Consider the following 57,395-nt stretch of genomic DNA (forward strand, 5'->3'; position numbering starts at 1 on the left):
AGAAGCTCCAGCAGCTGCTCCCATTCCTGATGCGGATGATCCGGCTCGCGCAACGACAAATAAACGATTCCCGCCGGCTCCAAATGCCAGGCATGAAACGCTTCCTCCACACTTTGGCGGTAGCTGGCAAACGAAAGCTCGCGGTCACGATGCTTATCAATTTGATTAACGATAAAGTATAAGGGCTTGCCCCAGTCCTTCAGCTGCTTCGCAAAGGAAAAGTTGATCTCGGACTGCACATGGTTATAATCCATTACATAGAACACGACATCGGCAAGATGAAGCGCCGACTCAGTAGCCATACGGTGCGCGTCATCCGTTGAGTCGATTCCCGGTGTATCCAGCAACACGGTATGGGTGCCTAAAAGCCCGCTCGGATAAACAATCGATACAGACGTGAATTGCTCGCCGTCAACGCAATACCGGTCAAGCTCGTCAATTGGAACCTCTGCTTTGCTTTCGATTCCATCCCTAATCGTCTCGACTGCGGCATAAGCCCGCTCGCCGCCGCGAATGGATACGACGTTCGCGCTCGTCGGTATCGGACTCGATGGCAGCAGCTTCGCTCCGCACAGCCGATTGATCAGTGTTGATTTCCCAGCCGAAAAATGTCCGCAAAAAGCGACAGTAAGCCGACCCTCGGTCAGCTTACTGTTCAGCTCCTGTGCTTGTTTTGCATGTTTGTTGTCTCCAGCAGCTGCCATTGCGCCGGCTGCTTCGGCGATAGCTCCCGCTATGCTTTGCACCGTCATTTGTGTCATCTGGTTGCTCCTTAAACAGCTTCCTCTTCGTCAGACGGCAAACAAATTTCAAAAACGTTGCCGTGCTGCAAAATCATGATGTTGCGCTCTCTTTCCTTCATAACAACAACCTCAGGCTTTATACGCATACGTTCGATGTATTGATCCGGCACATCGCCGGAGCCGCTTACCGTTATGCCTTCAACGATAATATCTTCGTTTTCCTGCGGCGGAGATTCGAGCACCTGCTCATAAATATCAGAAAAAAGCTCAAAATTGTTAGTGTACACGGAAATACATTTCATTGTCATCATCCTCTACTGGCTATTTTCGGTTTAATACCCTTATTTTTGGTCTTATTGCCTGGCTTCATACGTTGTTTTCCTTCTTTGCACAATTCAAGCAGCGGACAAATCTGACACTGCGGGCTTTGCGCTTTGCAATGATAGCGGCCGAAAAAAATGAGCCTGTGGTGGGTTAACGTCCACTCCTCGCGCGGAACAAGCTTCATCAGCTTCTTCTCTACCTCAAGCACCGTATCGTCCGGCTTCGCGACGCCCAGCCTTTTCGATACGCGATCGACATGCGTATCAACCGCAATAGCCGGTACGCCAAACGCGTTAGACATGACGACGTTTGCCGTTTTGCGGCCCACGCCCGGCAGCTCGGTTAATCCCTCATGACTGGCTGGCACTTCCCCATCATATTTATCGATGACAATGCGGCATAGCTTTTGAATATTGGACGCTTTGCTGCGAAACAATCCGATACGGCGAATATCCTGCTCGAGCTCTTCCAGTGGAACGTCCAAATAATGCTCAGGTCGTTTATATTTTTGAAATAATGACGCCGTTACTTTATTCACCGTTTCATCCGTACATTGTGCCGACAGCAAAACCGCTATCGTCAGCTCGAACGGATTGCTATGGTTCAGCTCGCAGTGCGCATCTGGAAACATGTCTGCTATAACGTCCAGTATATGACGCATTTTCTGTTTCGCATTCATCGTCCTCTCTCCTAATCAAACACTATCGTTCAAAGTGTAGCGAAATTTGTCACGCTTAGCAACCGAAAACAGCCATATTCTATAAAAAAACTGCCCCGAAGGGCAGTTTTTTCACAAAATATAAATATCTCTATCCTCTTTATTGCTTTACGATCTCGATTGCGTTGTTTCTGAAGCCGTAAATAACGATATTATCGCCCGCTTTGAACGATTGCACCGTCAACGCAATACCATTTTGCGTAAATTTTGTACTGCTTGTTACGTTAAAATAATTGCGGTTATCGGCATCGGACACTTTCTCTGTCCATACTTGGCTCGCACCCGCATTGTAGCTGGTAAATACGCGGCTTTCGCCAACGGCTACCGTAAACTGCGTTTTATTAGCATCCGTACTTAAAACCTCGACATAATCTCCAACCGAAAGCAGGCTTGTCGCCGTACCTTGTGATGAGCCTTCAATAATGATAAAGCCAGCTTCTCCGACGCTGAATACGACCGCTTTGCCTGACAAATCAGTTATCGTTACGCTGTTTTGCGATATGGACTGCACCTTGCCGTAAGTGGCTTTAACCAGCTTAACGACCGTCGCCTGCTTGCCTACATAAATTGCATGCACTATAGCGCCTGCCGGGATTTGTTCGACGGTCAGCTTCGCGCCTGCTTCATTGACCAGCTCCGTACCAAGCACTGATAATTCGAACAGCGTGGTTGTGGCATTTTTCACCCGAAGCTTCTTGTTTATCGAATCAACCGACACGACCTCGTATTGCGCGCTGCTATGAACTTTAATCGTCGCTACGCGGTCTTGATTACTAGTCAATTCCAGAGTAAGCAAATCTCCTGCTTTCAGATCGCTTAGCGCAGCGGACGCCACAGCTGCATGTTCAACATAAGCAGACGTATATGGAAGTGATACCGTTGCCCCGCTGTCCAGTCGGACCGTCATTAAATTGGCAGCCGAATTCATCGTAACCAGTGTACCCGTATATTTTGTTACAAACTGCAAAGAAACAATCGTATTGCCTGTGTAGCTTATAATGATTTTTCGATTTTGAGTCAGGAGGCTGTTTGCCGATGCAAGCGAAATCGTATTGCCGCTGTACTCGATTTTTGTTTTATCCGTAAAATATAGCGCCTGAGCATTCCCGCCGGCGGCATCTACGACCGTCAGCAGCTTTTTGTCATAGACATAGCTGGCGATTTGCGCGCCTGCAATGACTTTAACGTTACGGTTGATGACTTTAATTTTCGTAACTTCATCATCGGTATTCAATGTAAGCTCTACTTGATCCGCCTCTTTAATAAGGTCCGCGGTCGTTGCTCCGCTCATCCCTTCAATCTCAACGGTGACAGCATCGGCCATAAACTTGGAAACTAAAGCCGTTCCCTCTTTAATCGTAATGAGCTCGCCATCCGAACTATAGAACAATCCTTTCGAGCTGTGGACTGTTGATTGCGGCGCTGCAATGATTTTAAGCGCTAACGGCGTTTCACGGAACGTGTCCTGCACGATGCTAATTGGGCTGTCTCTCTTAATTTCGTTTAATGCTAGAGCTTTACCTTTATCGTCAACAACAACAACCGAGTCGTTATAAAAAACTTCAACAGGCTTATCGTTAATCCAAACATACAGCTTTTTATCAGCAGAAATAACCCGGTCAAGCGTGCCCGAAACCGTCTTCGTATGCGGTGTGTCACCCTTCGCTTCTACATAAAGGGCTTTCCCGGCTTTCGCAATGACGGTTACATCTCCATATTCAAGCAGCTGCTGCTTCGTAATTGACTTTTCCGAATTGTAATGATAGAACAGCGTATCTGAGCCGAGCTCGTAGGTCGTTTCCTTTTTGTCGCTGTATAACGTAATGGACGTATCGGTAATCTTCGAAACAATTCCGCTCGTTTGTCCTTCATAATCAATCGGGAACAGCTTTTGCGCCCTACTGAAAATTGTTGCGAGACTCGCCCTGGTGACATTCGCCTTTGGATCGAACTTTACGGCTGTTACGCCTTTTACAAGCTCTAATTTCGATGCCGCGTTTACATAGCCCTTATACATGGAATCGATTTGAGCGGCATCGGCAAAGGAGGAGGCTGCATTTTGTAAAGAAGCTGCTTCCTCTTCTTGCTCAATTGCGCGAATAATGAGCTTCGTCACCCATTCGCGTGAAGCAGGCTTCGTACCCCACGCCTTTTTTGGATCCTTCGCAGCAAGCGCATATTCTTCCGTTTGGTCGAGTAAGCCTTCTTCGAAAGCAAGCACGATATAAGGTTTAAAATAATTGCTTACCGTAAACGATGACGGAAAACCGATGATTTGTTCTTTGTCTGCTTTACTCTCGAGCCCGGCGAAACGAAGCGCCATTAGCACCGCCTCTTGCTGCGTTACGCTTTGATTAGGAAGAAACACGAAAGAGCTTCCGCTGGCATAACCGGTAATGATACCCTGTAAAGCGAGCTTAGCCACATGCTTCTCGGCCCAATGACCGCCGCCAATGTCCGTAAACGGAGTTGTTAATGCCGCTGCAGCAGCACCGGCTGCAGCAGGCACTGCTAATCCGCTTCCCGCGACTAGCGATAAAGCCAGCGCTCCAGTCAATATTTTTTTACCTGCAAAATGTAATGGCATAGACCGTGATTCCTCCTGAAAGTTATTGATGACTTCAAAAGCAGTCTATAAAAATCTGCTTCGGAAGTCATCTTTTTTTGCTTATTCCTTTTTCATTGGATGCTCCAAATCGACGTGCCCCATCAGGCTTTCGGCTGCTTCGCCGTCGATTAAAATATCAATGGATTTCACAAACTCGAATTGAAACAACGTTTTTTGAAGGGTTTCGATCGCTAACAATTCACCAGGGGCACCGAGCCGCGCTTCATCCGGTATATGGATATCTAAGGTTACTTGTCCCTCCGCAAGCTCGGCGGATTTGATTTCAATTGGCTTCCATAACGATAAAGCGTTCTCTCCATCATCCTTCTGCAATGCTGCAATTGCCGCCTTTATAAGATCCGATTCCGAATCATAGGCTAGCTTTACTGTTCGCTCCACCGTTTCTAGCAGCTCGGCATCAGTTAAATAAATAGTAGCTTCCCGCTCATTTACAACTGCAGTCGGCTCCGGTGATGGCGAAGCACTTGATGTCGGCTCCTCAACTGCGCTCCCCGGTTGCTCCTGCGGCTTGTCCTGCGCGCCGCAGCCGGCGAGCGTACAAGCGAGTACGATAAAAGCAAGCAGCCCTCGCGTTTTTGAAATAGTCATATCGCTGAACACCTGCTTCCTATTTAATTTTTAAATATTCCTTAATGCCCGCTACAACCTCTGAGGCAATCCGGTTTTGAACAGCTTCAGAAACTAACGCTTTTGCATCAGTCGCATTCGTGAGATAGCCTGCTTCAAGCAAGACCGCAGGCATCGTCGTTTCTCTAAGCACTTTATAATTCGCCTGCCTAACGCTGCGATCCTTCAAACCGGTCCCTACAAGCATGTGCTTATGAATAATATCTGCAAATGGCTTGCTGTCAGCACGGCTGTAATACGTTTCCGTACCCGAAACAGAAGTCTTATCAATCGCATTTGAATGGATTGAAATAAATAAGTCCGCTTTTAATGCGTTTGCAAATTTTGCCCGGTCGGCTAATTCAATAAACGTATCGTCAGAACGTGTCAAGTGACCTTTTAATTTCTTTTCCTTATCCAGCAAGGCTTTAATTTTAAGTGCGACGCTTAAATTGAATTGCTTCTCCGTAGTCTTAAGAACGCTCGTGGCGCCAGGATCCTTGCCGCCATGCCCTGCATCAATAACGATTTCGAAAATACCGTCATCCGCCGGCTCAGTGACCGGAGGCGTAACCTGTTCCGGCTCTTCGACAGGCGCGTCAGGGTCAACAGGGATTTCACTGGTTGGCATTAAATCCAAACGGATCTCGCCCACATTTTCCGTCATGACGAAGCCCGTATCTTCGCTAACTAGCAGTACTAGACGCGCAACAGAAGGAGCATTCGTGAACAACGAGTAGCGGTAGGTTTGCAGCAATGGATTTTCCGTTACCGGAGTCTCGACCTGACCATTCAGAAACTGCGATGACAAATTGGCCGAGTACGTCGTATCCGGAAAGTCAAATACGATTCGTTTCGGATTGTCGAGATAGATCGGTTTATTTGCCTTAACGACGCCGTCATAGTTAACCGTTAAGCTGCTCACGCCGTCAAAAGAAACTTGCGTGATCCAGCCGGCCGGCTCCTCCGGCTCTTCAAACATATGTACTTCCTTCTCGGTGGCTTTCCACTCGAACTTCAAGCCGAACTGCTCGCCAATAAAGCGGAGAGGAACTAACGTTGTGCCTTTCACAATAGATGCTGCCGTATCCATTTGAACCAACTGGTCATTAACTTTCGCAACGCTGTCATTCAAAATTAATTGAATGACATCGGTCCCATTGTTGACCGTAACTGTTTTGGTTGCGTTATCCCATTCAATTTGATAGCCCAATCCTTCCGATATGGTCCGCACGGGTACGACCGTAAATTGATCAATGATTTGCGGATTGACATCAGATTTGAGCAATTGCCCATTCAAATATAGTTTGGGGACGACCTCTGCAGCTTGTCCAACTGCGGCGAACATCGTGAAAAAAACCGACATAAACAACATAATGGATACAACTTTTCTCATTTCCCACCCCGATGACTAAAATTGCCCGCATCGAATGAGCGCATTCGACTTTTACAGACGAAAATATAGACGCAGCTTGTCAGAAAAAGTTGCGTTTAGAGGAAAAAAGAGGACAATCCGCCGTTCCCGGTCGGAATGTCCTCTTCATTGTCCTTAATTAGCCAAGACGAGCGGCGTGCTTTTGCTCATATGCTGTGATTTTATCCTCATGCTGCAGCGTCAATCCGATGTCATCAAGACCTTGCAGCAAAAATTGACGACGGTGCTCGTCAAGCTCGAACGAAATCGTAAGACCATGCTCGTCAGAGAGCTGTTTGTTCTCCAGATCGACAGTCAGCTTGTAGCCGTCATACTTAGCTGTACGCTTAAAGATCTCTTCTACCTGCTCTTCGCTCAGCTTGACTGGCAGAATGCCGTTTTTGAAGCAGTTATTATAGAAAATGTCCGCATAAGACGGAGCAATAATAACTTTGTAGCCATAGTCTAGAATGGCCCATGGAGCGTGCTCACGGGATGATCCGCAGCCGAAGTTCGCACGGGATACGAGTACGGAAGCGCCCTCGTAACGCGGTTTGTTCGGTTCGAAATCAACGTTCACTTCACCATTTTCGTGAAAACGCCATTCGAAGAAAAGAAATTGGCCAAAGCCGCTGCGCTCAATGCGCTTCAAAAATTGTTTAGGAATAATGGCGTCAGTGTCGACATTGACCCGGTCGACCGGGGCGACGATGCCTGTAAGTTGTTTAAACGGTTCCATATCGGATATACCCCTCTCTCACGTTCAATTAGTTCAACACTTCGGATTTAACTTCCCAATCACGTACGTCTGTGAAGCGGCCCTTAATAGCTGCAGCAACAGCCATTGCCGGCGATACAAGATGCGTACGTCCGCCGCGGCCTTGACGGCCTTCGAAGTTACGGTTAGATGTCGATGCGCAGCGTTCGCCCGGTTTCAACACGTCCGGGTTCATGGCCAGACACATCGAGCAGCCTGCATCGCGCCATTCAAAGCCAGCTTCAGTGAAGATTTTATCGAGACCTTCTTTTTCAGCTTGAATTTTTACGCGGCCGGAGCCCGGTACGACGATAGCTGTTACTCTATCGCTTACTTTATAGCCTCTTGCAATTTCAGCGGCTGCACGCAAATCTTCAATACGGCCGTTCGTACAAGAACCGATGAACACATAATCGATTTCGATTTCAGTCATTGGCGTTCCTGGCTTCAAATCCATATATTCAAGCGCTGCTTCAGCAGCTTTACGCTCATTTTCCGTTGGAAGATCAGCCGGGAATGGAACGGATGAAGTAATACTTGTTCCCATACCCGGGCTAGTTCCCCAAGTTACTTGCGGGATAAGAGCATCAACGTCGAAGTGAACGACTGTATCGTACGCTGCGCCTTCGTCTGTTGTAAGCTGTTTCCAAGCTTCAACCGCTTCATCGTAGTTAGCCGGCGCGTATTCACGGCCGCGCAAATAATTGAAAGTCGTTTCATCCGGAGCGATCAGGCCTGCGCGGGCACCCGCTTCGATCGACATGTTACAAACGGTCATACGCTCTTCCATAGTCAAGCTGGTGATCGCTTCGCCTGTATATTCAATTACATATCCGGTAGCGAAATCTGTACCGTATTGAGCGATAACGCCTAGAATCAAGTCCTTTGCCGTTACGCCTGGTTTGCGTTTGCCGTTAAAGCGGACTTCCATCGTTTTTGCTTTCGATTGCTGCAAGCATTGAGTAGCCAATACGTGCTCAACCTCACTCGTACCGATACCGAACGCCAAAGCGCCGAATGCACCGTGCGTAGAAGTGTGGCTGTCGCCGCAAACGATCGTTTTGCCCGGATGCGTAAGTCCAAGCTCAGGACCCATTACGTGTACTACGCCTTGATCAATGCTGTCAAGATCGAACAGCGTTACGCCAAAATCTTTACAGTTCTGCGTAAGCGTATCGATTTGCTGCTTCGAGATTGGATCTGTAATATTGAAGCGGTCCTTCGTCGGAACGTTATGATCCATCGTTGCAAACGTCAAGTCCGGACGGCGAACTTTACGGCCAGATAGGCGTAAGCCTTCAAACGCTTGCGGAGAAGTTACTTCGTGTACAAGCTGCAAGTCGATGTAAATAACGCTTGGCTTGCCTTCCTCCTGATGAATGACGTGATTGTCCCAAATCTTCTCAAACATTGTCTTTTTCGTCATTATATTCACCCCATCGTTTCATTAAATCTTCTGCTCTTCTTAACTGAACCTACTATAGCATTTCTTTCTTCATTGATCCAAGATATAATATCTATAAAGTCTATAGGTAATAGCTATAATGGAAGTTTCGATAAATAAAGGAGCATATTCAAATGGAACTTAGACAGTTAAATTACGTGATTCAAATCGCATTGGAAAAAAACTTTTCGCGCGCGGCAGAAAAGCTTCACATCGCCCAGCCTTCGCTCAGCCAGCAATTGTCCAAGCTCGAACAAGAGATCGGCGTACTGCTCTTCCGCCGGACGACCAACTCGGTTGATTTGACGCAAGCCGGTCAAGTTTTTGTGGACAAAGCGCAAGCTATTCTAGATGCCGTCGAGCAATTAAAGCAGGAAATGGACGATATGGCTCAAATGCGCCGCGGAAGGCTCGTCGTCGGCACGCTGCCAATAACGGGTTCGCACATTTTACCATTCGTATTGCCCGTATTCGGAGCTCAATATCCGCAGATCGAGGTAGTTCTCGTGGAAGATACGACTGCCAAGCTGGAGCAGCTGACCGCAAGCGGCGGCACCGATTTGAGCTTGCTCTCACTTCCGCTCATCGACAGCTCGCTTTCATGGGAGCCTTTTATGGAAGAAGAAATTTGTCTTGCCGTTCCGCCGTCGCATCCGCTTACCCTCCGTGAAGGCCCCATTGAAATTCATGAGCTGCAGGACGAGCCCTTCATAGGGTTGAAGCGCGGGCAAGGCTTCCGTCAAATCACCGTCGATTTGTGCGAGCAGGCAGGCTTTTCGCCGCAAATCGTGTTCGAGAGCAGCAACATTGAGACCATTCAATCGCTCGTAGCCGGCGGCATGGGAATCGCCTTCGTCCCGCAAATGCTCACGCGGGCCAAAGGCGCCGATTTTACTCCCATCTATTTGCCGTTAAATCCAAGACCAACGAGAACGCTTGTCATCGCCAGCCGCAAAGGGCGGTACTTATCCAAAGCAGCTGACGCTTTTATCCGGACCTTGAATAAGACGATCAGTAACTTCCGTTAATTAGGCCTCGTATATTGACGGTCTCCGGTCTTCGAAAACGGGAATTTTGGAACGCACTGCATCTACCAAAGACAAATCGATATCGGCATAAATAATCGTTTCTTCTTCGCCCGCTTCCGCAATCGTCTCCCCCCAAGGGTCCAGCACGATGGAATGACCGAAAAATTCGGTGCTGCCGCTCGTCCCCATACGGTTGCAAGCGATAACGAACATTTGATTTTCAATAGCGCGCGCTGTAAGCAGCGTCCGCCAATGATGAAGACGCGGGTGAGGCCATTCTGCCGGCACGAACAGCAGCTTGGCTCCTTCCAGCGCAAGCTTTCTTGCCAGCTCAGGGAAGCGGATATCGTAGCAAATCATCAGCCCCGCTTGCGCGCCTTCAATTTCCAGCCTGCCTGGCTTATCGCCTGCAGCCAAATATTTCTCTTCATCCATGAGCCTAAACAGATGAATTTTCGAATAATCGGCTGCGACATTTCCTTCGCGATCGAAAGCATAAATCGTATTGAGCACCTTCTCCGATTTAAGCTCCGCTATCGAACCGCCAATAATGTGGACACCATGCTTTTTGCTGAAATCAGACAAGAAAGCTTTCGTTCGCGCCCCGTCACGATCGGCAATCGTATGAATTTCCGTTAACGCATAACCTGTATTCCACATTTCCGGAAACATAATAACGTCCGGTTTCTGTTCTTGACTAACCGCTTCCTCTAACATGCTTGTCAGCTTCGAGAAGTTCGCTTCCGGATTTCCTGCTTCTATATGCATTTGCAGCAGCGCAAGCCGCAATATATTACTCATTTGCCGTTCCTCCCGAGAAACCTTTTTTTCCTAATGATACCGTCTCATGGTTCTGTGTCAAGATGGGAACCGTAACAACGAAGCCTTTACTACTTTACGATAAAAAAGGAGAATGTCCGATATGCTTCCAAAACGCTTAACCGCTATTCTCATAGCGTGCTGCTCACTTTTCTTGTTTACGCAAGCACCTGGAGCAGCAGCTCACCCTGTACAAAGCGCTCCCGCTTCCGAAACACAGCTTAAACCTATTCAAATATTTGATGTAGCAGCGGGTAAAGTTGTGAAAACAATTCCGAATGATGCACAGTTTCAATCCTTTGCCGCTTCGTGGATCGGCTCGATTACCGGACTTGCACCACAAATTACAAGCGACGAAAGCTGCAGCTATGTCTATCGCGTGCCGCTCGCAAAGCCGGCAACGGTTAAAACGGATGAAATTGCGGTCATATCCGACGATCTGTTTTTGTTTTACTGCAAGGACAAACCGCCGCTTCTGCTCGTATTTGATGAGAAACGCAGGCCGTTTTTATTTCTTTTCAAAGCGGACATTACACCGTTTATTCAAAAGGTCGGCCTGCCTGCTGCCTAGCGGTCCGCTTCTCTTATCCACACATTCATGCTACATTAAAGCTATTGCCTAATATAGCGATTTTGTCATGTGGAGTGTGAAGGTATGGAAACGCAAATCGGTCAACACCTTATTAAACCTGCGGATCGGATGAATGGACTTCCGACGCAATTTTTTGCCAAGCTGGTCGCCAAAGCGAATGCGCAAACGGCCAAAGGACGCGATGTTATCAATTTGGGACAAGGCAATCCGGATCAGCCGACCCCTCCCCATATTGTTGCAAAGCTGCAGGAAGCTGCGGCGAATCCGTTGTATCACAAATATCCTCCTTTCAGCGGCTACCCTTTTCTGAAGGAAGCCGTTGCGAAGCGGTACAAGGAAGATTACAACGTTGACGTTGATCCGACTACTGAAGTAGCGATATTGTTCGGAGGAAAAACGGGACTCGTGGAAATCAGCCAATGCTTGCTTAATCCAGGCGATGTCTGTCTCGTGCCTGACCCGGGCTATCCTGATTACTGGTCGGGTGTCGCCCTGGCTGGAGCCGAAATGTCGTTTATGCCGCTCACGGAGCAGAACGGATACTTGCCCGATTACGATGCGATTAGTCCGGAAATGGCTCAGCGCGCAAAGCTTATGTTCATGAACTATCCGAACAACCCTACGGGCGCGGTAGCCAGTGCTGAATTTTACGCTAAGACGGTCGAATTTGCCGAGAAGCACGGTATCGTCGTAGCAAGCGACTTTGCATACGGCGCAATCGGGTTCGACGGCAATCAGCCGGTCAGCTTCCTTCAAACGCCTGGCGCGAAGGAAGTGGGCGTTGAGTTCTATACCTTATCCAAAACGTACAATATGGCTGGCTGGCGCGTAGGCTTTGCGATCGGTAACGCTCAAATTGTGAAGCTGATTAACCTGATTCAGGATCATTACTATTGCAGCCTGTTTGGCGGCATTCAAGAAGCAGCGGCGCTAGCCTTGACCGGACCGCAGCATTGCGTGGCAGAATTGAGTGCCATGTATGAGAGCAGACGTGAAGCTTTATTCGGCGCACTCGATCGAATCGGCTGGAATGCGGTACGCCCGGGCGGCTCTTTCTTCTGCTGGCTGCCTGTAGCTCCCGGCTATACCTCAGAAACGTTTGCCGATTTGCTGCTGCAGGAGGCAGACGTCGTCGTCGCTCCCGGCGTAGGCTTCGGCACACATGGCGAGGGCTACGTAAGGCTTGGCCTTCTAACGAATGAAGCAAGGCTAAAGGAAGCTGTCGAACGGATTGGTAAACTTAATTTGTTCTAGCCTTATTCATGCCTTTTGCCTTGCTTTACAGCAGCTTTCGATCATGTTATGATTATAGGAATTGAACATGAAACGTGATGACGGGACTAGTAAGCATGATGGGTCGCGATCAGAGAGTAAATTCCACCGGCTGCGAGAATTTACCGAAGGCCGCTTGCTGAACCTACCTCCGAGCGGCCGGCTATGAACCGGACAGCGCCTTCTGTTATAGGCTTAAGCTGGATGATCTCCTTGTGATGATCATCAACAAAGGTGGTACCGCGGAAGCAAAGACTTTCGTCCTTTATGGACGGAGGTCTTTTTTGTTGTCACGAAACAAACATAGGATGGGATTAATGATGTCGGAACGTATCGTCGTAAAAATTGGCAGCAGCTCGCTTACATCAGAAGAAGGCGGCTTAAACCGTGAACGTATTCAATACTTTGCCGAAGAATTAGCTTCGCTGCATAAAAACGGTTCCGGCGTAATGCTCGTTACATCCGGAGCAGTTGCCGCCGGCTTTCGCCAAATTGGCTATGCGTCTAAGCCTAAGATCGTACACGAGAAGCAGGCTGCCGCTGCAGTCGGCCAAGCGCTGCTCATGCAGGCTTATCAAGAAGCGTTCAGCCGTTTCGGTATCGTTGCGGCACAGATTCTGCTTACGCGGGCAGACTTCTCCAACCGACGCCGGATCCAAAATGCGCTGATGACCATTGAAGAACTGCTGCGGCAGCGGATCATCCCGATCATTAACGAAAATGATACCGTTGCTACTGACGAGCTCGTGTTGAAATTCGGAGATAATGACAACCTCTCTGCCCTTGTTGCAGCCATGACGAAAGCGGCAAAGCTCGTTATCATTACCGATATGGACGGCTTATATACGGAGGATCCGCGCAAAAACCCGCAAGCTGTCAAAATCGAACGCGTTGACCAAATTTCCGAGGATATTATGAAGCTTGCCGGCGGTGCAGGATCCTCAGTCGGCACAGGCGGCATGCGCTCCAAAATAGAAGCGGCCCGTATCGCTATGCGCGGCGGCGTACACGCGTTTATCGGTAAGGTGCAGCAGGAAGGCGACCTTGCGCTCGCTGTAGAAGGCAATGGCCGCGGCACCTATTTCGATACAAAGCTGCACAGCTTGCCAATGAAGAAGCAATGGCTTGGCTTTCACTCCATGCCGCAGGGCCGCATCACGGTTGATGACGGCGCAGTTAGCGCCCTTCTCGAAGGCGGCAAGAGCCTTCTGCCTGCGGGAGTAACAGATATTCAAGGTGAATTCCACCCCGGCGACGTCGTCGAAGTTGCGAATCGCCAGGGTGAAACGCTCGGCCGCGGTGTCGTTAATTACGCTGCTTGGCAAATACAGGCTGTGGCCGGTCTGACTACAGAGGAAGTAAGGCGCAGAGTCGATGTCGCCCGTATCGAGGTTATTCACCGCGATGAATGGATTACGTTGAAATAATAAGGAGGTTTAACGAAATGATAAGTGAAGTGAGACAAAAAGCGATGCTGGCGCAGGATGCTGCAGCCATCATGAACCGGTTAACAACGGAACAGAAGAATACAGCACTTATTCACATGGCAGATGCGCTTATTACGGAGCAGCAAGCCATTATATCGGCAAATGAGCTGGATTTGCAGCGCGGACGGGAGCAGGGCACGAGCCCTTCTCTGCTCGACCGGCTTGCCTTGAACGGCGATCGCGTCGCTGCCATCGCGGAAGGCTTGCGCCAAATCGTAGAGCTTCCTGATCCAGTCGGACAATTGCTTGAGCATTTCGACCGTCCTAACGGGTTAAAGATTGAAAAAGTACGGGTGCCGCTCGGCGTTATCGGCATGATCTATGAAGCACGCCCGAACGTCACCGTAGATGCGGCCGGTCTCTGCCTCAAAACAGGCAACAGCGTCGTGCTTCGCGGCGGCTCCGCAGCGATCGAATCGAACCGTAAGATCGTTGAGATTTTGAAGAAAGCTCTTGGAGCGACGGCCATGCCTGCTGATGCGATTCAGCTAATTGAAGACTCCGACCGCGCTTCGGTTAACGAAATGCTTAAGCTGAACGGATTGCTTGACGTCGTCATTCCGCGCGGCGGCGCTTCGCTCATACGGAACGTCGTTGAAAATGCGACGGTTCCCGTCATTGAAACCGGAGCCGGCATTTGCCATACTTATGTAGACGCCGGCGCAAACTATCAAATGGCGGCTGATATTGCTTTTAACGCAAAGGTACAGCGTCCATCCGTCTGCAATTCGATGGAAACCCTGCTCGTTCATGAGACGTTTGCGGACCGGCATTTGGCTGAGCTTGCGGAGCGTTTCATACAAGCTGGCGTTGAGCTGCGGGGCTGCGAACGGACGATTGCCCTGCTTGCAGAGGCTAAACCTGCTACCGAAGAGGATTATGGCACGGAGTATAGTGATTACATTATGAACATACGCATAGTACCGCATTTGGACGCAGCGCTTGAACATATTCACCGCTTCGGCACGAAGCATTCGGAATGTATTGTCACGGAGAATGCTCAGCATGCCGAGCGATTCATTCAAGAGGTCGATGCAGCTGCCGTATACCACAACGCTTCCACTCGCTTTACGGACGGCTTTGAATTCGGCTTCGGCGCCGAAATCGGGATTAGCACGCAAAAGCTGCATGCCCGCGGACCAATGGGACTGCCTGCCCTGACTTCAACCAAATTCCGGATTTTCGGAAACGGTCAAATACGGGGTTAACGTTACCTAAAGCCCGGAAACCTATTATATATTTTGGAGGAATCCTGCCATGTCCTTATTAACGCAAACCGGCATTGCCTCGCTTCAATTATGCTTTTACGGCGCAGGCTCGATGGCTGAGGCGATCGTAAGAGGTCTGATTAATGAAAAGTTAGTCGAACCGAAACGTATTTCCATGCTCAATCGTCAAAATGAAGAGCGGCTTGCCGAGCTTCATGAAAAATACGGCATTCAAACGATCGTACAAGGCTCAAGCAACGAATCTTACTTACGTGAAGCCGATATTATCTTTTTGGCGATGAAACCGAAGGATGCTGCAGAAGCTTTGACCGCAATCAAGCCTTTTATTTCACCTAAACAGCTCATTATCTCCGTTATAGCAGGATTGTCGATCAGCTCGATCGAGCAGCTTCTGGGCGGGCAGATTCCTGTCGTACGGACGATGCCTAATACCTCGAGCACGATCGGTCTTGGCGCAACCGGCATCAGCTATTCCGATGTAGTCACTCCGCAGCAAAGATTGCTTACCGAAGCGGTTTTTAATTCCGTCGGTATTAATGCTATCGTGGACGAACCGCTTCAGCAAGCTGTGACGGGCGTATCCGGCAGCGGCCCCGCTTACGTTTATTATTTTATGGAAGCCATGATGGAAGCTGCAGGACAGCTCGGCTTACCCCCGGAAGCTGCGAAGGAGCTTGTCGTGCAAACCGTGCTCGGTGCAGCTGAAATGGTGCGCGCCACAGGCGAAGAGCCTTCCGAGCTGCGCCGCAAAGTAACATCGCCTAACGGAACGACGCAAGCCGCGCTCGAAATAATGGCTGAGAACCTTTTCTCCGAGACAATTATTAAAGCCGTCCATCGCTCAGCAGAACGTGCAGGTGAGCTGGGAGCTGCTATTGAAAGGAGCATTTCGGAATGAACGGAGTATGTATTGCGACTTACCGGTCGTATGATGATAAGGCCGATTTTAACAAAAAAGCTCTTTCAATCGCGGTCGGATTAACGGTTGGCAGCTGGACAGAGCTTCCCGAAGCACAAAAGGCTGAGATGGAAAAGCATCTCGGCAAAGTGGTATCCGTTAACGTTCACGAACCTGCTGGCGCAGCTCCTGGTGAGCGCTATGCTGATATTCAAATTGCCTATCCAGATATAAACTTTAGCCGCGACCTGCCTGCCCTGCTCGTCACTGTATTCGGAAAGCTATCGATGGACGGCCGTATCAAGCTTATGGACCTCGACGTTTCTGATACATTCGTCTCTGCTTTTCCCGGACCGAAATTCGGACTGAACGGCGTTCGTGACCTGCTTGGCGTCCATGACCGGCCGCTGCTAATGAGCATTTTCAAATCGGTAGTCGGTCATGATCTTGCTAATTTGCAGGAACAATTTTACAAGCAGGCTTTGGGCGGAGTCGATCTGATCAAAGACGATGAAATCTTGTTTGAAAACCCCCTCACACCGCTCGAGAAACGGGTTGAGGCGTGTATGGATGCTGCCCGCCGGGCACAAGCGGAGACGGGTCAAAAGCTGCTGTATGCCGTTAATTTGACCGGCCCAACGTCGCAGTTGGCTGCAAATGCCCGCAAAGCCATTGACGCAGGCGCTAACGCTCTCTTGTTTAACGTGCTTGCATACGGCTATGACGTTCTGCACGAATTAAGCAGCGACAAATCCATCAATGTGCCTATAGCTGCTCATCCTGCCATGGCTGGCGCAATGTATCCATCGCAACACTACGGAATAAGCGCTTCGTTATTGTTGGGCAAGCTGATGCGTCTCGCCGGTGCCGATCTTGTGCTCTTCCCTTCGCCTTACGGCTCAGTCGTTATGCCCAGGGAAGAAAACTTAGCGGTTAAAGATGCTCTGCTTGCGCCGATGCATGGTCTGCAAACAAGCTTCCCCGTTCCTTCCGCAGGTATCCACCCGGGACTTGTACCGCTTATTTTGAAAGACTTCGGAACGGACGTTGTCGTCAATGCCGGCGGCGGCATCCACGGTCATCCGATGGGAACGGCTGCGGGCGGTCAAGCGTTCCGTCAAGCGATTACAGCTGCTTTAAACGGAGTACCGCTGCGCGCTGCTGCCGCACAAACGGGCAATGAACCGCTTCAAGCAGCAATTGATGCTTGGGGGATTAAAGAATAAATGACGGACAATCATACAGCTAAGAAACGCATCGTGTTTTGTGATTTTGACGGGACGATTACGGTCAACGACAACATCATAGCCATTATTAAACACTTTAACCCGGATGGCTGGGAGAAGATTGCCGAGCAAACCATTTCACAGGAGCTCACGATCAAGGATGGCGTCGGGCAATTGTTCCGCCTCCTCCCTGCTTCGATGCAGAAGGAGGTCGTTGATTTCAGCATTTCCAATGCCCGAATTCGCGATGGCTTCGCATCATTTCTGACCTACTGCAAAGAACAGCAAATCGAGTTTTACGTAACGAGCGGCGGCATCGATTTCTTCGTATATCCGATTCTCGAACCGTATGGCATACCCAGTGACCATATCTATTGCAACGGAAGCGACTTCAGCGGCGGCCGAATTGAAATTTTGTGGCCGAATCCATGCGATGAGCATTGCAGCAACGATTGCGGCATGTGCAAAACGACGATTATGCGCCGCTTCCCGGCTGATCAATACGAGCGGATTATTATCGGCGACAGCGTAACGGATTTCGAAGGAGCAAAGCTCGCCGATCTTGTATTCTCGCGTTCCCACTTGACCGTGAAATGCCAAGAGCTCGGATTGCCGCATCATGAATATGAAACATTCCACGATATTATCCAATATATGGATGCCGAAAGGGAGACTGCGAAATGAGCTTTCAAAAAATCGCATTAGAGGATAAGCAGCGGGCTTTATCTGAGCTGCGCGACGTGAAGGAGCTGTTTGCCTCGCGCGGCTTGTTCCCGGGAACAAGCGGCAATCTATCCATACGCGTTGGCGATTACAAGCCGGATGAGTTCCAATTCGCCATTACTGCCAGCGGCAAAGATAAAACGGTTCATACACCGGAGGACTATTTGTTCGTTGACCAAGACGGCAAGCCATGCGAGACCACCCGGCTTAAGCCATCCGCGGAAACGCTCATCCATTGTGAAATATACAAGCTAACCGGGGCAGGCGCTATTTTCCATGTGCACACTGTATTTAATAGCGTCATTTCCGAATATTTCTGGGACCGCAAGTCAGTGCCCGTCGACGGTGTCGAGTTGATCAAAGGCTTTAATATTTGGGAAGAAGAGGCGCATATCGATATTCCGATCGTATCGAATTTCGCCCATATCCCTTCTATCGTTCCTGAGATCACTGAGCGAATCGTCCAAAACATTCCCGGCATACTGCTGCGCAAGCACGGGATATACGCTTGGGGTGCCAATGCATTTGAAGCGAAGCGTCATTTGGAGGCATTCGAATTTATTTTCGAATATGTATACCGGTTGGAAATGCTGACTCGCGGCACTCGTTAAATAAGTTACATGCTAAAAAAGAGCAGTCCAAAACGCGCACCTTTCGTTTTAGACTGCTCTTTGTTATATACAGGAAAGGACTTGACTTTGACGTAACGTTAAAGTTCAAAATGGCAGGAGGAGGGGATCCGTCATGAAGGTGCATGAGGCAGCAAAGCTGCTTGGAGTAACACCGAGATCGCTGCGGTTTTACGAAGAAAAAGGGCTTATTAAGCCGCATAAGGAAGCAGTTAACGGATACCGGACCTATTCCGATGATGATCTCCTGCGGTTGCGCTGGATTGTAACGCTGCGAGAGCTGGGAATGCCCGTCTCCGCTATAATCGAAGCTTTAAATTCGATGGATGAGCCGGAAGCATTCATTTGCAAGATAGACGGTGCCCGCGCATCGTTGTATGAAGAATGGGTTTCCGCTACCGAAGCTCTTCAAGCACTCGACGAGACCTTATTGGCATGGCAGCAAGGAGGCTCTGCTCAGCTTGTGCATGCCGAACAGACCGCCGAACGAATTAGACAAAATCGAAAGCTTCGTTCGTCGTGGAGCGATCAGTGGAATTATAACGAGATTGCTTTGCGATATGGACAAGACGCCCCGCAAGCTACCTTGGAAGGGGAGTTAACCGCTCAGCAATACGAGCAGGCGCTTGGGCGCACAGTTGAATGGCTTGATCCCCGACCGGGTGAGCCAGGCTTGGAGCTTGGAGCAGGCAGCGGAAACTTGTCGGTCCTTCTCGCTGCCGCCGGAGTAAAGCTGACAGTCATTGAGCAATCGACCGAGATGCTATCCATCTTGCGCAACCGGTTGCCTCTTGTCGACGCAAAGCAAGGCAATTTGCTTACTCTCCCGCTAACCTCCCAATCGTACTCCTTTATCGGATGTACCTTTGCCATGCATCATTTAAACCATTCACAGCAATTACTCGCTCTCGAAGAAATGGATCGTGTACTTATGCCTGGCGGACGTATCGTCATTACCGGATTAATGTCCGAGCAGGAGCCGGAACAATCGGTTAAGCATGAACTGCCGCTTGTAACCACTTCTTCACTTCCTGAGCTTGTTCATAGCCTTGAAGACAACGGATATTCTGTCGTAACAGAAAGTCTGTGGGGGAATACTTGCATACTCTGTGCAATCAAACCATAGTAGACGCGTCGAAACTCCCTAACCCTTGAGGCCTGTTTTTGCTACCATTTGGCTCAAATCTTTTATGCTGTCTGAGACTAATATTTGATGTGAGGGCGGGACGTACGGACACAGAATCCGTTATTAAAGAAAAAAAGAGTATAAAATTGGTATAGGTGGACAGAGGATCCGTTATTCTCAGAAAAACGCTTGAATAAGGGGCATGAACCCCGTCCCTTAAAGGATGTCGCATCCCGTATTTCAAAAAAAAGGCCAAGCCTCTCGGCCTAGCCTCTTCCTCCCCGAAACTTTTGCGCATGAGCGCGCGCTTCGTCCGCATTTGTTACCCGGTTACGGCTCCATTCGATTAGGATCCGGTCAATATACCGCAAGCTTAGCTTACCGGCAAATACCGCTTCTTTGAGCGCGAAACGAATGATTTCGTCGGTGTAACGGTCCTGATCGAGCCAACCGGTAATCGTCTCGCATTCCATAGGTGACAATAATCGACCGAACTCTTGCTCGAACACGCTGAACAGGTCAGCTGACGAAGCAGAGTGGTTCCTCATCGGCTGGCGCTCAGCCTTCCGAGTTTCCCGCTTCTGCTCAGCGGTCAGCTGCGCCGCCTTTAGCAGCCATCCGTTCCAGTTATACCGCTCAGATTGCTTGCCTGAACCACTGTCAACATACTCGTCAATCGTTAGAAACTCATCCTTCATTAATCGGCCAAGCATTTGGCCGACCTCCCGGACTGAAATTCCCATCCGATCGGCAAGCTCCTCCGGCGTAGGAAAATCATTCAAATCCGCTTCCATGTAAACCATGATTTGCAGCAGCAGCATCGCTTCCGTATCCGACAATTCAAGCTGGCGGTAAGTGCGAAGAAGCATAGCGGACACATGCACACCGCCCTCCTGCAGCGCAGCTGCCATCCCGTGCGAATACGCCTTCCAAATCTCGTTGTTCACTGCCTGCTGCCTCCCTATATGATCCAATTACGATGTCTTGGATTTTTTGACAAGATTATAAGTATCTCTCGCAATCAATAGCTCCTCGTTCGTTGGGACAACGAGCACTTTCACTCGGGAGCTGATCTTCGAAATTTCCCGCACGTCCTTCCGTCGTTCCTCATTCCGTTCTTCGTCAAGGTCAATGCCGAGAAAGGTTATTCCCTCGCACACCGCTTTTCGCAAGGCAACGGAATTTTCACCGACGCCTGCTGTAAACACAAGCGTATCGAGACCGTTCATCGCCGCTGCATAAGCGCCGATATATTTTTTCAAACGGTACGTGTACATGTCAAAAGCAAGCTTCGCATTCTTGTCGCCTTCGTGCATCGCTTCGGTGACCTCTCGCATATCGCTGCTAATGCCGGATACGGCAAGCATGCCGCTATGTTTGTTAAGCATAGAATTAACTTCATTTAAAGTCAATTCTTCTTTGTTCATGACAAAAGGAACGATAGCCGGATCCAGATCGCCGCTTCTCGTGCCCATCATCAGCCCCTCGAGCGGAGTCATTCCCATGCTGGTGTCAAACGATTTGCCGCCTAAAATAGCCGCGCAGCTCGCACCGTTGCCGATGTGGCATGTTATCATTTTGAGCGATTCAATCGGCTTCTCCAAATAATCGGCAGCTTGTCCGCTAACATAGGAATGAGAAGTGCCGTGAAAGCCGTATCTGCGAATTTTGTGGCGGCGGTAAAGTACAGTCGGTATAGGATACAAATAGGACGTGTTTGGCATAGTCTGATGGAAGGCCGTATCGAATACGACCGCCTGCGGCACATCCGGCATGTTCGTTTCTACCGCGGTGATCCCCATCATATGTGCAGGGTTATGAAGAGGCGCAAGATCGAAGAGCCTGCGGATTTCCAGTTTGACCTCCTGCGTAACGAGAACGGAGCTGCTGAACGCCTCTCCTCCATGCACAACCCGATGACCGACCGCTTCAATTTCATTCATATGAGTTAAAGCGCCATGCTCCGGATGAGTAAGCATCTCGGCAACACGCTTAACCGCCGTTACATGGTCTAAAATTTCACTGACTTGGCGAACCTCCGGCTTATCTGCCGGCTCGTGCGTGACAATGGAGGAATCCATTCCGATACGCTCAACACGGCCGCTCGCAAGCACCGATTCGTCCCGCATATCGTAAAGCTGATATTTTAAAGAAGAGCTTCCGGCATTGATGACAAGTACTTTCATTAGATTCTGTCTCCATCCTTATCGTATTTAAAAAATCCGATTCCGGATTTGGCGCCAAGATGTCCGGCACGCACCATTTTTTTCAGTACGATCGATGGACGGTATTTCAGTTCGCCGTATTCGCGGAACATACGGTCAAGCGCGGCTAGCACCGAATCCAAACCGAAGCGGTCACACATTTCGAAAGGTCCATGCTGGAAGGAGTAGCCGATTCGCATGGCATTATCAATATCTTCTGCAGATGCAACCCCCTCCTCTAATACGTGCAGCGCTTCATTGATGAATAAGCAAATGAGGCGAGTCGTGACGAATCCGGGAGATTCAAATACCATAACGCCTTTTTTGTTAATAACCTCTTCAACAAAATGCTTCGTTTTTGCAAACGTATCCTCGGACGTTTTCAATCCCCGTACAATTTCAACCAAGTCGATCTTGAACACCGGATATATAAAATGCATGCCGATTACGCGGTCCGGATACTGCGTTACACTCGCTAGCTCCGTCAAGCTGAGCGTTGACGTATTGCTTGCCAAAATAACATCCGCTCCGCAAATGCGGTCGATTTCTTCAAATATAGCCTTTTTGCTATCCAAGTCTTCTGTTATCGTCTCGATAACAAGCTCGCAATCAGTAAGTTCCTCGTAGCTGAGCGTCGGCTCGATGCGGTTCATGATGAGCTTTTTCTCCGCCATCGTGATCGCCCATTTCTCGATTTGCTTATCCAAACTAATTTCAATCATTTGCTTTCCGTATGCAAGACGTTCGTCAGAGCGCTCGACAATAATAACATCCAATCCTTTGGAAGCAAGCATTTCCGCTATGCCCTGTCCCATCGTTCCGACTCCGACAACGCCGACCTTTTTTATGTTCAATGTAAATAACTCCTTCTAGGTGGGGAGAATGCGTCTTATAACCTAATGAGAAACATTCTCTGATGATGTGGTTCAATCTTATTATAACGAATTTCATCAAAAAAAGAAGGCGGACAGACGCTCCGCCTTCAAATTGTAATATTGTAAACGTTTTATGCAGCTGAATACCGATCTAATAGGATCCGGAATTCATTTCCGCTTAACGTTTCCTCACGAAGCAGCGTATGCAAGGAATGTGTAAACACTTCACGCTTCTCCTCGAGCAACGATTTTGTTCTGATCATCAGTTCATCCAAAATCGTACGGTTGATGCGTGCCCAAGCCTCCGGTGTCATCATCGAGGAATCTATAATACCTAGCTCGGTCAAGCCCGATTCAACGAGCGTCTTCACAATGCTTATCGATTGCTCAAAGTCGCCGCGCGAGCCCGTGCTGCGGTTACCATAGAAGATTTCCTCCGCGGCTGCCCCTCCCAGAGCAATCATTATTTGACCATGCAGAAATGATGTTGTATACAAATAACGATCCTGCTGCGGATTATGGCGGACGTACCCGAGTGCCTGTCCGCGAGGGGATAAAGCTACCTGCGATACGCTGCCCGGCCGGATTAGCTCTGCTGTAATGGCATGTCCAAGCTCGTGCAAAGCAACACGCTCCCGCTCTTCCTTCGTTCCTTCCCGGTCCGTTTTCTCGCCCATCATTACTTTATCAATCGCCATGGATAGATGCTTCTCTTCAATGGTCCCGCTATTCTCGCGCATCGCATATATGGCAGCTTCATTCATGACGCTTTCAAGCTGAGCCCCGGAGAAACCGAATGATTCTGCGGCAATACGCTCCATATCAACGCTGTCGCTGATTGGCTTATTTTTTGCATGAATATTCAAGATATGCAGCCTGCCCTTTTTATCAGGCAAATCGACGCCGATATGCCGGTCAAAGCGTCCCGGACGAAGCAGTGCGCTATCCAGCATTTCCTTACGGTTCGTTGCCGCAATCAATAATATGCGCGGTGATTCGTTAGCGTGAATACCGTCCATTTCAGTCAACAACTGATTCAACGTTTGATCGTATTCCCGCTGCTGACCGCCATCCCGCTTACCTCCGATAACCTCAATCTCATCGATAAAGATAACCGCATTGCTCTTTCCAGCTTTATTCGCTTTCGTTCTCGCTTCTTTAAACAAATCACGTACCCGGCCAGCTCCGACGCCCACATACATTTCTACGAACTCACTGCCTGAAGCAGTCAAATAGATGGAATCCGTATAATGTGCGGCCGCTTTTGCCAGCAGTGTCTTCCCCGTTCCGGGAGGACCATACAGCAATATCCCCTTCAATGGACGTATGCCAAGCTTCGCGATCTCTTCTTGCCGAACAAGAAAATCCAGCGCCTCTACAAGCTCCTGCTTGGCCCGCTCCTGCCCTCCGATTTGATCGAATGAAAATGGAGCCGCTTTTGTTGCGGGAAGCCGCTTTCGGCTAGGCAGTGCCGTCAACTTCCCTTTGCTTCGCATCGAATAGAAAACTGCGAATCCTAATATGCCAAAAAACAGGATTGGCAGCACATTTTCTCCTATAAATATTAAAAATAGAATAAGGACAGGAACAAATCCAATGGCGATCTCTAATGCATATTTACGCATTCGACCACACCTCCAACTGCACAGGTGTGCGTGGAAGCACGACATATTTGGCAGACAACGAATCTTTAATCGTTATATACACATTTGTTTCATCCATCTCTGTCAACACGGTAACATCTTCATAAGCCTTAGCTGCTTCGTTCATCGCATTTGGGATATCTGAATAAGACTTTTTCTCCATTGCTTCCGCAACCTTAAACAAAGAGGCATACCATAGCTCATCAAGCTGCTTGCTTGGATTCGATTTAATTTCAAGCTCAAGCTTACGGTCACCAAATACATCCTTACCATTTGCTGCAATCGTTTCATATATCGTTCTAACATTTGCGTCAGTTGATAATTCTAACTCAACCGTTACTTGCTCGCTGTTCATTATTGGCTTCTTCGCTGAAACCACGCCTTCTATTTCCTTTACAGCTTCCTCTAAAGGGGCTGCAACGGCCACTTGATTGTATATAGCCCATCCACCGAAAAATATAGAAGCTGACACAGCAGCTGTAATGATAACGGGTATTATACGCGGTCTCATCATAATCAAATTACCCCTTCCCTAGCTTGTATGTCTTTCCGTATATCAATTACGCTATACGAAAGTATATCATATTTTGCTGTAAGAAAGGCTGTGTAAAAATAGGAAACGGAGCCTCAAGGCTCCGTTTTGGCAGGCAGCCGGTAGACACTAATGAGTGTACCGCTGTCAAATGTATAAAATTCATAAAAATAATGGGACGGCCCTTGACCGATCGAATAAAAAATTTCCCAGACCGGCTCACCGTCCAGCAGACCCGGCTGAATTCGCTTCACCACAGCATCCGGTTTGGAGGCTGTAAAGGAATCCTTTACCGATCGGGAAGAAACGCTGTCGGAAGCTTTAATGATTTCAGGCTGCTTATCCTCGGTTATCCATACGAATACCTCGTTAGCTTCTTCATCAATTCCTTCTACGATCCAGCTCTCCGTATTCCATACATGCTTATAGATGTTCTCAACCTCGACAAGATTTGCAGCAGCAGCAGCTTTTGCCTTAGCATCGCTTATAGCCGACCATTGCGGCATTTGAATGTCACGGAAATAAATGAAGAACACCGTAATGAAAAGCAGCAAGGCAGCTGCACTAACGAACAGCCAGCGCTGCAGCGTCATGAACGGCGGGCGTTTCTTGGCAATCAATCGCATTAGGCTTGCAACAAGCGGTCGAAGCTCGCTTGCGCCTCGTAACGAATTTTTTCTTCGTCCAGCAATGTGCACTCACCGTTCCGGACAACTTGACGTCCGTCAACCCACACATGCTTCACGTCGCGGCCAGAACCGGAGTATACGAGATGCGAGACGATGTCTGTCTTAGGATAGAAGTGTGGCTGCTCGATATCAATCGCAATAAAATCAGCCTTCTTCCCTTCCTGTAGGCTTCCGATATCCTCTTGCTGCCAGATAGCACGCGCTCCGTACACGGTTCCCATCTTTAAGGCTTCCAGTGCCGGTACTGCGGTAGGGTCGCCGGACACGCCTTTATGAAGCAATGCGGCAAAACGAATTTCTTCGAACAAATCTAAATTGTTGTTGCTCGCGACGCTGTCTGTGCCAAGAGACACAGTTACGCCGGCCCGGAGCAGCTCCGGAACGCGGGCAATCCCGCTTGCCAGCTTGAGGTTGCTAACAGGATTATGGGATACAGAAACTCCTTTTGCTGCAAGCAGGCCAATTTCCGTATCGTTTAGGTGAACGGCGTGCGCCACCAAAGCCGGCCGCGAGAAGAAGCCGAGACGATCCAAATGCTCGACTGGACGAAGGCCGTAGTCGCGGACGTTTTGTTCGACTTCCGTAATCGTTTCCGACATATGCGTATGAAGCGGTAAGTTATAATCATGCGCAGCTTGAACAAATCTCTCAATATAATCTGGCGGACAGGTATATGGAGCATGCGGCGATATCATCGTCGTAATGCGGCCGTCTGCTTTTCCGTTCCAATCCCGCGCGAATGCAATGGCTTCAGCTAGCTTCGCATCCTGCACATCTGCAGGGCAAAGACCAATTACACCGCGTGTCAAGCAACCGCGCATGCCCGACTGCTCGACCATTAGCGCAACCTGGTCCATCCGGTCATACATATCAACAAAAGAAGTCGTACCGCTGCGCAGCATTTCCACAATAGCAAGAGCACTGCCCGCGCGCGTATCCTGATCGACATATTTGCCTTCCATCGGCCACATCTTCTCCTCCAGCCACACCTGAAGGTTCTGATCATCCGAATAGCCGCGAAGCAAGCTCATAGCAGCATGACCGTGCGTGTTAATAAGCCCCGGCAAGAACGCTAATTTGCTGCCGTCCATTTTTTGCACGCCCTCGGCAAGCTGCTGCGGCGCTTCTGTTCCTAGGTAAGTAATGCGGTCATCCGTTACGACCATATGTCCTTTAAACGTTGGCTGAGCATCATCCATTGTAATAAACAAACCGTTTTCAATCCAAATCTGACTCATCCTGCGCGTCTCCTTCTCTTCCTAAATAATAGGCTAAACTTAGCAATTCCTTCGTGAAATCCGCATTATGAATCCGAACCTCCTCGGGAACTCTCAAAATGGCAGGAGCAAAGTTTAATATTCCCTCGATACCCGCTTCAATAAATTGATTCGCGACATTTTGCGCTTCAAAAGCAGGAACTGTTATAATACCGATTCGAATTTTTTGCTCCTCAACCGTTTTTACAAGTTCACTCATAGGCAATACCCGTAAGTTATTAATGCTGGAACCGATTTTGCCGGGATGAACATCGAAGACTGCTGTAATCTGCATGTTATCCTTGGAGTACTTATTATAGTTACATAAAGCATGACCCAAATTGCCCGCTCCGACTAATGCGACCTTAATCGTTTGATCGACCTTTAATATTTGACGGATTTTTTCGATCAAATAGACGACGTCATAACCAATTCCCTTGCGACCGAATTCACCAAAATAAGCAAGGTCCTTCCGTATTTGTGCCGGATTCAAATCAAGCTTGACGCCCAGCTCTTGAGATGACACCGTTTGAATTTCCCGGAGATGCATCTCGTTTAATACTTGGAGATAAATAGGCAGCCGCCTGACGACAGCTTCCGAAATTTTCGCTTGCTTCATCGCTTCTCCTCCTCCGAACTTGGAGCAGCTTGAACCCCCATCGGCTCCTCTTGCTTGGCTTCCAGCCATTCCCTCATCCTCGGTACCATTTGATCCGTGTGCATGGTTTCGATTTTAGGACCCGGCAGTGAGTACAAGAAATGTTTACCGTAATACGTATCGATTACTCTTGTATCATATATGATTACGATTCCTTTGTCTTGAGCGGTCCGCACAAGGCGTCCGAAGCCTTGCTTAAAGCGGATAACCGCTTGCGGAATCGATAGCTTCATAAAAGGATTTTGTTTTAAGCGCTGCAGCATTTCAGCCTTCGCTTCCGCGAGCGGATGGTTCGGAGGTTGAAACGGGAGCCTTACAATAGCTAAGCATATCAATGCTTCGCCAGGAATATCAACACCTTCCCAGAAGCTGCTTGTACCAAGCAGTACCGATTCAGGCGTCTGGCGGAACCGCCTGGTCAGCTTTGTCCGGTTACTGCTGTCAATGCCTTGACCAAGTACCCCGATTCCTGCTTCGCTAAGCTGATCCTTCAGCGGTTCATACACTTGTTTGAGCATACGATAGGACGTAAACAACACCAGCATTCTGCCCTTTGTTTCTTTTGCCGAATCGGCAAGCGACTTCACTAACATCTCCAGATAAGCGGTATCTACGGATGCTCCTTTTAATACAGGAAAGTTCCGTGGAATAACGACGAGCGCCTGCTCCCGGTAATTGAAAGGTGAAGGAAGCTGTACCGTTTTCAGTCTGCCTTGCTCCTCATAACCGTTCAAACCGAGCTGCTCTTCTGCATATTGAAATGATTTTTGCACGGACAAAGTGGCTGACGTCAGCACAATGCTCTCTTTCACATCGAAAAAATGCTTTTGCAGCTGGGCGCTCACATCAACCGGCATGCCATATAATTGCACGGACCGGTAACGATATATGCTGCTCGCTTCAATCCAAAAAACGGAATCGGCCAGCTCTAATTTGATAAATGTGCGCAGCTCATCCTTTACACGCGTTAAATCGCGAACTGCACCGTTCAGATCGGTAATAATGGCTTGCACGGCTGAATCATCGATTCGGTCTTTAATATCGGTTACCATTTTATCAACAGTACGTACGACTCGGTTAAGCTCGGTATGTACATTTGCTTCAACGGTCACCGCATCCTCCCAGCCCGCTGGCAGTAAATTATTTTTCAAGCGGCATACCGCTTGACCGTTATCGGTCTGACCGTCTGAGGATGTGGAAGTAAAGCTGTAGAACATCTCAAACAGCTTATCCCAATGTTCTTTGACCTCCTGGAAAATAGGAATGACCGTATCGATCGTTTCGATCCAAGCTGTCTGATGGTCATTATCCTCATGCAGCAGCTTTTGCCGCAGCGCGGGAAGCAAGCCTGAACGATTATCCTTGAATAATCGTAAAACAGCTTGAGTTAAAGAAAAATAATTGATTTGCATCCCAAGATGCTTGCCTGCCACCTCTTCAACATGATGCGCCTCATCTATAACGAGATGTGTGTAGGAGGGCAGCAAACGGTGATCAGCCTGGATATCGGTAAACAACATCGAATGATTTGTAATGCAAACGTCGGCGATATTCGCTTCATGCTTCGCGCGGTGATAATAGCATCGTTTGAACCAAGGGCATGCGCGGTTCAAGCAGGAATCCGCGTCACTCTCTACAGTTGACCAGAAATCGGCGCCTTTGTTGCCGAAATTAAGCTCCTCCTGATCTCCGGTTTCCGTCTCGCCAAGCCATACGACCATTTGAGCGGCTGTGACTGTGTCTTCAATCGGCGATACGAGATCCTTTGTATTCACTTTCCCTTCAAATTTACGCAAACACAAGTAGTTGCCGCGGCCCTTGAAGATGGAAGCTTTAAAATCAAAAGGAAGCACCTCTTCCAAAAGCGGCAAATCACGTTGTCTGAGCTGCTCCTGCAAGTTAATGGTATGGGTGCTCACAACTACTTTTTTACCGTTTTGGATACTATAATATAATGCGGGTATTAAGTAACCTAGCGATTTCCCTGTTCCCGTCCCTGCCTCAATAAGCAAATGCTTATTGCTGTTAAGCGCGCTGTATACCTCTTGGAACATTGCAGCTTGTGCTTCCCGCTCTTCGTAATTTTCGAACTTCTGCTCAAATCGCTGCTTCACATCGGCTAAATAGCTGTCGAAGGCCACGTCTTTTAAAGGCTCTTCAGTGCCGCTGCCGCTGCGGGGCGGCTGCTCATCCGTCCATTCCCTCGCCTTTAAAGCAAACTGATTAAAGTAATCAAACTCATTCGATTCGAATACGGTATGAAATTCCATCTTCTGCTGTGTCAGCTTAATAAACCAACTAAGATCACTGCCGTCATCAATAAGCGCGGATAGCCGCTGCAATGTGAGCAGCGGCATTTTGCGAAGCTTTTTCACTGTTTCGATAAATAATAAAGCGGTAGCCATTGCATCGCTGTCGGCACGATGATGCTGGTCATGCGTTATGCCGAATAGCTCTGAAACAGCACCGAGCTGATACGTAGTAATGGTTGGATATAAAATGCGTAATAATTCAATGGTATCCAGCCTGCGGCCTGCAAACATGTGGTAGCCTGAGCGGTCAAGCGCTTGATTAAGAAAACCAGCGTCGAACCCGACATTATGAGCGACGAGCACTGCGTCATCAAGCTGCGGAATAAGCTTGACAAGTACTTCGTTAAGCTCCGGAGCTTCCGCTACCACCGTATCATCAATGCCCGTCAATTGAGTTATGAAAGCCGGTATTGGTATATTAGGCCGAACAAAGGAGCTAAACGTATCGATAATTTCAAGCTCATCCGAAACGATGACCAGCCCGACCTGCAAAATGTCATCCTCCGAGCCGTGTCCCGTCGTTTCTAAGTCCAATACTGCAAATTTCATTTATTCCCCGATCCTCTCACAAACAGCACAGCTCCGTGCTTCCGAAATATAACGATAATTGCTGGGGCGTTTCTTGGCATGATTTCAAATTATTAAGCGGATCCTTGAAGCTCGGACAGGCATCATGCGCCTTCTTGAATAATTTCTCTGCTTGCGCCAAGTTCATGTGCACCGCTTGAATGCACCCTAGCGCATTATAGCCCATTGCCAGCCATTTGGGAAAGTCCGTTAGTGCAATCAACAGTTGAAAATGCCGCTGTGCCTCGTTCCAATTTTGCAAATGCATGTGAGTCATGCCCAAAAACAGCCGGGCCAAATTACATTCAGGCGTTTGTACGATCACCGATTGAAATTGCACGGCTGCCTGAGAAAACATAAATAACTTATAATAGCCTTGTCCTTTGGAAATAATCGGCGCAGCCTCATTTGGAATTTCTAAATCGGCCGCATTGCAGGTCTGAGTTGCTTTCACAGGAAATTTCTGCACATGTTCTTCAGTCGAAGTTGTTTGGTTTGATTCAAGTACAATTAGCTTTTCCTTAAAATCAGCGAATTTCTCCTCGAACTCCAGCCATTGTTCAATGAACGTATCACTCATTTTTTTCAGCTCGTTCATTTGCTTCACATATTCCTGCTTTTCCTGTTCGCCTGCATCTTGATACTGTTCAATAATTTGATCAAGCATTTGATTCATGGATGAAAACATATGCTGAAACATACCGCATCCCGCCTTCGCCAAAGAATTAAGGAGTGTTATGTTCATTTTTTGTTTCCGGACGGCTTTTCATACGGCGTACCAGTCGTTACATAACACAGGGACTCTCGTCACTGATCAAGCACTTACAGGATTGTCGCGTGAAGCTCCTCCGATAATAACTGTAAAGGACGGTTGTTCTGATCTAAAATGGTAACGATCGGCTTGTGTTCCCTAGCTTCATCATCCGTCATCATCGCATACGAAATAATAATGACCTGATCACCCGGCTGCACTTGTCTTGCTGCTGCTCCATTTAAGCAAATAACGCCTGACCCGCGTTCACCGGTAATGACATAGGTCTCAAAACGGGCACCGTTGTTATTGTTTACGATTTGTACCTTTTCATTTTCCCATATATTAGCCGCATCCATCAAATTCTCATCGATGGTAATGCTACCGACATAGTTCAGGTTCGCTTCCGTAACGGTTGCCCGGTGAAGCTTGGACTTCATCATCGTTCTGAACATGTTCACTCACCTCCATCGCATCCAATAAGCGATTATCAATTAATCGAGTAGCACCGAATTTAACGGCTAATGCCAATATTAACGGTTGTTTTAGGTTTTGCAGAAGTGCGACCGGTTCCGGTGCCTGGAGGCTGGGATAATACAGCAATTCCGCATAATCGATTACCGCTTCGCTTGCTTTATCAATGTTGACCTTTACCTTAGCTAGCAGACGCTCTACGGTCATCTCAGGCTCATTTGCCCACTTCATGGCTTGCTGCAGCGTTTTTGACAATACAACCGCCTGCAGCCGATGCTCGGCGCTCAAATACACATTACGGGAGCTTAATGCAAGACCATCGGGTTCTCTAACAATCGGACAAGGTACGATTTCAACAGGCATATTCAAATCATTAACCATTTGCTGAATTACCGCAACCTGCTGCGCATCCTTCATTCCAAAATAGGCCCGGTTAGGCTGGATGAGATGAAACAGCTTGCTAACGACCGTACCTACCCCATCAAAATGACCGGGCCTTGAAGCGCCGCACAGCCGATCTGTGAGTTGATTAACTATAACGGAGGTAAGCGGTTTTTCCGGATACATTTCTTGAACGGAAGGTATAAATACAAGATCAGTCCCGCACTCTTCGGCAATCGCCACATCACGCTTCTCATCCCGGGGGTAACGATCCAGATCCTCATGCGGGCCAAACTGCAGCGGATTGACGAAAATGCTGAGCACCGTTACATCATTATCCGCTTTTGATTTGCGCAGCAAGCTCGCATGCCCTTCGTGAAGATAACCCATCGTCGGCACAAAGCCTATCTGTTTACCGTCTTTGCGAAGATCGGATAGCTGCTGCTTAAGCTCTGCTTTCGTTCGACAGATGTTCATGTAAGCTGAACCCCCTTCTGAGGCTTGGAGCTATCCTGTGTTTTCGTTTCTTTGTCATTCCCGCTTTGCTCAGAACCTCCGTATAGCGATTGAACTGCTGCAGGCTGGGCGGCGAACACATGCTCCTCCTCCGGGAAAGCACCTGTTTTCACATCTTCCACATAGGATTGGATGGCATTTCTTATCGTTGTGCCGATATCCGCGTAAGACTTCACGAATTTCTTCTCAAAATATGGAGATGAATATTGCAAAATGTCATGATAGACAAGCACTTGGCCGTCACAGCCGCGTCCAGCTCCAATTCCGATAACCGGAATCGTTATAGCATCACTGATCAATGTAGCTAGAGGCTCGGTCACAAGCTCCAGCACGATGCTGAAAGCACCCGCTTCTTCCAGCGCTTTCGCGTCGTTGATTAATCGCTCAGCATCTTTATCGAGCTTGCCCTGCACCTTATAGCCGCCAAGCTGATGGACAGATTGCGGCGTCAAACCAATATGTCCCATTACCGGTATGCCTGCTTTGACAAGCGCTGCTACATCCGAAGCAATGTCCGCTCCGCCTTCGAGCTTCACTGCTTGAGCGCCGCCCTCTTGCATGATTTTCGCAGCGTTGCGCAGCGTTGATTCACGTCCGATGCCGTAGGTCATAAATGGCATATCAGCAACGATGAACGTATGCTGGGCTCCTCTTGCAACCGCTCTTGTATGATAAACGATATCGTCGATCGTTACCGGAATCGTCGTATCATAACCCAACACGACATTTCCGAGCGAATCGCCGACAAGAATAACGTCAATGCCTGCCTCTTCAGCGAGCTTAGCTGAAGGATAATCATAAGCTGTCAAAACGGAAATCGCATTGCGGTCCTGCTTCATCTTCTTCAAATTCGTAATCGTCAGTCGTTTCCTCACCAGCTTCATCCCCTTTTCAATGATAGGATAAACACAAAAAAACCTTTTAGCCGCTGCTAAAAAGGTCCCCAAACTGAAAAGGAAACGATTGCTTGTCGTGCTTCCTTCTGTCTCGGTCCCTACGGCTCAGAGCAGAGTGTGCATTTCCAACCATTTGCAATGTGTCATTCATTCTTCAACAGTGCAGCTTCTAAGAATACCGCCTGTTAGCTTTAGTTTAGCAAATTTACTGCATTCCGTAAACGGATTCAAGCTCCCTATAACGGTTCGCCCATTTCCGCAGAGAAAACGGGCTTTACGGAGCCGTCTTCAAGCTGAATTCGTATAGCCCCGGTTTCGTCCAGGCCGATTGGCACCCCGACAATGTCGCCTTGCGGCGTAATAAGGCGCGCCGGTTTACCGAGCGATACCGATAACGCCTCCCATAATGTGACGATAGGACTAAAGCCTTGCTCTTGGTAGAGGAAATAAAGCTGTTCCCACTCCTGCAGAAAATCTGTTATGACATCGATGCGCTCTAATTTCTTTCCGCCCGCAATTCGAAGCGAAGTAGCTTTCTCAAGCAATTCCACGGGATAATCATCTTCCTCGAGATTAACGCTTATTCCGATGCCTGCAATAACAAACGTAAGCCGTTCATCCTCTGCCGCCGATTCGAGCAGAATTCCGCTTATTTTTTTGCCTTCAATAAGCAAATCATTCGGCCATTTGATTCCGATTGGCAATGCCGTGATCCTTTTTAAGCTTCTGCATAGCGCAACGGCAGTCAATAATGTAAGCTGCGGAGCAAAATAAATCGGCAAGGACGGACGCAGCACCATGCTCATCCATACGCCTTTACCGCGGGGCGATACCCATCCGCGTCCCATCCGCCCTCGTCCGTTCAGCTGCTGCTCTGCAATGACTAACGTTCCTTCAGGAGCCCCTTCTTCCGCTGCTGCCCGTGCAATATTTTGCGTCGACTCTACCGAGTCAAACAATTGCACCTCCTTGCCGAATACGTTAGATTTCATTCGGCTAGCAAGCTCAGCTGCAGATAAGTTGTCGGGTATACTTATAAGCCGGTATCCAAGACGTCTAGACGCCTCAAACCGGTAGCCTGCTGCCTCAAGCTTCTTAATTTGCTTCCAGATCGCTGTGCGGCTCACACCCAGCTCCTGACTAATGCTCTCACCGGATACATATTGACCCGGTTGAAGCTCAAACAATTGCAGCAAAGAAGTATTATTCATGATTGTTATCCTCTTCATCCCATTTAATGGCTTGCTCAATCAGCTGCATCCGTTTATTGGGCAGCCCGCCGCTCGCAGTCATAAGCAGCAGCTTGTTTAACCATTCGCTTACCCAAGGACCTGCCGGACGCTTCACATGCGCTGTTAGATCGTTTCCGCACACGTCAAGCTGCTTGAGCGAAGAAATCGGCATCTTGTTCAGCCAATCGGCTAAACGCGTTAGAAGGTCAGCTGGAAGGGTCTGCTGCGGCTCGCTAATCGTCCGTGCGACTTCCAGCCACTCGATCGCCGAGCGCTCGCCATAACGGATTATGGCACTTATCCAGCTAAGATGGAGCTTGCGCTCGTCCGTTTCTTCTGCATGCATTAATATTTCCTTATGTATGGCAACAATCGCTGTAATCGATTTAATTCTATTGTTGGAAAACCGCAGCACGCGAAGCATATGCAGAACGGCTTCCAAGCTCATATTTGTACCAATCGCTATCGCAGCCCAGCGCAAATCAACAGACTTTAGCTGATTTAGCCTTGAGAACAGCATTACTGGATTTTTAGATCGATAATTTCCCTTAAGTAACCGCTCTGTCTCCTCCAGAAAAGGTTCCTTCAGATAAAGCAGCAGACCGCTATCCGCTACAAAATGCAGCCCCCTTTGCGGTGCTTCTCCAGCCAGCATTTTATCGAGCTCCGCCTGTACGCGTTCCATCGCAATGTATTTCATGAGCCCGCGATGGCGAATTAGAGCTTTCCATGTCTGAAGAGCCGGAGAGAGCTGATATACGCCAATGAATCGTATGGCCCGCAGCATCCGCAGCGCATCTTCTTGAAAACGCGAATCCGCATCGCCTACGCATCGGATCGTTCCCCGCTTCAAGTCACGGAGACCGCCAAAGGGATCAAGAAGCTCTCCCTTATCGGTAAGAGCCATCGCGTTCATTGTAAAGTCCCGGCGAAGCAGATCACCTTCCAGATCCGTAATGTAGAGCACGCTTTCCGGCTTGCGGTGCGCCTCATACACTGATTCCTGTCTGAAGGTCGTCACTTCATAGCTCACACTGTCGTGTATTACAGTAATCGTTCCATGCTGCAAGCCCGTCGGAATACAGCGCTCAAACAGCTTAAGCACTTGCTCCGGACGGGCTGAGGTAGCGATATCGACATCTTTAACCGGTAAGCCTAGAACGGTATCCCGAACTGAGCCGCCGACAAAAACGGCTTCATAATGATGCTCCTGAAGCCGCCTTACGATCGGCAAAGCCGCAATAATTGAAACCGGCAACGATAGTCTCAAGCCGTACACCATCCTTCGCAGCAGCGAATTAATTATCGCTGCACACAGCTACCGGCAAATTCGCTTCAATACCAAGTACACGATAATAAATTTGCTCATACTGCGTTGTTATAAGATCGTTACAAAATTCATTTCTTGCTCTGAATATACATGCTTGCTTGAATTGCTCGTGCAGCTTCTCATCGAGCAGCAGCCGCTCTGCATTTTTGGCCATATCTTCGACATCGCCGATCGGAGACAGAAAGCCGGTCTCTCCATGCGTAATCAGCTCAGGAATACCCCCTGCATCCGATCCAATAGTCGGAACGCCGCATGCCATCGCTTCCAGCGCAACGAGTCCGAAGCTTTCTTTCTCCGATGGAAGCAGCAGCAGGTCTGCCATTGAAATCACTTGAGCAACGTCCTCCTGCTTACCGAGGAAACTAACGCGATCCTCTAGTCCTAGTTGACGAATTTTGCATTGTATTTTCGAAAGCTCCGGCCCTTCCCCTACAAGCAGCAGCTTAGAAGGCACTTTCTCAGAAACACGCGCAAAAATATCAATAACATCACCGACACGCTTTACAGGACGGAAATTAGATATGTGCATTAAAATTTTCTCGTGAGGGGCAGCATAATCCGAACGTAAAGATGCCGCTTCACGGGGATAATAAACGCGCTTGTCGACAAAATTGTAGGTTAAATCAATAGGTGTCGTAATATCGAGAAGCTGTCTCGTTTCATTAATCAAATCGTTTGATACCGCCGTTACAGCATCGCTCTGATGGATGGCTAATCGAATTAAGTCCTTCAGAGACTCATCCTGCGCAAGTACTGTAATATCGGTCCCATGCAAGGTTGTAACCGTCTTAAAACCGTTTCCGTTCATTTGCTTTGCTAAATAGGCGCAAACAGCATGCGGCACTGCATAATGTACATGAAGAAGATCAAGCTGCTGCATTTTAGCGACTTGTGCCATTTTACTAGCTAAAGCTAAATCATAAGGAGGGTAGCGGAAAACATAATAATCGTTTACTTCGACCTCATGAAAAAAAATATTTTTTCTAAAATGTCCTAGACGGAATGGAATGCTGTGCGTAATAAAATGAATTTCATGACCGCGTTCCGCCAGCAATTTACCTAATTCGGTAGCAACGACGCCTGATCCGCCTAAAGTGGGATAACAGGTTATCCCAATCTTTAATTTTCTCGCCACTATTGTCGCACCTCCTGTATTCATCACATTTAACTATTGTATTCAACAAGAGCTGTACGATTTGTCAAAATAATTGTACGGCATGAGGGCGCTTTAAAGCAAAGCCCTCCGCATACATCCAGCCGCGTGCTTGTCCCAGCAGTGCGTCGCGCGCCTCCACTCGTTCTATATAACGATTTGTAAGCGGCGTCGCTACGCGGTCAGCGTCTGCTGAAGCTGAATCGAACTGTGAACGGTAAGCCGACAGCGCATCGCGTTTCGTCTTATAATGATCGCTGACATCAACGACAAGCGATACTTGATCCACATCATTTATATAATAATAAATAAGCTGGTCGACCTGAACGGCCGGCAGCTCCGGCATATATCTGCGCAGCTTGGCGTTAAACACCGCTTCTTCAATTAATCTGCTGCAAGCCACATGGTCAGGATGGCGGTCTACCCAGTAGGGAGCAAACACAACACGGGGCTTAAACCTGCGGATTTCAGCAACAATCCGCTCAATTTGAATCCGAGTCGGTTCTAAACCCCGATCCGGCAGACCAAGATTTGTACGGGCGCTTAGACCAAGTACCGCCGAAGCGTCAGCAGCTTCCTGCTTGCGCAGCTCCACGGTACCGTTAGAAGACATTTCCGCTTCCGTCAAATCACATACACCTACGCGAGAACCGGCTTGTACATGCTTCGCTATTGTCCCGCCCATTCCAATTTCCGCGTCATCCGCATGCGCTCCAAAAACGAGAATATCAAGAGAGACTGTCATTCCGCCGTACCTGGTTTATATTTGTGAACGAGCTCCCGCCAAGCAAAGTCGCCGCGTTCCAGCGCCTTTACAAGCAGCTCGGCCGAAGCTACGTTTGTCGCTACAGGAATTCCTTGTACATCGCATAGCCGAAGCAAAGCGATAATATCCGGTTCATGCGGCTGTGCCATTAAAGGGTCGCGCAAAAAGATTATTAAATCCATTTCATTTTGCGCAACCAATGCGCCGATTTGCTGATCCCCGCCAAGCGGCCCTGACATAAAGCGATGAATCGATAAATTGGTTTGCTCCATAATCCGGGTACCTGTCGTACCGGTGGAATACAGCTTGTGGGGTACAAATACATGCTCATAAGCGATAACAAAATTAACGATTTCCTCTTTCTTGCGATCATGCGCAATAAAAGCAATATTTAACATGCCGTTCCCCTCTCCCGCTGTCGAATGAGACTAATCCATAATATGTTCAAAGCCATAAATCAAGCCGCTGTAAGTCATAACCTTTTTAACAGCTACATTTACGCCCGGCATATACCCGGCGCGGTCGTAGGAGTCGTGACGAATTTTGAGCGTTTGCCCGTAGCCGCCAAACACAACCTCCTGCTGCGCGAATACACCTGGCAATCTTACGCTATGTATACGGAATCCATTGTAGTAGCCGCCGCGAGCGCCTTCTATTACTTCTTCCTCTTTAGGATTCCCTTGACGCAGCTCTTGGCGAACCTGTGAGATAAGCTCAGCTGTTTTGATGGAAGTCCCTGATGGCGCGTCCAGCTTCTGATCACCGTGATATTCAATTATTTCGACATGCGGTAAATATTTCGATGCTTCAGCCGCAAATTTCATCATCAAAATAGCTCCGATAGAAAAGTTAGGTGCGATCAGTCCGCCGATCCCCTTGTCCTGACACAGCTCGTCCAACTCTTCGATTTGTTCAGGTGTAAAACCCGTTGTCCCGATTACCGGACGGACACCATACATAATAGATGACTTTGTATTGCTGTATGCAGCGGCTGGCACAGTGAAATCGACCAATACATCCGCCTCTGCCCCGTTTAACGCTTCATCAAGCGTTGCGCTGACCGTCACGCCTGTATTTGTTTTACCGGCAAACAGGCCGGCGTCAATAGGACCTGCTGAGGGATCGACAGCAGCTACCAGCTGAAGCGCCTCGTCCTCCAGCACCATTTTAACAACTTCGCGCCCCATTCTTCCGCCTGCGCCTGTTACTGCCACTCTAATTTTTTCTGTCGACACGCTAATCACCTGTTCCTTTTTCTTTTTCGTACATTTATCCGTACGCGATGCATACGCCGTTTCCGGTTAACATCGGCAAATAGCCTCCGCGCTGCCGAATGGCCTGGATCAAGCCGCATCGCTTCCCGTGCGTTAGCTGCAGCCTCATCGAGCCGGTCCAGTGAAGCATATACAACACCGAGCGTATAAAACGCTTCAAAGCTTAGCGGATCTAATACGGTTACTCTGTTTAGAAGTTCTGCAGCTTCCTCTAGCTTCGACGGCTCGGCCGCAAGCAGAAGATCGGCTTCTGCAAGGAGCAGCCTTGCTTCAACGGTTTGTAAATGATATTGATATTCGGCATGCTCCGGATCCAGTCTTAGAGCTTCCTCCGCATATAGCTTTGCTTTCGTCCACTTGCTGCTTCGTGCGCATGATACGGCACACTTATGATAATATGATGCATTTTCCGGTTCTGCGGCAATGGCTTGCTCGAACCAATATATGGCTTGCTCGAAATCGCTGTTAAAAATGAATTCGTAAGCTTTCTTTATGCATCTTTCCCCATCCATACGCCCATCCTCCTTGTACACAGGTTGATGGTACAGCATATGTAGGGAGCTTGTTTACAGTTCGGTCATTTTCTTCGTCCACCGATTCGCGTCGCGGGTGGCAAACTTGTGCATCACTTTATTGTGAGCTTCCGTTAAATCAATATTGAGCGAATTAGCAAAGCAAGAAAGGATAAACAAAATATCACCGAGCTCCATTTCGACGGAATTTTCCGCTTCATCGGCCTTTTTCGGCTTTTCTCCATAAAAATGATTGACTTCCCGGGCGAGCTCTCCTACTTCCTCTGACATTCTGGCCATAAGAGCAAGCGGACTAAAGTAACCTTCTTTAAATTGAGAAATATAATCGTCTACTTCTCGCTGTATATCTGACAACGATTTATCTGACATAGGTACAGTTCCTTTCTGTCAATAGCTATACATTACTATGTTAACGTAAACGCCCAATTAAAATCAATGTTTTTCGAAAGTCACAATTGAGCCATACTACACGTGAACAGGTATATGCTATACTGCCTGTACATTTGCTGTCGAAGCTAGTTTCATTTCACCAAACTTAGAGGAGTGCTTCTGGATGACAAATACGCTGCAACAATTACGCATTATTATACCGATTTTAATCGGTACTGCTATATATGCTTTCGGATTGCACTATTTCGTCCTTCCCAATCAATTAATGGAGGGCGGTGTCACAGGAATAGCTGTACTGCTTAATTATGCGGCCGGTTGGCCCCTCTCGATTTCAACCTTGCTGTTAAATATACCTTTATTTTTTTTAGGCTGGAAAGCGCTTGGCCGCGGGCAAATGATTTATACACTGGTCGGCGTTGTATCCCTATCATGCTTCCTCGCACTTATGGAACAGCTTATACGACTTGAATGGCTGGTTCCATTCCAAAGCACAAACGACTATATGTTGGCTGCATTATATGCTGGTGTAACTTTAGGAACCGGACTAGGCGTCGTTTTCCGGTTTGGCGGCACGACAGGCGGAGTAGATATCGTTGCCCGTATTTTGACCCGCTCAAAGGGCATTAGCATGGGACAAATTATTTTGACGCTGGATGCGGTTATAATCGGAGTTTCCATCATTTACATTTCGGTCGAAAAGGTGCTATATACACTCGTTACCGTCTTTATCGCTTCTAAGCTGATTGACTTCATTCAGGACGGTGCCTATGCGGCAAAAGCATTTTCCATCATAACCGAGCAAGGCAGTGTCATGTCTAAGCAAATTACGATTGAATTGGATCGCGGTGTCACGCTAATTCCAGCAAAGGGTGCTTTCTCCGGACAACAAAAAGAGGTCGTCTATTGCGTCGTCCAACGGCAGGAAATTCGCCGTTTAAAAACGATCGTCCGCAAGATCGACCCCCGTGCATTTATCGTAATAAATGAAGTGCATGACGTTTTTGGTGAAGGCTTTAAGGAAGAATAGCTTTTAAGGAAGCGGCTTGACGCCGAAAGGATTATTTTTGTACTTACGCCAGCCTGAATAGGTGAGAACAGCCGAAATGATGGCCCCCAGGAAGAACGTCCAGCTCAGCGGGTTGGATGTTGCTAAGGGAGCGACAGCAGGCATGACCTCCGCCCGTCCGCTATGATCAAACATTTTTACAATTGCAGTATTCAAAGCCTTTAAGGAATGATTTATCATTACCTCGTTTAAAGGACTCGACTTTTTCGTTTCTAATAACTGGTTTGTGTAACGTATCCGTTCATTCAACTCAGCGCCATGCATGCTGCCGTAAATCATGCTAATTGCAGGCTCAATACGCTCGGCATGCTCCTGTAAGCTGTTCATTGTTGCGCGGGCCGCTATTGCCCCGTCTCCGGTTTGGCGCTTCCATGCCTTCTCCACGCGTGACAGATCGTCCAGCATGATACTTTCATATTGAAGCCATAGAGCATGCTCTGGACGAACAAGGGCATCCGTCGCAAGTCTTATGCGTGCTGCTTCCTTCAACCATCCCGAGCTGGTTTCGCTGCTTCTAATTGTTTGCTCAATCGCCCTCGCATCTTGTTCAATGGCAGCCCAGCCTTCCATTTTACCGGATTTACCTTTTAGCTCCCCTTTAATCATTCGTTCCAGCTGCTGCACGTGAAGAAAACCCGCCTGACGGTTATCTGTATTCGCTGCCTCATATAAGGCGTTCGCCGTCTCATCCAGACGGGTAAGCTGTTTATACGGACTAGTCGAAAGAATGGATATATATGGACTTAAAGCAGCTGAATCGCCCCAGACTGCGCCAGCCGAACCGATCGTCATGACGATACATATGACGAATGGAACAATAAATCGTACCTTCATGGACATCCCCCCATAGATCACTCTATGAGGGGATGTCCAGCGTTATACCTGCTTTCTGAAGCGCCATATAAACATTGCGGCACCAAAGCTCAATATGGATAAGGCAAACGTAAAGATACAAACGGCTGACAAATCATCATCCAGCTCGTCTGCAAGATACGGGAATACGCCGAATGTATAGTCGACCGTATCATTTAATAGAAGCCAGCCAGCTGCAACGGCCAATGCCGCTGCACCTGCTTTCATAAAACGGAAGAATAGCAAGGCTTCAAACGCCATCCCCAGGTGGGAGGCGATGAGCATGTAATGCTGCCAATATAAATCAGCACCCTGCCACGCGCCTGCAACAATCATTGCAACTGCCCATATACCGTATTTAACCGAGCAAACGACGGCTAACGCCTCAATAAGGCTGCGTCCAATCATGGAAAGGCGATATGGCTTCTGGGGGGGGAACAACAAATAAAGCAATGATACTGTAAAAAACAAGCTGGCTGTAGGTGAATCAGGGACAAATACGATTTGCCACAACGGATGATTATTAAATGTAGCAAGTAACTGATCTTCATACCAGATGTACCCATATATCGTTCCCGCCAGATTGACCAAGAAAAGCAGCCACAAAAATGAACGGTTAAGTAAAAAATCGCGGCTCCAAAAAGTAGCGAGCATATGTAACCACTTCTCCTTCATATACCATTCAAAAAAAACCTGACCGCATAATACGATCAGGTTTTCCTATTGTTTGACGTTTACTCCGTCGCTGCTTTCTGTTTAGAAAGCCATGTTGACAATTGATCGATTTCTTCAGCCGACAGCGTATCAGCGAATGCAGGCATTCCGCCACGACCATTCGTAACCACATCAACGAGCTGTTCCTTCGTCAATCTATCGCCAACGCCCACTAGACCAGGTGCATTGCCTTGACCTTTCAGATCAGCAGCGTGACAACCAACGCATTGTGCTTGCTTTGCAATATCCATTGCCGGATCGTTTGCATCAACAAGTGACGCTTCAACTGCCGGTTTCGTGTAGTTCGGACGCTCATGGCCGGCTTCCGCCGCTTCGCGCGCCTTCTCTTCACGCTCGTGATGCTCAGGTACTTGACCATTGATTTCCAATTGGTGTGTGTAATGATCCCAAGAAATTACGGTCAAATATACGCATGCAATAAGTGAAAGAATCATCAAAGATGAAGCAATCGGCCGGCGGTAGAAGCGGCGTTCCTTTCCTGTGTCAAGGAAAGGAGCAAGCATCAAAGCGCCGAACATGACGCCAGGTACGCCCATCGTGCCAAGCAAAATGTAATCTTGCGATACGTATGGATATTTCAGAAATTGATACAAAAACAAGAAGTACCAGTCAGGCATCGGTATGAAAGCCGCGTTCGTTGGATCCGCAGGATAACCGAGCGGTGCCGGCTCCGCAATGACCCAAGTTAGAAATCCGACCAAAACGACGCAGCCAACCATCCATTCCTTTAGCAGGAAGTTCGGAATAAATGCTTCCGATTTACCTGGAAATGACGTATAGTCCGGCGGAATGTTCGGATGATTGCTTTTCTTTACACGCGAGTCGCCGACGTAGACAACCTTCTCGTTCGATTTATGACCATGCGCCATAAGTAAGCCCTCCCTTCGCTTAAAGTGGTCCCGAAATACCTTGCTTCCTAATCATCAAAAAGTGCGCAGCCAGCATCGCGATCAGTGCGCCAGGCAAGAAAAATACGTGGATCGCAAAGAATCTTGTGAGCGTTTGCGCGCCTACGATATCGCCACCGTAGAGGAATGTCGCGATATAGGGTCCGATTACCGGAACGGACTCAGCAATTTGAACACCAACTTTAGTTGCGTAGTAAGCTTTGTTATCCCAAGGCAGCAGGTAACCTGTGAACCCTAGACCTAACATGATGAAGAAAATGAGCATTCCAACTACCCAGTTCATTTCGCGCGGCGCTTTGTAAGAACCGGTAAAAAATACTCGAAGGGTATGTAGGAACATCATAACGATAACTAAGCTTGCCCCAAAATGGTGCATGCCCCGTACGATTTGTCCGAATGCAACCTTATGCTGCAAGTAATCAACGCTTGCATAAGCGTTAATAATGTCCGGAACATAATACATTGTCAAGAACATACCGGATAAAATTTGGATAACCGTTATGAAAAACGTCAAGCCGCCGAAACAGTAAACGAAAGCGGAGAAATGATGTGCTGGATTAACGTGCTCGGGCACTTCATGGTCAGCTACATCTCTCCAAAGCGGCGTAATGTCAAGACGTTCGTCAATCCAGTTGTATACACTTTTAAACATCTGCAATACGCCCTCCTTAACTCGTTCTTGTATTCGGCATTACCGGACCTAAGTATACGAATCCGCCTTCAAGCTTCACTTCGTATTCATCCAATGGGGTCGGGGCAACCGTAATGTTTTTCCCGTCTTTCGAATAGCGTGCGTCATGGCAAGGACAATCGTACTCATTTTGGCCTTTCGTATTCCAACCGATTGTACAGCCTAAGTGCTTACAAACCGGCGAAAGTGCAAAAATCTTATTGTTTGCATCCTTGGAGATCCAAGCTGAAAGCTCAGGATCACTGACGTACCAGCCATCGACCTGATGAATTTTAAATTTAAATTCTTGAGGCTCGTTCGTAATTTTGCTTTCTTCCACAACTTTTACGTAAGTGCCCTCACCCTTATTTACCAAGAGCGGGTCCACTGCAAAACGAACCATCGGCAATACCGCGCCACCCATCATAAATGCAGTCGTGCCGCCGAGCGTATATGACAAAAACTGACGCCGGGACATTTCTTTGCGCTGTACCGGTCGATGCGCGGTCTCGTGTTGTTCATGGTTACTCATCTTCTGTTCTAACCCCCTTTGCCAACCATATCTCGCGTCTTGCCGCACGGCAAAAACACATGACGAACTAGGACATAACTTATAATAGCCTAGGTGCTTGGGAGCGTCAAGAATATGGCTGGATATTTGCGCGGTTATCAAAATGCCGTTCAATAATTTGTTATGATTTTGTCACAATTGACCTTGTCTGGCATTTGTTTTCCCCAAAATCTGATTATATTATACGAAAATTTCATCTAGATTCTCATGCTTGTCCACTCCAAAGAGCCCGAATAGCATTAGATACGTCTGCTTGATTCGGAAGGTTATCTTCTTCATCCGGTCGGAACAGCAAATCGGCAGCCGGACAATCGATATTAAACTCATTTTTAGCTGTTACGACAATTACATAACGAAATCCCGCTCGTTTTAGAGATCCACACCATTCATTCAACATTTCCATGAACTCGCTGCTGCCTGATATGTAATGACATGCCGGATAGGTGACCACTCTGCCCTTAAACGGTATTTCTATCAAATCCATCAGATCCCGCAACCGCTCCAGCCATTCGGTTGCTTCGTAAGGCTTCTCCGTCCCCGTCATACCTGTTACCGGCAGCAGGCATGTGTCCAAGTATGGACTCAGTTCCTCCCACTGCTCGCCCGTTATTTCGCTAAACTTCATTTTTCTCACCCCGATCCTAAACGTAATGACACTTTTGCTGATTCTATGTTACCTCCATTCGCATCTGTTGCCAATTCTTATCTATCAAAAAAAAGCCTCCATGTAATAGAATCGGACTCACAGCCCGCTCCAAACATGGAAGCTTTCGCTTCGCTGCCTCAACCAAAGACTAGTGCAGCTGGCGCTATCGTTTTAAAGCATTCAACTGTTTCGCAAGACGGTAAAACGTATCCTCGTCACCTGCGGCAAGCGCTTTATCAATTGCGCTGTAGATTTGATTCGTTTGAAACTTCAGCACCGCCTCGTCCAGAACAAACTCTGCAGCCAGACCGAGCATTGCTTCATACGTTACTTTCATTTTGTCCATAGGATACACCTCCAACCGGCGTTAAGAGATCCTATATTCTATCCCTTTCGTCACGTAGCTCTCCATCGTCCTTCTCATACGCTGCAAATCATCCTCTGTCAACTCTCTTACGACTTTGGCGGGTGTACCGATAGATAGAGTATAGGGTGGTATTTTTTTATTCTCTGTAACAATCGAACCGGCTCCTATTAAAGCATATTCACCAATGTCTGCGCCGTTAAGTACGATTGCCCCCATTCCAATTAATGTGCCCTTGCCTATCGTACAGCCGTGTATAATAGCGCCATGTCCGATAGACACCTTTTCTTCTACTATTAATGGTTGATTCGTATTTACGTGTCCGATTACCCCATCCTGAATGTTGCAGCTATTCCCGATTTGAATCGGCGCCAAATCACCGCGCAGCACCGCATTAAACCAAACGGTGCTATGCTCTTCGATTGAAACGTCGCCAATTATTTTAGCGCCTTCCGCTATGTATACGCTTTGGTGGATCACAGGCATAATGCCCTTGTATGGTAACAACATTTTTCATCCGCTCCCTGTAGCATCTCAAATTATAGGTGGTGAGATTCTACCAAGAGGGGCTTAGAAAGTCAATGCAAAGAGATAGGAACTTGTTCCTCTAAGCTTACGCCTGCTACGATTGCTCTGCCAGCCTTCGTCATTCGAATGACAGTCCCATAAAGCGGATGCTCGCCGAGACGAAGCATTCCTAAATGAACCATCATCGTTATAATCCGCTGCTCGAGTATCGTTTTCGCATCATCGTAATAGTAGGGCTTGATGAATGGTACCAGTACGCTTCTTAACGACTCGACGGTAACCCACTGTTCTGCAAGTGCATTGATCCAATGAACAAGCGACAATAGATGTGTTACCGGACCTTTATACAGCTTCAGCCAAAACCGATATAACTGCTCCGCTTCGCCAGGCGGACGAGCGGCCATACGTTCCTCGCCTGCTGACGTTACAGTAAGAACCGATTGATTCTCGCTAATGTACTTGGAGAAGTAGCAAAAGTCGTAAATAAACGAGAAACGGTTCGGGTAATAATTGAAATGTCTGCCATAGCCGAAGCGCCATTCGCCCTTTGCCGGCAACTCCTCTTGTACGCCGAATCGCTCAAGCAGCTGCTGGATAAATCGTTTGTACATAGATCCGTCAGTCGTAAGCTGCACCTCATTGTGATAAGTGTAATGAAGCAGCTGCGTGACATCATCGTGCATCAGCATTTGCTCATCGCGGTAAACCGGCGGCTCATCCGTATACTGGAGCTCTGCCGCAAACCTCTTCGCCAGCGTATCGCGAAAACGCGACTTTAAATCATTAGGCACTTGAAACAAGTACCTGCTCGGCCCGCTAAAGCCGTTAAACAACCATCCTTGATGCTTGAACTTCGCGATCATCTCTCTGGGACTTAGCGGATTGCTTGGCGCCTCCGCATTCTTTTTGGTTCGTTTTGTTTTTTTCGGCGGTTCTGTTTCTTCTTTAACAGCTTCGTTGCCGAATCTGCTTTGCTGCACTCGCGCGATCAAATCCTCCAAGCTATAGGAATTGCGCGCTTCGAACAGCAAAGAGTTAAGGAAACGTAAATCCTCCAGCTTCATGCTGCTTATTTGCGCTTCAAAAACATCATTTCGACTTACGGTAGAGAGAATGGATTGAATCAAATCGTTTTTGGAGTGGCCATTGCACTCGCAACGGTAAACGTCTGCAATTCTACTAAGCTGTTGTATATCCGCATAACCTAGCATATCCGATAAATTCATAACTCTCCCCCTTTCTGCCAGGTCCAGTCGTTAGATACAAGAGACCCGCTTCGTAAGCGTTCTGTGCAAGAATGAGCGTCTGATAGTACCATTATGGGAAATTATTATTTTTTTTATAACCTTTATTAAAAATGTCTTTTTATATAAAAAAAAGAGGCTCTCCTCCTTGACGATGGAGCAAGCCTCTGTTTTCCAACAATTATTTGTTTAAATGAATCGTGCAATTGTAAAGCCGAGGGTACCACTTATCATTTTGCAGCTCCAAAATGGAGTATGACAGGTTCGTCAGATGCTGATCCTCCAGCTCCTCACATAGCTCCGAAAGGACTTGTGCAATAAAACTGCCGTGTGAAACAATGAGCAAATTACGATCCGGATAATCCTGACGCCATTCGTGCAGAGCGCTTAATCCGCGAGCTCTAACTTCCGCATCAGGCTCTACGCCATTGGCAGTTCTTCTCCAATCCTTCCCCCAACGGGCGTGACGTTCGTGCTCCATGGTCCCCTCAACCTCGCCGAAATAACGCTCCCGCAGCCGCTTGTCTCCCTCGAGCAAAGGAATGTTCAGCTTCTCCGCTATGATCTGTGCAGTTGTATAAGCCCTCTGCAGGTCACTTGAAACAACAGCATCCCAAATACGTTGTTCACCGCTTAGACGATCAGCTAATGCAGCCGCTTGGCTAATACCTTCCGCATTCAGCGGGATATCGGTTTGACCTTGAATTTTCCCTTCCGCATTCCAATCCGTCTTGCCATGGCGTACCCATCCAATTAACAAAGAAAATACATCTCCTTTCTATAAAAACAACAAAAGCCCCCTCAGGGGCTTATAAGGGCAGCTTCGTCAGCTTCGCGTCCTGGACAGCCAATTTAATATGAGCAAGGTCATGATTATTCCGAGCAATGACAAAGCTACATAATATTGGGGAAAAGCAGGCACTACTTTCAGAACGAATGGATCGCTAATACTGGCTACCGGAACTTCCGCATAGAAACCGGCATTAACGGTCATCCCTTCGCCTGAAGCATTTGCTGTATCCATTATACCCGAAAGGTCGGCAATTTCAGCCTGTGTCGGGCCATTCTGATTATCAAAAACGAATACGATAAAAGCAGTGGCAAACATTGCCATGCAGGCTGCTACAATTAGCGCTAAATTACGGCGAAACGATTTGGAAAATTGGTAGCTTTTGTGCGGGACCGGCATTAACCACGATTCCTCAGCATAAATACGCTCCATTACGTTGCGGTTCACATGCTCAGTCGGGCCAATCAAGTCATCCTCTTCAGATAAGAAGCGTATCATTTCTTCGCTTTCTTCCCAAAGCTGAAATTGCTCGGCACAGGCTTCGCACTCGAGCAGATGACGGTCTATTGCCTTACGATCCTCATCCTGCTCAGATAAATCCCAATATTCGCCAAATTTGTCTTGCGCATCGTTGCAATTCATCTCGTATTCATCCCTTCGAATTCTTCAATCAACGGCGATTGTCCGAAATAAGGCTCAAGCTGCGTTTTTACGCTTGCCCTAGCTCGGAAAAGCAGTGATTTTACGGAACTGACCGTTTGCCCTAAAATATTTGCGATCTCTTGATAGTCCAGCTGGTCATATTCCCGAAGAATAAGTGCCGAGCGTTGTTTCTCAGGCAAATTATTAATAGCCTCGCGGACCATCGCCATCCGTTCATTTCGCAGCACAAGCTGTTCCGGTACCGCATCGAGTGCTGCAATTGGCTCAAATCCCGATTCGTCAAGCGACAAATGCGCCGACTTTTGCTTCCTGAGCTCACTGAGCACCGTATTACGTGCAATTGTATATAGCCACGTCGAAAAAGAAGCATCAAGTTCGCGGAACGAATGAAGGCTGCGATAGGCTTTATAAAATGTTTCAGAGCACAAATCCTCTGCCAACAATTCCAGCTTCGCGCTCTTCAGCATGTGAAAAATGAATGCTAATATTTTGCGTTGATAGCGCCGCATGAGCTCGGAATACAGCTCGACGTTGCCATCCTTAATCTCACGTATTAGTTGGGAATCAGTCATGACAGGCGAACCTCCTCCACCTGCGGATTATTCCCGGAGCTGTACTGATACACATTGTACCGATCCGAGAACGAAAAGTTGCGGTCTTTATCATAAAAAATTCGAAAAATACGGGTATAATTACAATTCGAGTTTCGAGGCCAAATTCCTGCTTCTTTCGACAAAAGGATAAAATTCAATAATTTTACAAATACCTTCAGAGTGAAATATATGCTTCATCATAATGGATAAAACATTAATTTCTTATGTATTTAACAGAACACAAAAAAAAACCACCTATAAAGGTGGTCCGCACAATGTGCGAAGGATTTGGATAGGAGTGGAGAGAAACCATACTGTACCTTTATTATATGTATACGCTTCCATGTTGTCAACAACAAATTTGAAAACGCTTTATCGATCTCGGATATGATGTACACCCTTAAAGGTGTACGTCATATCCGTTAGCGGAAAGCAACACAATAGCCTGATCCAAATATTCTTGACTCCGGAAAGACAATCTCAGAATGCCTGGGACGTCTTCCCTGCTCTCAATAATGTGAATGTTGCTCAAGTTTATGAGATTATTCCCGAGCTCGCTTGTAATTTTACCGATGATACCAGGATGATCGGGTACATCAACGTAGCAATCGAAAGCGGAATGAATCATTCCTTTGCGCCGTTCAGGCATCCTGCTGCGGAATTGTCCCGCTTCCCGGAAAGCTTCTTCGATCGCTTCCCCGTCGGCATTCTCCAGCATCGAGACGAATTTATTCGTCTCCCTACTCCAGTCACGGAGCAGCCCTAGCAGAACAGTCCGATTATTGATCAAAATATCGCGCCAGACAATAGGATCGCCTGAGGCAATCCGAGTTATATCACGGAATCCTCCCGCTGCGAGCGATTCATACAAATCGTTATGTTCATTATATCCCTTTACCTGATTAACGAGAGAAACGGCAATCATGTGCGGCAGATGACTAATCGCTCCCGCGATTTCATCATGCGCCTTGGCATCCACCTTTACAATATTCGCCTTCGTATGACTGAGGAGCTCAACCAGTCTTTCAACCGCTTCATCAGGTGTTGTTTCATCGGGTGTCAATACATAATAGGCGTTCTCATAAAGATGCGAGGAAGCCGCCTCAACGCCCGAACGCTCCGACCCGGCCATCGGGTGACCGCCGATAAAGGTTGCATTCCGAAAATGAAGCGACCTCGCGCATTCCATGACGGATGCTTTCGTGCTGCCGGCATCGGTGATAATACAGCCAGGTTTTAAATCAAAAGTGCTGAGCTGCTTAATATACTCCTCCAGATTACCGACCGGTACGCATAAAAAAATAAAATCAGCTTGCTCTGCAGCCTCTTGCATAGACGTCGTTGCATAATCGACAACGCCCCGCTGCATATATTTCTCTACGGAGGAAGGACGATTAGAATACCCGATTACCTTCATGTCCGGCTTCCCTTTCAAGCAAAGGGCAATCGAGCCTCCGATCAATCCGACTCCAAAAATCGCTACTGTAGTCATAACGTTATCCCTGCACCGCCGCTTCCTGTAATACTTGCTCTAATGCTGAAATAAACTTTTCATTCTGTTCGCGGGTACCGACCGTAATCCGAATATGATTCGGATAGTAAGTCCAGCGAGATCTCGAAATAATGCCTCTCCGCAGCAGCGCGTCAAATACCTCAGGAGACGGTCGCTTCACATCAACCATGACAAAGTTTCCATACGCCGGAAAATAGCTTAAGCCAAGACGGTCAAACTGCTCGCATAAATAAATAAGTCCTTGTTTATTTTGTTCCCGGCAATACGTAAGAAACCCGTGATCGGCTAATGCCGCTTTAGCAGCAGCTTGCGCTGCACGGGAAGTATTGAACGGTTCGCGCACCTGATTCGTAAACCGGATAACATCAGGATGTCCGACTCCATAGCCAATCCGAAGCGCTGCCAAGCCATAAATTTTGGAGAACGTGCGCAATACGATTAAATTGCGGTACTCCCGCAGCAATGCGACTCCGTCAGGAAATTCCGGATCCTCAATATATTCACCATAGGCCTCATCCAATACGACAAGAACATCGCCCGGAACCTGCTTCATGAAAGCCGATAATTCCGGCAAAGTCACAATCGTTCCCGTCGGATTGTTCGGATTGCAAACCCAAATTATTTTTGTGCGGCTCGTCACCTTCGCCAGCATAGCAGATAAATCATGCTTGCCGTCTTTTAGCGGAACCTCGATAATGCGCGCATTTTCAATTTCCGCGTTATGCTTGTATTGGGGGAAGGTTTCATCCGCCATGATCGTTTCGTCACCAGGGACGAGAAACGCCCTTGCAATCATTAAAATAATTTCACTGGAGCCTGTACCGAAAATAATTTGGTTCGAATCTACCCCAAGCTCAGCTGCAAGCGCAGCAGTAAGTTCGACACTTGCTCCGTCCGGATAAATACTAGAATTTTGCAGCTCTTCTATAGCCGCAGCTTTGGCACTTTCGGAGCAGCCGAACGGGTTTTCGTTAGAAGCAAGCTTAATCACTTCGTTTAATCCTAGCTCCCTCTTGACATCCTCAACCGGCTTTCCAGGCTGATAGACAGGAAGGTGGACGATATTACTTTTGGGCTGCATGAGCCGTTCACCTCTTTATGAATGTACTGGTCTTAATACTTGTCATACATTGTCTCATATCTGTTTGCTGTTTTAAAGTGTTTTTAACAAGAGAAGAGCCTCTTGCTTAATGGCAAGAAGCTCTTATAGATTCATTTGTCGTTACCCTTTAAGCTGTGAGACGAAATCGCCGATCTGCTTAAGACCCGCTTCGCGCGTACTCTCATCTTGAAGCAATGGGATAGCATTTTCTATGGTACGCACTATAGCGCTTCCCACGACTACACCGTCACACTGCTTCTCAAACCGTTCGACCTGCTCGCGGCTTGAAATGCCAAAGCCAATTGCGATCGGCAGTTCCGTCGCTTCGCGCACGGTTGCCAGAAACTCGTCGATACCGGTGTGAAAATCTGTCCTTACTCCCGTTACACCAAGCGATGAGACGCAATAAACAAACCCTTTCGCTTTGCTCGATATACGCACGACCCGATCCTTCGACGTCGGGGCTACAAGCGGAATGAGATGCACATTAGCCGCTTCCGCAAGCTGTCTGACCTCCTCGTCCTCTTCGATCGGCAAATCAGGAATAATGAGACCGCTGATCCCCTTGCTTTGAACGAGCTGAAAAAATGCCTCCAAACCGTACTGAAACACCGGATTGAAGTAAGTAAACAAAATGAATGGTATTTTCACTCCAGCCTCACGCGCTTGCTCGGCTACATGGATGCAATCCTTGAGCGTAATGCTATTGAGCAACGCGCGCTCAGAAGCACGTTGAATGACAGGACCGTCCGCAAGCGGATCGGAGTAAGGAACGCCGAGCTCAATCATATCAGCTCCGGATTGCTCCAGCGTTTTAATGATTTCAACCGATGTTTTCAGATCGGGGTCGCCCATCGTCAGAAACGGAATGAGCGCCGTCCGGCCTTCGGCTTTTATGCTTGCAAAAGCTGTATCAATGAGATTCATGCTTGTCGCCTCCCAAATAGCTCATAATCGCCTCTACGTCTTTATCGCCGCGACCTGACAAGCTGACGACGACTACCTTGTCTTTGTCCAGCGTAGGAGCAAGCTTGATCGTCTGGGCGATTGCATGGGCAGATTCGAGTGCAGGAATAATGCCTTCCGTACGGGACAGCAGCTGCAGCGCCTCCAGTGCCTCTGCATCGGTTACTGGTACATATTCAGCACGCCCGGAATCCTTTAAGTAAGCATGCTCCGGTCCGATACCCGGATAGTCCAAACCTGCCGAAATCGAGTGCGCAGGCTGCACTTGCCCATGCTCGTCCTGCAACACGTAGCTCATGGAACCCTGGAAAACGCCATGACGTCCTTTGGTCATCGTTGCCGCGTGTTCAAGGGTGTCTACGCCGCGTCCTGCAGCTTCAACGCCAAGCAAACGGACGCTTTCATCTCCGACGAACGGATAGAAGATACCCATTGCATTACTTCCGCCGCCGACTGCTGCGACCACGTAATCAGGCAATCTGCCTTCCTCTGTCAATATTTGCTGACGCGCCTCGTCCCCAATAATTCGTTGGAAGTCCCGAACCATCATCGGATACGGATGCGGCCCCGTAACCGAACCCAAGATGTAATACGTATCGTCTACATGGCTTACCCAGTAGCGCAGCGTTTCGTTGCACGCATCCTTTAAGGTTCGTGTCCCGGATAATACGGGAACCACTTCAGAGCCCAGCAGCTGCATCCGGAATACGTTGAGCTGCTGACGCTTCATGTCTTCCTCGCCCATAAACACTTTACACTCAAGTCCGAGCAAAGCGGCAATCGTAGCCGATGCAACGCCATGCTGTCCTGCACCTGTTTCAGCAATAATTTTCGATTTCCCCATCCGTTTGGCAAGCACGCCTTGTCCAATCGTATTATTAATTTTGTGGGCGCCTGTATGGTTCAGGTCCTCGCGCTTTAAGTATATTTTGGCTCCGCCAAGATGCTTGCTCAGACGTTCAGCATAATACAGCGAAGTTGGTCTGCCCGAATACTTATGCAATAAGTAACGAACTTCATCTTGAAACTCAGGATCCTTTGAGTAATGCTGATAAGCTTCCTCCAGCTCCAGCAATGCGTTCATAAGCGTTTCCGGTACGTATCTTCCGCCAAACTTTCCAAATCGGCCGTTCTGATCAGGTATTTGTGTCATGCTTCCATCACCCTTCTTACAAATAATCGGATTTTGTCTATATCCTTCCGTCCGTCTGTCTCTACGCCGCTTGATACATCAATGCCGCCTGGTGAATAGGTGCGGAGCAGTTCCTGCACGTTACTCTCATGAAGGCCGCCAGCTACATATAGCGTAATTCCGAGTGACTCTGCAGCCTTATTATATTGTTCTATCGCTTCCCAATTGAACGTATGGCCGGTACCTCCGCCCGGGGCATCTATCAGGACGGCATCAATAGTCCCTTTATACGGAGATAACCGTTCTATTGCTGACAGCCGCTCCTCCGGATCCGAATCCTGCTTGATCGAAAATACTTTCCATACCTGTACATTTAATCGATCACGCACCTCGTTGCACAGCTCAGCCGATTCATTCCCATGCATTTGAACGACATCAAGCGGCGCTTGGGCTAAAATGGATGCGATATTCTCGAATGATTCGTTCACGAACACGCCTACCGTTTGCGGTCGTTCTCCCCCGCTCGCCTTCAGACGATGAACGGCCGAAATTAAAACCGCAGCTGCAGGCGGCTCGACCCGGCGTTTGCTGGGAGCAAATACGAAACCTACTTCATGAATAGGCAGTCCGTCCATGGCTTCAATCGTTTGAACATCCTTCAATCCGCATATTTTGATACGCGGTTGCTGCTTCATCGTACAATCACCGCGCCCATCAGATCGTTAACGGCACCGCCAACATCGTCATGCCGCATAAAATGCTCGCCGATCAACACGCCATGTGCCCCGACCGATTGCAAGTAGTCCATATCCGGTTTACCTGCGATCCCGCTTTCGCTTATCACGGTAACGTCTTTCGGCATTAGCCCGATTAACGCTTCAGTTGTCTTAAGATCCGTCACGAAAGATTTCAGATCGCGATTATTGATACCAATAAGCTTAGCCTTATTAAGCTCCAGTACGCCTTCAAGCTCCTCTTGGTTATGAACCTCAACAAGTACATCTAATCCGAGCGCCTTCGCGAGATCATGGAATTCGCCAAGCTGTGCAGGCGTTAAAATAGCGGCAATAAGTAATATCGCGTCAGCGCCGATTAAGCGAGCCTCATAAATTTGACGGTGATCGATCGTAAAATCCTTGCGCAGCAGAGGTACCTTTACCGTCTCCCGGACCCTACTCAGAAATTCGTTGGAGCCTTGAAAATAATCACGGTCTGTAAGTACCGAGATACAGTCTGCTCCAGCGGCTTCGTATGCTGCGGCTAGCGTCGCCGGTTCAAAATCAGCCCGGATCAGTCCCTTTGACGGGGAAGCTTTCTTCACCTCGGCGATTAGCCCCATGCTCCGATTGCGGCCTGCAGCCGTTAAAGCACGTTCAAAGCCTCGGCAGTCCTCCAGCTTCGCGATTTGTTTCTCAACCTCTGCCAGTTGAAAATGAGCGGCAAGCGCTTCGACCTCCGCTCGCTTCGTTGCTACAATTTTATCCAGAAACATGGGCCAACTCTCCTGTCGTTTGAATAAGGCTAACCAGCTTCCGCTCTGCCTTGCCTGAATCAATAACTTCAGCAGCAATAGCTGCTCCTTCGCGAAGCGACGAAGCCGCACCGCCAACATAAATGCATGCCCCTGCGTTCGCAAGCACAATATCCCGGTAAGCTCCGCGCTGCTCCCCGGCGAAGATCGCACGTATAAGCGAAGCGTTGACAGCCGGCTCACCGCCCATTACATCGGTAATTGGGTGACGGCTCAACCCAAGCTCTTCTGGCGTTAAGTCGAACGTTCGCACTTTCCCGTCAAGCAGCTCCGAAATTTGTGTCGGAGCGGAAATGCTGATCTCATCCAAGCCGTCATGACTGCTGACGACCATCGCCCGCTTCAAACCGAGCTCGCCGAGCACTTCGGCAACTGTAGAGGTACGTGAACGATCATACAGCCCGAGAAGCTGTCTGTCGGCACCAGCTGGATTGGTGAGCGGTCCTAACATGTTGAAAATAGTGCGTATGCCAAGCTCGCGTCTTGGCGCTGCTGCATGGCGCAGCGACGGATGATACAGCTGGGCGAACATGAAGCAGATGCCTATATCATTTAGGCATTGAGCAGCTTGCTCGGGAGTAATCGTAATCTGCACGCCCAATGCTTCCAGCACGTCTGCGCTTCCCGTTTTGCCGGACATCGCCCGATTGCCATGCTTTGCCACGCGAATGCCTGCCGCGGCAGCGATAATGGATGATGCTGTTGAAATATTGAATTTATGAATGCCGGAGCCGCCGGTACCGCATGTATCCAGCAAGCCCTCCTGTTCGGTCTCGACTCGGCCCGAATGAGCGCGCATCACTTCGGCGAAGCCGGTTATTTCGTCTTTCGTCTCTCCCTTCATTCGCATAGCGGTAAGGACACCGGCAATTTGTACAGCCGTCGCTTCACCGCTCATAATAATGTTCATAACGGATTTCGCTTGCTCTCTCGTCAGATCGGAGCCGCCAATGAGCTGACCAAGCGCTTGCTGCATCGTTATCGCTTCGTTCGCCTGCATTATTGACCGAGCCCCTCTCCCGCTTTGACATAGTAATCCATATTGATCGAATTGGCAGCGCCCTCTTGCCCTTTCGGCTGCGCGAAAATCGCTTCGGCGGCGCGAATCGCCTTAAGCATGCCTTTCGCCTTGTTAACCGTCTCCATATATTCGCTTTCAGGAACCGAATCCCATACGATACCCGCACCGGCTTGCACATATGCTTTACCTTGCTTGAAAATAATCGTCCGAATTGTAATGCAGGTGTCCATCGATCCTCCAAAGCCCAAATATCCGATTGCGCCTGCATATGCGCCCCGAGCTTCATTTTCCAGCTCGGCAATGATTTCCATTGCTCTCAGCTTAGGCGCTCCTGATACCGTACCCGCCGGCAAGCATGAAACGAAAGCATCAAAAAAGTCTTTATCCTTATGCAGCTTGCCCGA

General features: G+C 48.3%; 61 protein-coding genes (2 of these 61 only partly in view). 11 read left to right on the forward strand and 50 right to left on the reverse strand.

Going from position 1 to position 57,395, the window contains the following annotated elements; translation table 11 throughout:
* The 8 genes from DFP97_RS03295 to leuC form a co-directional block, all read right to left on the reverse strand.
* Positions 1-761 carry the 5' end (the start) of a dynamin family protein gene (locus DFP97_RS03295; protein ID WP_114378543.1) on the reverse strand. Its footprint begins 2,935 nt before the window's first position, so only the first 761 of its 3,696 coding nucleotides appear in the window; the start codon lies at positions 759-761; the stop codon falls past the left edge of the window.
* A gap of 11 nt (positions 762-772) precedes the next feature.
* Positions 773-1,045: an NAD/NADP transhydrogenase alpha subunit gene (locus tag DFP97_RS03300; protein ID WP_114378544.1), complete on the reverse strand. Its 273-nt coding sequence runs from the start codon at positions 1,043-1,045 to the stop codon at positions 773-775.
* A 5-nt stretch (positions 1,046-1,050) separates the two neighbouring features.
* The gene (nth, locus tag DFP97_RS03305) at positions 1,051-1,746 is read right to left on the reverse strand and encodes an endonuclease III (protein ID WP_114378545.1); all 696 of its coding nucleotides are present in this window, start codon (positions 1,744-1,746) and stop codon (positions 1,051-1,053) included.
* 139 nt (positions 1,747-1,885) lie between these two features.
* Positions 1,886-4,372 (reverse strand): S-layer homology domain-containing protein, encoded by a 2,487-nt coding sequence (locus DFP97_RS03310; protein ID WP_114378546.1) that lies wholly within the window; start codon positions 4,370-4,372, stop codon positions 1,886-1,888.
* 81 nt (positions 4,373-4,453) lie between these two features.
* Positions 4,454-5,002, reverse strand: coding sequence for a GerMN domain-containing protein (locus tag DFP97_RS03315; RefSeq protein ID WP_114378547.1), 549 nt, complete (start codon positions 5,000-5,002; stop codon positions 4,454-4,456).
* 19 nt (positions 5,003-5,021) lie between these two features.
* Positions 5,022-6,416 carry an N-acetylmuramoyl-L-alanine amidase gene (locus tag DFP97_RS03320; protein ID WP_114378548.1) on the reverse strand — a complete coding sequence of 465 codons (1,395 nt, stop codon included), beginning with the start codon at positions 6,414-6,416 and terminating at the stop codon, positions 5,022-5,024.
* 157 nt (positions 6,417-6,573) lie between these two features.
* Entirely contained in the window at positions 6,574-7,173 is a 600-nt protein-coding gene (leuD, locus tag DFP97_RS03325) for a 3-isopropylmalate dehydratase small subunit (RefSeq protein ID WP_114378549.1), read from the reverse strand.
* Positions 7,174-7,201: 28 nt separating this feature from the next.
* On the reverse strand, positions 7,202-8,617 hold the full coding sequence (gene leuC / locus DFP97_RS03330) for a 3-isopropylmalate dehydratase large subunit (RefSeq protein WP_114378550.1): 1,416 nt from the start codon (positions 8,615-8,617) through the stop codon (positions 7,202-7,204).
* A 152-nt stretch (positions 8,618-8,769) separates the two neighbouring features.
* Here leuC and DFP97_RS03335 point away from each other — a divergent pair, with 152 nt between their 5' ends.
* On the forward strand, positions 8,770-9,663 hold the full coding sequence (locus DFP97_RS03335) for a LysR family transcriptional regulator (RefSeq protein WP_114378551.1): 894 nt from the start codon (positions 8,770-8,772) through the stop codon (positions 9,661-9,663).
* On the opposite strand, the gene DFP97_RS03340 is transcribed toward DFP97_RS03335, so the two are convergent.
* Complete coding sequence (locus tag DFP97_RS03340) at positions 9,664-10,464, reverse strand: carbon-nitrogen family hydrolase (protein ID WP_114378552.1); 801 nt, start codon at positions 10,462-10,464, stop codon at positions 9,664-9,666.
* A gap of 121 nt (positions 10,465-10,585) precedes the next feature.
* Between DFP97_RS03340 and DFP97_RS03345 the strand changes: the two genes are divergently transcribed.
* From DFP97_RS03345 to DFP97_RS03385, 9 genes are all read left to right on the forward strand, one after another.
* Positions 10,586-11,053, forward strand: coding sequence for a hypothetical protein (locus DFP97_RS03345; RefSeq protein WP_114378553.1), 468 nt, complete (start codon positions 10,586-10,588; stop codon positions 11,051-11,053).
* A gap of 84 nt (positions 11,054-11,137) precedes the next feature.
* Positions 11,138-12,328 carry a pyridoxal phosphate-dependent aminotransferase gene (locus DFP97_RS03350; protein ID WP_114378554.1) on the forward strand — a complete coding sequence of 397 codons (1,191 nt, stop codon included), beginning with the start codon at positions 11,138-11,140 and terminating at the stop codon, positions 12,326-12,328.
* Positions 12,329-12,666: 338 nt separating this feature from the next.
* Entirely contained in the window at positions 12,667-13,773 is a 1,107-nt protein-coding gene (proB, locus tag DFP97_RS03355) for a glutamate 5-kinase (protein ID WP_220271126.1), read from the forward strand.
* Positions 13,774-13,790: 17 nt separating this feature from the next.
* Entirely contained in the window at positions 13,791-15,041 is a 1,251-nt protein-coding gene (locus tag DFP97_RS03360) for a glutamate-5-semialdehyde dehydrogenase (protein WP_114378556.1), read from the forward strand.
* A gap of 49 nt (positions 15,042-15,090) precedes the next feature.
* Complete coding sequence (proC, locus tag DFP97_RS03365; protein ID WP_114378557.1) at positions 15,091-15,960, forward strand: pyrroline-5-carboxylate reductase; 870 nt, start codon at positions 15,091-15,093, stop codon at positions 15,958-15,960.
* Entirely contained in the window at positions 15,957-17,186 is a 1,230-nt protein-coding gene (locus tag DFP97_RS03370; RefSeq protein WP_114378558.1) for a 2,3-diketo-5-methylthiopentyl-1-phosphate enolase, read from the forward strand. The genes proC and DFP97_RS03370 overlap by 4 nt, the downstream gene beginning before the upstream one ends.
* Positions 17,187-17,870, forward strand: a complete 684-nt coding sequence (locus tag DFP97_RS03375) for a 2-hydroxy-3-keto-5-methylthiopentenyl-1-phosphate phosphatase (RefSeq protein ID WP_114378559.1) — start codon at positions 17,187-17,189, stop codon at positions 17,868-17,870.
* The gene (gene mtnB, locus DFP97_RS03380) at positions 17,867-18,520 is read left to right on the forward strand and encodes a methylthioribulose 1-phosphate dehydratase (protein ID WP_114378560.1); all 654 of its coding nucleotides are present in this window, start codon (positions 17,867-17,869) and stop codon (positions 18,518-18,520) included. The genes DFP97_RS03375 and mtnB overlap by 4 nt, the downstream gene beginning before the upstream one ends.
* 133 nt (positions 18,521-18,653) lie before the next feature.
* Positions 18,654-19,664: a MerR family transcriptional regulator gene (locus DFP97_RS03385; RefSeq protein ID WP_114378561.1), complete on the forward strand. Its 1,011-nt coding sequence runs from the start codon at positions 18,654-18,656 to the stop codon at positions 19,662-19,664.
* Between the two features lie 266 nt (positions 19,665-19,930).
* Here the strand turns inward: DFP97_RS03385 and DFP97_RS03390 are convergent, their stop codons facing one another.
* The 21 genes from DFP97_RS03390 to DFP97_RS03490 form a co-directional block, all read right to left on the reverse strand.
* Entirely contained in the window at positions 19,931-20,611 is a 681-nt protein-coding gene (locus DFP97_RS03390) for a DnaD domain protein (RefSeq protein WP_245975885.1), read from the reverse strand.
* Between the two features lie 27 nt (positions 20,612-20,638).
* Positions 20,639-21,850 (reverse strand): acetate/propionate family kinase, encoded by a 1,212-nt coding sequence (locus DFP97_RS03395; RefSeq protein WP_114378562.1) that lies wholly within the window; start codon positions 21,848-21,850, stop codon positions 20,639-20,641.
* Complete coding sequence (locus tag DFP97_RS03400) at positions 21,850-22,722, reverse strand: 3-hydroxyacyl-CoA dehydrogenase family protein (protein ID WP_114378563.1); 873 nt, start codon at positions 22,720-22,722, stop codon at positions 21,850-21,852. The genes DFP97_RS03395 and DFP97_RS03400 overlap by 1 nt, the downstream gene beginning before the upstream one ends.
* A 152-nt stretch (positions 22,723-22,874) precedes the next feature.
* Positions 22,875-24,368, reverse strand: a complete 1,494-nt coding sequence (locus DFP97_RS03405; protein WP_114378564.1) for an AAA family ATPase — start codon at positions 24,366-24,368, stop codon at positions 22,875-22,877.
* Complete coding sequence (locus DFP97_RS03410; RefSeq protein WP_114378565.1) at positions 24,361-24,900, reverse strand: hypothetical protein; 540 nt, start codon at positions 24,898-24,900, stop codon at positions 24,361-24,363. The genes DFP97_RS03405 and DFP97_RS03410 overlap by 8 nt, the downstream gene beginning before the upstream one ends.
* Before the next feature lie 113 nt (positions 24,901-25,013).
* A complete protein-coding gene (locus DFP97_RS03415; protein ID WP_147275015.1) occupies positions 25,014-25,538 on the reverse strand; it encodes a DUF5590 domain-containing protein in 525 nt (174 codons plus the stop codon).
* A 5-nt stretch (positions 25,539-25,543) separates the two neighbouring features.
* Positions 25,544-26,845 (reverse strand): amidohydrolase, encoded by a 1,302-nt coding sequence (locus DFP97_RS03420; protein WP_114378567.1) that lies wholly within the window; start codon positions 26,843-26,845, stop codon positions 25,544-25,546.
* The gene (locus DFP97_RS03425) at positions 26,826-27,482 is read right to left on the reverse strand and encodes a redox-sensing transcriptional repressor Rex (RefSeq protein WP_114378568.1); all 657 of its coding nucleotides are present in this window, start codon (positions 27,480-27,482) and stop codon (positions 26,826-26,828) included. Before DFP97_RS03425 ends, DFP97_RS03420 begins: the two co-directional genes overlap by 20 nt.
* Positions 27,479-30,382 (reverse strand): ATP-dependent DNA helicase DinG, encoded by a 2,904-nt coding sequence (gene dinG / locus DFP97_RS03430; RefSeq protein ID WP_114378569.1) that lies wholly within the window; start codon positions 30,380-30,382, stop codon positions 27,479-27,481. Before dinG ends, DFP97_RS03425 begins: the two co-directional genes overlap by 4 nt.
* Positions 30,383-30,398: 16 nt before the next feature.
* Positions 30,399-31,100 carry a tetratricopeptide repeat protein gene (locus tag DFP97_RS03435; RefSeq protein ID WP_114378570.1) on the reverse strand — a complete coding sequence of 234 codons (702 nt, stop codon included), beginning with the start codon at positions 31,098-31,100 and terminating at the stop codon, positions 30,399-30,401.
* A gap of 122 nt (positions 31,101-31,222) precedes the next feature.
* On the reverse strand, positions 31,223-31,606 hold the full coding sequence (gene panD / locus DFP97_RS03440; RefSeq protein WP_114378571.1) for an aspartate 1-decarboxylase: 384 nt from the start codon (positions 31,604-31,606) through the stop codon (positions 31,223-31,225).
* Positions 31,533-32,483, reverse strand: coding sequence for a pantoate--beta-alanine ligase (gene panC / locus DFP97_RS03445; protein ID WP_114378572.1), 951 nt, complete (start codon positions 32,481-32,483; stop codon positions 31,533-31,535). The genes panD and panC overlap by 74 nt, the downstream gene beginning before the upstream one ends.
* Positions 32,480-33,361 (reverse strand): 3-methyl-2-oxobutanoate hydroxymethyltransferase, encoded by an 882-nt coding sequence (gene panB / locus DFP97_RS03450; protein WP_425453493.1) that lies wholly within the window; start codon positions 33,359-33,361, stop codon positions 32,480-32,482. The genes panC and panB overlap by 4 nt, the downstream gene beginning before the upstream one ends.
* A 293-nt stretch (positions 33,362-33,654) precedes the next feature.
* A complete protein-coding gene (locus DFP97_RS03455) occupies positions 33,655-34,629 on the reverse strand; it encodes a biotin--[acetyl-CoA-carboxylase] ligase (protein ID WP_114378573.1) in 975 nt (324 codons plus the stop codon).
* Positions 34,622-35,920, reverse strand: a complete 1,299-nt coding sequence (locus tag DFP97_RS03460; RefSeq protein WP_181873344.1) for a CCA tRNA nucleotidyltransferase — start codon at positions 35,918-35,920, stop codon at positions 34,622-34,624. The genes DFP97_RS03455 and DFP97_RS03460 overlap by 8 nt, the downstream gene beginning before the upstream one ends.
* 28 nt (positions 35,921-35,948) lie before the next feature.
* On the reverse strand, positions 35,949-37,115 hold the full coding sequence (gene bshA / locus DFP97_RS03465) for an N-acetyl-alpha-D-glucosaminyl L-malate synthase BshA (RefSeq protein ID WP_181873345.1): 1,167 nt from the start codon (positions 37,113-37,115) through the stop codon (positions 35,949-35,951).
* Positions 37,116-37,179: 64 nt separating this feature from the next.
* Positions 37,180-37,878 carry a bacillithiol biosynthesis deacetylase BshB1 gene (gene bshB1 / locus DFP97_RS03470; protein ID WP_114378576.1) on the reverse strand — a complete coding sequence of 233 codons (699 nt, stop codon included), beginning with the start codon at positions 37,876-37,878 and terminating at the stop codon, positions 37,180-37,182.
* Positions 37,875-38,297 carry a methylglyoxal synthase gene (locus tag DFP97_RS03475; RefSeq protein WP_114378577.1) on the reverse strand — a complete coding sequence of 141 codons (423 nt, stop codon included), beginning with the start codon at positions 38,295-38,297 and terminating at the stop codon, positions 37,875-37,877. The genes bshB1 and DFP97_RS03475 overlap by 4 nt, the downstream gene beginning before the upstream one ends.
* 30 nt (positions 38,298-38,327) lie before the next feature.
* Positions 38,328-39,134 (reverse strand): 4-hydroxy-tetrahydrodipicolinate reductase, encoded by an 807-nt coding sequence (gene dapB / locus DFP97_RS03480; protein WP_281270930.1) that lies wholly within the window; start codon positions 39,132-39,134, stop codon positions 38,328-38,330.
* Positions 39,135-39,139: 5 nt separating this feature from the next.
* Positions 39,140-39,685: a tetratricopeptide repeat protein gene (locus DFP97_RS03485; protein ID WP_181873346.1), complete on the reverse strand. Its 546-nt coding sequence runs from the start codon at positions 39,683-39,685 to the stop codon at positions 39,140-39,142.
* A gap of 54 nt (positions 39,686-39,739) precedes the next feature.
* A complete protein-coding gene (locus DFP97_RS03490) occupies positions 39,740-40,075 on the reverse strand; it encodes a nucleotide pyrophosphohydrolase (RefSeq protein ID WP_114378580.1) in 336 nt (111 codons plus the stop codon).
* A gap of 184 nt (positions 40,076-40,259) precedes the next feature.
* Between DFP97_RS03490 and DFP97_RS03495 the strand changes: the two genes are divergently transcribed.
* Complete coding sequence (locus tag DFP97_RS03495) at positions 40,260-41,123, forward strand: YitT family protein (protein ID WP_114378581.1); 864 nt, start codon at positions 40,260-40,262, stop codon at positions 41,121-41,123.
* A gap of 3 nt (positions 41,124-41,126) precedes the next feature.
* On the opposite strand, the gene DFP97_RS03500 is transcribed toward DFP97_RS03495, so the two are convergent.
* From DFP97_RS03500 to trpE, 20 genes are all read right to left on the reverse strand, one after another.
* Positions 41,127-41,996 (reverse strand): sporulation protein YpjB, encoded by an 870-nt coding sequence (locus DFP97_RS03500; RefSeq protein ID WP_181873347.1) that lies wholly within the window; start codon positions 41,994-41,996, stop codon positions 41,127-41,129.
* A gap of 42 nt (positions 41,997-42,038) precedes the next feature.
* A complete protein-coding gene (locus DFP97_RS03505; RefSeq protein ID WP_114378583.1) occupies positions 42,039-42,668 on the reverse strand; it encodes a DUF1405 domain-containing protein in 630 nt (209 codons plus the stop codon).
* An 80-nt stretch (positions 42,669-42,748) separates the two neighbouring features.
* Positions 42,749-43,618, reverse strand: coding sequence for a menaquinol-cytochrome c reductase cytochrome b/c subunit (locus tag DFP97_RS03510; RefSeq protein WP_114378584.1), 870 nt, complete (start codon positions 43,616-43,618; stop codon positions 42,749-42,751).
* Between the two features lie 19 nt (positions 43,619-43,637).
* Positions 43,638-44,309, reverse strand: coding sequence for a menaquinol-cytochrome c reductase cytochrome b subunit (gene qcrB, locus DFP97_RS03515; protein WP_114378585.1), 672 nt, complete (start codon positions 44,307-44,309; stop codon positions 43,638-43,640).
* 16 nt (positions 44,310-44,325) lie between these two features.
* Positions 44,326-44,859, reverse strand: coding sequence for a Rieske (2Fe-2S) protein (locus DFP97_RS03520; RefSeq protein ID WP_114378586.1), 534 nt, complete (start codon positions 44,857-44,859; stop codon positions 44,326-44,328).
* 244 nt (positions 44,860-45,103) lie between these two features.
* Entirely contained in the window at positions 45,104-45,523 is a 420-nt protein-coding gene (locus tag DFP97_RS03525) for a DUF2487 family protein (protein ID WP_114378587.1), read from the reverse strand.
* A gap of 184 nt (positions 45,524-45,707) precedes the next feature.
* Positions 45,708-45,890, reverse strand: a complete 183-nt coding sequence (locus DFP97_RS03530; RefSeq protein WP_114378588.1) for an IDEAL domain-containing protein — start codon at positions 45,888-45,890, stop codon at positions 45,708-45,710.
* Positions 45,891-45,911: 21 nt separating this feature from the next.
* On the reverse strand, positions 45,912-46,418 hold the full coding sequence (locus tag DFP97_RS03535; protein ID WP_114378589.1) for a gamma carbonic anhydrase family protein: 507 nt from the start codon (positions 46,416-46,418) through the stop codon (positions 45,912-45,914).
* Between the two features lie 68 nt (positions 46,419-46,486).
* Complete coding sequence (locus DFP97_RS03540; protein ID WP_114378590.1) at positions 46,487-47,662, reverse strand: hypothetical protein; 1,176 nt, start codon at positions 47,660-47,662, stop codon at positions 46,487-46,489.
* A 199-nt stretch (positions 47,663-47,861) separates the two neighbouring features.
* Positions 47,862-48,440: a histidine phosphatase family protein gene (locus DFP97_RS03545; protein WP_114378591.1), complete on the reverse strand. Its 579-nt coding sequence runs from the start codon at positions 48,438-48,440 to the stop codon at positions 47,862-47,864.
* 66 nt (positions 48,441-48,506) lie between these two features.
* Complete coding sequence (locus DFP97_RS03550) at positions 48,507-49,112, reverse strand: anti-sigma factor (protein ID WP_114378592.1); 606 nt, start codon at positions 49,110-49,112, stop codon at positions 48,507-48,509.
* Entirely contained in the window at positions 49,109-49,705 is a 597-nt protein-coding gene (locus DFP97_RS03555; protein ID WP_114378593.1) for an RNA polymerase sigma factor, read from the reverse strand. The genes DFP97_RS03550 and DFP97_RS03555 overlap by 4 nt, the downstream gene beginning before the upstream one ends.
* 421 nt (positions 49,706-50,126) lie before the next feature.
* Positions 50,127-51,218 carry a prephenate dehydrogenase gene (locus tag DFP97_RS03560; protein WP_114378594.1) on the reverse strand — a complete coding sequence of 364 codons (1,092 nt, stop codon included), beginning with the start codon at positions 51,216-51,218 and terminating at the stop codon, positions 50,127-50,129.
* A gap of 4 nt (positions 51,219-51,222) precedes the next feature.
* Positions 51,223-52,320, reverse strand: coding sequence for a histidinol-phosphate transaminase (gene hisC, locus DFP97_RS03565; protein WP_114378595.1), 1,098 nt, complete (start codon positions 52,318-52,320; stop codon positions 51,223-51,225).
* Between the two features lie 141 nt (positions 52,321-52,461).
* The gene (gene trpA, locus DFP97_RS03570) at positions 52,462-53,268 is read right to left on the reverse strand and encodes a tryptophan synthase subunit alpha (RefSeq protein ID WP_114378596.1); all 807 of its coding nucleotides are present in this window, start codon (positions 53,266-53,268) and stop codon (positions 52,462-52,464) included.
* Complete coding sequence (gene trpB, locus DFP97_RS03575) at positions 53,255-54,460, reverse strand: tryptophan synthase subunit beta (protein ID WP_114378597.1); 1,206 nt, start codon at positions 54,458-54,460, stop codon at positions 53,255-53,257. The genes trpA and trpB overlap by 14 nt, the downstream gene beginning before the upstream one ends.
* On the reverse strand, positions 54,457-55,134 hold the full coding sequence (locus tag DFP97_RS03580; protein ID WP_114378598.1) for a phosphoribosylanthranilate isomerase: 678 nt from the start codon (positions 55,132-55,134) through the stop codon (positions 54,457-54,459). The genes trpB and DFP97_RS03580 overlap by 4 nt, the downstream gene beginning before the upstream one ends.
* Positions 55,131-55,931, reverse strand: a complete 801-nt coding sequence (trpC, locus tag DFP97_RS03585) for an indole-3-glycerol phosphate synthase TrpC (RefSeq protein WP_114378599.1) — start codon at positions 55,929-55,931, stop codon at positions 55,131-55,133. The genes DFP97_RS03580 and trpC overlap by 4 nt, the downstream gene beginning before the upstream one ends.
* Entirely contained in the window at positions 55,918-56,970 is a 1,053-nt protein-coding gene (trpD, locus tag DFP97_RS03590) for an anthranilate phosphoribosyltransferase (protein WP_114378600.1), read from the reverse strand. The genes trpC and trpD overlap by 14 nt, the downstream gene beginning before the upstream one ends.
* Positions 56,970-57,395, reverse strand: the end of a protein-coding gene (gene trpE, locus DFP97_RS03595; protein ID WP_114378601.1) for an anthranilate synthase component I. It continues 1,146 nt past the right edge of the window; only the last 426 of its 1,572 coding nucleotides appear in the window; its start codon lies beyond the right edge, outside the window — the gene reads right to left on this strand; it ends in the stop codon at positions 56,970-56,972. Before trpE ends, trpD begins: the two co-directional genes overlap by 1 nt.

Source organism: Paenibacillus prosopidis, from assembly GCF_003337375.1.
In the GTDB taxonomy this organism is placed as follows: domain Bacteria; phylum Bacillota; class Bacilli; order Paenibacillales; family Paenibacillaceae; genus Pristimantibacillus; species Pristimantibacillus prosopidis.

What these genes read in the sequence shown, in the direction of transcription:
- DFP97_RS03300 (WP_114378544.1), bottom strand. Translation starts at nt 1,045, where the DNA reads ATGAAATGTATTTCCGTGTACACTAACAATTTTGAGCTTTTTTCTGAT.
- nth (WP_114378545.1), bottom strand. Translation starts at nt 1,746, where the DNA reads ATGAATGCGAAACAGAAAATGCGTCATATACTGGACGTTATAGCAGAC.
- DFP97_RS03310 (WP_114378546.1), bottom strand. Translation starts at nt 4,372, where the DNA reads ATGCCATTACATTTTGCAGGTAAAAAAATATTGACTGGAGCGCTGGCT.
- DFP97_RS03315 (WP_114378547.1), bottom strand. Translation starts at nt 5,002, where the DNA reads ATGACTATTTCAAAAACGCGAGGGCTGCTTGCTTTTATCGTACTCGCT.
- DFP97_RS03320 (WP_114378548.1), bottom strand. Translation starts at nt 6,416, where the DNA reads ATGAGAAAAGTTGTATCCATTATGTTGTTTATGTCGGTTTTTTTCACG.
- leuD (WP_114378549.1), bottom strand. Translation starts at nt 7,173, where the DNA reads ATGGAACCGTTTAAACAACTTACAGGCATCGTCGCCCCGGTCGACCGG.
- leuC (WP_114378550.1), bottom strand. Translation starts at nt 8,617, where the DNA reads ATGACGAAAAAGACAATGTTTGAGAAGATTTGGGACAATCACGTCATT.
- DFP97_RS03335 (WP_114378551.1), top strand. Translation starts at nt 8,770, where the DNA reads ATGGAACTTAGACAGTTAAATTACGTGATTCAAATCGCATTGGAAAAA.
- DFP97_RS03340 (WP_114378552.1), bottom strand. Translation starts at nt 10,464, where the DNA reads ATGAGTAATATATTGCGGCTTGCGCTGCTGCAAATGCATATAGAAGCA.
- DFP97_RS03345 (WP_114378553.1), top strand. Translation starts at nt 10,586, where the DNA reads ATGCTTCCAAAACGCTTAACCGCTATTCTCATAGCGTGCTGCTCACTT.
- DFP97_RS03350 (WP_114378554.1), top strand. Translation starts at nt 11,138, where the DNA reads ATGGAAACGCAAATCGGTCAACACCTTATTAAACCTGCGGATCGGATG.
- proB (WP_220271126.1), top strand. Translation starts at nt 12,667, where the DNA reads ATGTCGGAACGTATCGTCGTAAAAATTGGCAGCAGCTCGCTTACATCA.
- DFP97_RS03360 (WP_114378556.1), top strand. Translation starts at nt 13,791, where the DNA reads ATGATAAGTGAAGTGAGACAAAAAGCGATGCTGGCGCAGGATGCTGCA.
- proC (WP_114378557.1), top strand. Translation starts at nt 15,091, where the DNA reads ATGTCCTTATTAACGCAAACCGGCATTGCCTCGCTTCAATTATGCTTT.
- DFP97_RS03370 (WP_114378558.1), top strand. Translation starts at nt 15,957, where the DNA reads ATGAACGGAGTATGTATTGCGACTTACCGGTCGTATGATGATAAGGCC.
- DFP97_RS03375 (WP_114378559.1), top strand. Translation starts at nt 17,187, where the DNA reads ATGACGGACAATCATACAGCTAAGAAACGCATCGTGTTTTGTGATTTT.
- mtnB (WP_114378560.1), top strand. Translation starts at nt 17,867, where the DNA reads ATGAGCTTTCAAAAAATCGCATTAGAGGATAAGCAGCGGGCTTTATCT.
- DFP97_RS03385 (WP_114378561.1), top strand. Translation starts at nt 18,654, where the DNA reads ATGAAGGTGCATGAGGCAGCAAAGCTGCTTGGAGTAACACCGAGATCG.
- DFP97_RS03395 (WP_114378562.1), bottom strand. Translation starts at nt 21,850, where the DNA reads ATGAAAGTACTTGTCATCAATGCCGGAAGCTCTTCTTTAAAATATCAG.
- DFP97_RS03405 (WP_114378564.1), bottom strand. Translation starts at nt 24,368, where the DNA reads ATGCGTAAATATGCATTAGAGATCGCCATTGGATTTGTTCCTGTCCTT.
- DFP97_RS03410 (WP_114378565.1), bottom strand. Translation starts at nt 24,900, where the DNA reads ATGATGAGACCGCGTATAATACCCGTTATCATTACAGCTGCTGTGTCA.
- DFP97_RS03420 (WP_114378567.1), bottom strand. Translation starts at nt 26,845, where the DNA reads ATGAGTCAGATTTGGATTGAAAACGGTTTGTTTATTACAATGGATGAT.
- DFP97_RS03425 (WP_114378568.1), bottom strand. Translation starts at nt 27,482, where the DNA reads ATGAAGCAAGCGAAAATTTCGGAAGCTGTCGTCAGGCGGCTGCCTATT.
- dinG (WP_114378569.1), bottom strand. Translation starts at nt 30,382, where the DNA reads ATGAAATTTGCAGTATTGGACTTAGAAACGACGGGACACGGCTCGGAG.
- DFP97_RS03435 (WP_114378570.1), bottom strand. Translation starts at nt 31,100, where the DNA reads ATGTTTCAGCATATGTTTTCATCCATGAATCAAATGCTTGATCAAATT.
- panD (WP_114378571.1), bottom strand. Translation starts at nt 31,606, where the DNA reads ATGTTCAGAACGATGATGAAGTCCAAGCTTCACCGGGCAACCGTTACG.
- panC (WP_114378572.1), bottom strand. Translation starts at nt 32,483, where the DNA reads ATGAACATCTGTCGAACGAAAGCAGAGCTTAAGCAGCAGCTATCCGAT.
- panB (WP_425453493.1), bottom strand. Translation starts at nt 33,361, where the DNA reads ATGAAGCAGGACCGCAATGCGATTTCCGTTTTGACAGCTTATGATTAT.
- DFP97_RS03455 (WP_114378573.1), bottom strand. Translation starts at nt 34,629, where the DNA reads ATGAATAATACTTCTTTGCTGCAATTGTTTGAGCTTCAACCGGGTCAA.
- bshB1 (WP_114378576.1), bottom strand. Translation starts at nt 37,878, where the DNA reads ATGACAGTCTCTCTTGATATTCTCGTTTTTGGAGCGCATGCGGATGAC.
- DFP97_RS03475 (WP_114378577.1), bottom strand. Translation starts at nt 38,297, where the DNA reads ATGTTAAATATTGCTTTTATTGCGCATGATCGCAAGAAAGAGGAAATC.
- DFP97_RS03485 (WP_181873346.1), bottom strand. Translation starts at nt 39,685, where the DNA reads ATGGATGGGGAAAGATGCATAAAGAAAGCTTACGAATTCATTTTTAAC.
- DFP97_RS03490 (WP_114378580.1), bottom strand. Translation starts at nt 40,075, where the DNA reads ATGTCAGATAAATCGTTGTCAGATATACAGCGAGAAGTAGACGATTAT.
- DFP97_RS03495 (WP_114378581.1), top strand. Translation starts at nt 40,260, where the DNA reads ATGACAAATACGCTGCAACAATTACGCATTATTATACCGATTTTAATC.
- DFP97_RS03500 (WP_181873347.1), bottom strand. Translation starts at nt 41,996, where the DNA reads ATGAAGGTACGATTTATTGTTCCATTCGTCATATGTATCGTCATGACG.
- DFP97_RS03505 (WP_114378583.1), bottom strand. Translation starts at nt 42,668, where the DNA reads ATGCTCGCTACTTTTTGGAGCCGCGATTTTTTACTTAACCGTTCATTT.
- DFP97_RS03510 (WP_114378584.1), bottom strand. Translation starts at nt 43,618, where the DNA reads ATGGCGCATGGTCATAAATCGAACGAGAAGGTTGTCTACGTCGGCGAC.
- qcrB (WP_114378585.1), bottom strand. Translation starts at nt 44,309, where the DNA reads ATGTTTAAAAGTGTATACAACTGGATTGACGAACGTCTTGACATTACG.
- DFP97_RS03520 (WP_114378586.1), bottom strand. Translation starts at nt 44,859, where the DNA reads ATGAGTAACCATGAACAACACGAGACCGCGCATCGACCGGTACAGCGC.
- DFP97_RS03525 (WP_114378587.1), bottom strand. Translation starts at nt 45,523, where the DNA reads ATGAAGTTTAGCGAAATAACGGGCGAGCAGTGGGAGGAACTGAGTCCA.
- DFP97_RS03530 (WP_114378588.1), bottom strand. Translation starts at nt 45,890, where the DNA reads ATGGACAAAATGAAAGTAACGTATGAAGCAATGCTCGGTCTGGCTGCA.
- DFP97_RS03535 (WP_114378589.1), bottom strand. Translation starts at nt 46,418, where the DNA reads ATGTTGTTACCATACAAGGGCATTATGCCTGTGATCCACCAAAGCGTA.
- DFP97_RS03540 (WP_114378590.1), bottom strand. Translation starts at nt 47,662, where the DNA reads ATGAATTTATCGGATATGCTAGGTTATGCGGATATACAACAGCTTAGT.
- DFP97_RS03550 (WP_114378592.1), bottom strand. Translation starts at nt 49,112, where the DNA reads ATGAATTGCAACGATGCGCAAGACAAATTTGGCGAATATTGGGATTTA.
- DFP97_RS03555 (WP_114378593.1), bottom strand. Translation starts at nt 49,705, where the DNA reads ATGACTGATTCCCAACTAATACGTGAGATTAAGGATGGCAACGTCGAG.
- DFP97_RS03560 (WP_114378594.1), bottom strand. Translation starts at nt 51,218, where the DNA reads ATGACTACAGTAGCGATTTTTGGAGTCGGATTGATCGGAGGCTCGATT.
- hisC (WP_114378595.1), bottom strand. Translation starts at nt 52,320, where the DNA reads ATGCAGCCCAAAAGTAATATCGTCCACCTTCCTGTCTATCAGCCTGGA.
- trpA (WP_114378596.1), bottom strand. Translation starts at nt 53,268, where the DNA reads ATGAATCTCATTGATACAGCTTTTGCAAGCATAAAAGCCGAAGGCCGG.
- trpB (WP_114378597.1), bottom strand. Translation starts at nt 54,460, where the DNA reads ATGACACAAATACCTGATCAGAACGGCCGATTTGGAAAGTTTGGCGGA.
- DFP97_RS03580 (WP_114378598.1), bottom strand. Translation starts at nt 55,134, where the DNA reads ATGAAGCAGCAACCGCGTATCAAAATATGCGGATTGAAGGATGTTCAA.
- trpC (WP_114378599.1), bottom strand. Translation starts at nt 55,931, where the DNA reads ATGTTTCTGGATAAAATTGTAGCAACGAAGCGAGCGGAGGTCGAAGCG.
- trpD (WP_114378600.1), bottom strand. Translation starts at nt 56,970, where the DNA reads ATGCAGGCGAACGAAGCGATAACGATGCAGCAAGCGCTTGGTCAGCTC.